This is a genomic window from Photorhabdus sp. RM96S (assembly GCF_042879335.1).
Classification (GTDB): Bacteria; Pseudomonadota; Gammaproteobacteria; order Enterobacterales; family Enterobacteriaceae; genus Photorhabdus; species Photorhabdus kayaii.
Genome location: NZ_JBHFKT010000019.1, coordinates 57,672 through 108,707 on the forward strand (window position 1 = coordinate 57,672; position 51,036 = coordinate 108,707).

The window sequence follows — 51,036 nt, forward strand, 5'->3', positions numbered from 1 at the left end:
GTAATGCACTCATTTTAACTACGCCCCTTAAAACCTAAGAGGTGCAGAGTCTGAAAATAATTATTCAAACACAAACTCCTCTAGTTCTTTTATTGTTGGTGCACCAGCAGCACCAGAACGGTTGACGACAATAGCAGCAACACGATTACCAAGTTCAACAGCATCTCTCAACGACATTCCCTGAGATAATCCCGCAAGCATGCCACTACTATGGGCATCACCAGCGCCGATGGTATCCATCACTTTCACTTTATAAGCAGCAACATATTCTGGCTCACGATAAGGCAGACATATCCACGTACCCTGTGAACCTAACCGGCAGATAATAGTGATGTTTCTTTCGCTGGAATAACGGCTAGCTTGGGCGACAGGATCACCTTCTCCGCACAATATAGCAACTTCATCACGGTTCAATGTCAGCATGGTCCGGTCAGCAGGTAATGCATTAAGAAAAGCGGAATCTATTTCTGGTAAACGTGGGCCAAAATCCAGTAATAACGTTTGCCCGTATGGTGACGCCAGTAACCAATTACACAAAATCGCCGTCGATTTACTCGCCATAACATAACCACTGGAGTAGATATACCCCCTTTCCGGCAAAACAATAGAAGAGAGCATTGCCGTACTCCAGTCAACTTCACAACCACTTACGGAGACAAAACTTCTTTCACCGTCCGGTTCAACCATTGCCAAACACCAACCATTATCAAGAGATGAATGGGTCAATGTGACCTCAAGCCCAAGGTCTTGCATCTCTTTGGTGATCTGCTCCCCCCAGTATCCATTACCAACCGGTATACCATTAATCACAGGGATTTGTAGGCGAACCAAAGCCCGAGCAACATTAAAACCAGAACCACCAATCTGCCGATCAATTTCTTTAGCTTCCTGATCTGCTCCACTCCGGGGAAGCCTCGGCAAACTAAGAATAATATCTCCCGCCGCCGCACCAATTACAGTAATCGGTAGTAAACCCGCCATCAGGCTCTCCCCTTACCGGCCTAAATATCAGCCATAGTCATATCAAATTGGAAAAGAAACAGATAAATCGCTTAGGAATGAAAACTTGCAGCAATTATTGCCGAATTTACATACATAAGAAATACTTATACTTTAACATTAATCGGGTTCAATAAAAGTTAACCTGTATCAATTATGTGATACCAACGTGATTGATCTCCAATTTATCGGTCATAGAGCGATGACAATCTCTGTATGAAACAATGACACGTAACCATTGTTGTCAAGCTATATGAAAACTCATGGAAAAAATTTATGTATTCATGAAATTAGCCTCATGAAGAAAACCAAAATGAATGAAAAAGCCAACATTTTTATCCGATTACTTCCCAAACATACTTTTATAATAAACAACAGCAAATAAAATAGCCCTACAGGGATACACAGTGAGTCGATTTTATTGTATTTTCAACGGCATGTTATCAGTGTAAGATAAATAAAAATTTAAGTTAAGAAATTAATTAAAATATAAAATTTATTTAGTTATTAGTAACAATTACTTAAAACATATTATCTATTTATGTCCATAAATATACCCAATGGATTTCAAGATGCATCGCGACGGCAAGGGAGTGAATCCCCGGGAGCATAGGTAACTATGTGACCGGGGTGAGCGAGTGCAGCCAACAAAGAGGCAACTTGAAAGATGACGGGTATAGTGCCGCTAGAGGTGGATATACAACAACAAATGGCTCATTACATTGAACCCAACTTATGGATGTTTCACAACTTGCATGCGTGATTTAGCATTATTGAGACAATCGCTGTTGATTTAAGATGAAAATAAACTTTTCATCTTAAATCAACAGCGAGGAATATGGGAACTCTTGATACTGCATATTTCTGGCTCACTTAACTTATTAATCTCTCAGCATGGGTATAAATCGTCGCTTTTCCGGGTTTACAAAAACCAACCAAGGTTAAATGACATCGGTCAGCGATTTCTACCGCCAATGAAGTTGCTGCTGAAACAGCCAATAAAATCTCAACCCCACAGGTGGCTGATTTTTGTACCATTTCATAACTGGCGCGGCTGGATACCAGAACAGCGCCTTGCTGCCAGCCTGTTTTTGCCTTCATGCCTAGCATCTTGTCCAGTGCAACGTGCCGACCTACATCCTCACATCCGCCCAATAATTTACCTTCTGGATTGATCCAACTTGCTGCATGAGTGCAACCTGTTAATGCACCGATATCTTGGACGCTAGTCAGTTGGGAGAGAGCATGATCAAGCTGGCTTAATGAAAAGGTTTGAGTGAAAGGCAACGGGGTGATCGGGCGAAAAATATCAGAAAGTTGTTCTGTTCCACAGATACCGCAACCTGTTCGTCCCGCCAGATTACGTCTGCGCTCTTTCAAACCCGCAAAACGGCGGCTAGAAAGTTCTATTTGCAACTCAATTCCACCGCTACAATGAGCGACAATATCAATACCACGAATCTCATGTTGAGATTCAATGATGCCTTCGGAAAGTGAAAACCCAATAGCAAAATATTCGAGATCTTTGGGACTTGCCATCATCACAACATGCGAAATACCGTTATAAACTAAAGCAACAGGAACTTCTTCTGCAATCCAATCAGCTTTTAATATGTCGGGATAGTGTTTTTGTTGCACGTTCGTTCTTTTTGCACCCTCAATCACACCAAATGGTAACAACTTCCCTGATTTTACGTTATACATTAGATGAGTTCCTAATAGTGTTACGGCACAATAATTGTGCGGAAAAAAGAGTCTATACTATTTGTCAGGCAATAAATCTGATCCCGCTACGGAAAGTGGTTTTAATAAGAAAGAACACATTTGAAATTTTTCCCATGATGGAATGGGTATTGTTTAAAACAATGTGAGTGAGGAGATTCCCATGCAAGTCAGCAGAAGGCAGTTCTTTAAGATCTGCGCTGGCGGTATGGCAGGTACGACGGTGGCAGCATTGGGCTTTTCACCAACCGCAGCCCTTGCACAAACACGTAATTATAAATTGTTGCGTGCACGTGAAACCCGAAATACCTGTACATACTGTTCTGTCGGCTGTGGGCTGTTGATGTACAGCCTTGGCGATGGCGCAAAAAATGCGAAAGCAACTATTTTCCATATTGAAGGTGATCCTGATCACCCGGTAAACCGTGGTGCACTCTGTCCTAAAGGGGCTGGCTTGGTGGATTTTATTCATAGCGAAAGCCGCCTGAAATACCCAGAATACCGTGCAGCAGGTTCTGACAAATGGCAACGTATTACTTGGGATGAGGCATTTGATCGCATTGCCAAACTAATGAAAGCAGACCGTGATGCTAATTTCATTAAAACCAATCAAGAGGGTGTAACAGTCAATCGTTGGCTGACGACCGGTATGCTGTGTGCATCTGCTGCCAGTAACGAAACAGGTTATCTATCGCAAAAATTTAGTCGCGCTCTCGGCATACTCGCCGTAGACAACCAAGCACGTGTCTGACACGGACCAACGGTAGCAAGTCTTGCTCCAACATTTGGTCGCGGTGCGATGACCAACCATTGGGTTGATATCAAGAACGCGAATCTGATCGTCGTTATGGGTGGTAACGCTGCCGAAGCGCATCCAGTGGGATTCCGTTGGGCAATAGAAGCGAAAATCCATAATAACGCTAAGTTAATCGTGATTGATCCGCGTTTTACCCGTACAGCATCTGTGGCGGATTTCTATACTCCAATCCGTTCTGGTACTGATATTGCCTTCTTGTCAGGTGTCATTTTATACCTATTGACCAACGATAAGATTAATCATGAATATGTTGAGGCGTATACCAACGCCAGTCTGATCGTGCGTGAAGATTACTCGTTCGATGATGGCCTGTTCAGCGGTTACGATGCAGAAAAACGTCAATACGACAAAACCAGTTGGAACTATGCACTGGATGAAAACGGCTTTGCTCAACGTGATGTCTCACTTAAACATCCACGTTGTGTATGGAATTTATTAAAAGAGCATGTTAGTCGTTACACGCCCGATGTCGTCAGTAATATTTGCGGTACGCCAAAAGAGGATTTCCTGAAAGTCTGTGAATATATTGCAGAAACTTGTGTTAAGGATAAGACCGCTTCTTTCCTGTACGCACTGGGTTGGACTCAACACTCAGTGGGTGCGCAAAACATCCGAACTATGGCAATAATCCAGCTACTGTTGGGCAATATGGGGATGGCAGGTGGCGGGGTTAATGCATTGCGTGGTCACTCGAATATTCAGGGATTAACTGATTTGGGGTTATTGTCGCAAAGCTTGCCGGGATATCTGACGCTCCCCTCAGAGAAACAGGCTGATTTGCAAACTTATCTCCAAGCAAATACACCAAAACCAATGCGGCCGGGTCAAGTTAACTATTGGGGTAACTACCCAAAATTCTTTATCAGTCTGATGAAGAGTTTCTACGGAGATAATGCCCGTAAAGATAACGACTGGGGTTTTGACTGGCTGCCGAAGTGGGACAAAGGTTATGATGTTCTGCAATTTTTTGACATGATGTCGAAAGGTGAAGTGAATGGCTATATTTGTCAGGGCTTTAACCCGGTAGCTTCTTTCCCGAATAAAAATAAAGTCGTTGATGCACTGTCGAAACTGAAATTCCTGATCACGATCGATCCGCTTAATACTGAAACTTCAACTTTCTGGCAGAACCACGGTGAATTTAACGAAGTCGATTCATCCAAAATTCAGACAGAAGTTTTCCGCCTACCGTGTTGCTGTTTTGCAGAGGAAAACGGTTCAATTGTTAACTCTGGTCGCTGGTTGCAATGGCACTGGAAAGGGGCTGATGCGCCGGGAGAAGCCATCGGTGATGGCGAGATCCTTTCCGGCATCTTCAAACGTATGCGGGATATGTACCGCGCTGAAGGTGGTTCATCACCAGAGCCGGTACTGAACATGACTTGGGATTATTTCAACCCGCACAACCCCACATCAGAAGAGGTGGCTCAAGAGAGTAATGGCCGGGCGCTGGTTGATCTGATTGATATTGATGGCAACGTCATCGTGAAACAAGGTCAGCAATTAACCTCTTTTGCGCAGCTACGTGATGATGGCACTACCGCCAGTGGTTGTTGGATCTTTGCCGGAAGCTGGACGCCGGAAGGTAACCAGATGGCCCGTCGTGATAACGCTGATCCATCAGGATTGGGTAATACGCTAGGTTGGGCATGGGCATGGCCGTTAAACCGTCGTATTCTGTACAATCGCGCATCTGCTGATCCGCAGGGTAAACCGTGGGACCCAAAACGTCAGTTACTGACGTGGGATGGTATTAAGTGGGGTGGTGTCGATACTGCTGACTACAGCGTGGCTGCGCCGGAAACGGATGTTGGTCCCTTTATCATGCAACCGGAAGGTATGGCACGTCTGTTTGCTATTGATAAGATGGCTGAAGGGCCATTCCCTGAACACTATGAGCCTTTTGAAACACCATTGGGGACCAATCCGTTGCATCCGAATGTGGTATCCAACCCAGCAGCCCGAGTGTTCAAAAGCGACTTTGAAGCAATGGGTAAGGCAGATAAATTCCCTTATGTAGGAACGACTTACCGCTTGACGGAGCATTTCCACTATTGGACAAAACATGCATTGTTGAACTCGATTATCCAACCTGAACAGTTTGTGGAAATCGGTGAAAAACTGGCGGAAAAGAAAGGCATCAAACACGGTGATACCGTCAAAGTTAGCTCTAATCGTGGTTACATCAAAGCGAAAGCGGTTGTCACCAAACGTATTCGTACCCTGAATGTACACGGTCGTGAAGTAGATACTATCGGTATTCCGATTCATTGGGGCTTTGAAGGGGCTGCGAAGAAAGGCTTTATTGCCAATACGTTGACACCATTTGTTGGTGATGCGAACACACAAACGCCTGAGTTCAAAGCGTTCCTGGTTAATATAGAAAAGGTGTAAGGGAGAAATCATGTCATTGCAAACTCAAGACATCATTCGTCGCTCTGCCACAAATTCTTTTACTCCTGCACCACGGGTGCGGGATGACCAAGAGGGCGTTGCAAAACTGATTGATGTAACAACATGTATCGGTTGTAAAGCTTGTCAGGTGGCCTGTTCTGAGTGGAACGATATTCGTGACGAGATCGGTTATAACGTTGGTGTTTATGATAACCCGGCGGATTTAACCGCTAAATCATGGACCGTGATGCGCTTCTCAGAAGTTGAAGAGAACGGCAAACTGGAATGGCTGATTCGTAAAGATGGTTGTATGCACTGTGCTGATCCGGGTTGCTTGAAAGCTTGTCCAGCCGAAGGGGCGATTATCCAGTATGCAAATGGGATTGTTGATTTCCAGTCTGAACACTGTATCGGCTGTGGCTACTGTATCGCGGGTTGTCCGTTCAATGTGCCACGGATCAACAAAGAAGATAACCGGGTATATAAGTGCACTCTGTGTGTTGACCGCGTGAATGTCGGCCAAGAGCCTGCCTGTGTGAAAACCTGTCCGACTGGCGCAATCCATTTTGGCAGTAAAAAAGCCATGAAGGATTTGGCGGCTGAACGGGTGAGTGAGTTGAAAGGCCGTGGTTATGAGAATGCGGGTCTGTACGATCCTGATGGTGTTGGGGGTACCCATGTGATGTATGTACTTCACCATGCTAACAAGCCACAGCTATATCATGGCCTACCGGACAATCCCGCGATCAGCCCGACCATCACCTTCTGGAAAGGTATCTGGAAACCGCTGGCCGCGGTGGGATTTGCTGCCACATTCGCTGCCAGCCTCTTCCATTATGTGGGAATTGGACCAAACCGGGTAACGGAAGAAGACGAGGAAAATGCGCGTCGTGATACCGAGCCTTCACAGAAGTCAGCCAATGGGGAGGAGCCGCGATGAAAGGCAGGAAAGATATTATTATCCGTCACTCACCGGTTGAGCGAGTAAACCACTGGGCGGTGGTGCTCTGTTTTCTATTTACCGCCATTAGTGGATTAGGATTCTTTTTCCCCTCTTTTAACTGGCTGATGAATATCTTCGGTACGCCGCAATTGTCACGGATTTTGCATCCATTTGTCGGTTCAGCGATGTTTATTTTATTTATCTTTATGTTTTTCAGATATTTTAAACATAACTTTATCGACAAAGATGACATTATATGGCTAAAAAACATCCATAAGATTGTAAAAAATGAGGAAGCAGGTGATATTGGTCAATATAACTTAGGTCAAAAAGGGGTTTATTGGTCTATCAGTATTTTCCTGATATTACTCGCTGTCAGTGGTGTTATTATTTGGCGCCCCTATTTTGCTGATCTCTTCTCTATTCCGATAATTCGAATTGCGCTTCTCATTCATTCAATGTCAGCTATTGGTTTAATCTTGACGATTATGATTCACGCTTATGCGGCATTCTGGGTGAAAGGAACTCTTCGAGCAATGGTTGAAGGTTGGGTAACCCGTGGATGGGCGAAGAAACATCACCCACGTTGGTATCGTGAAGTAATGAAACAAGAACAACAAGAAGAGAAACGTTAATGCGTTTCGAATATAATCATCAAAGCAGGATAATCATATCCTGCTTATTGTTGATTAAGTATTATACCCGTCATCTTTCAAGTTGCCTCTTTGTTGGCTGCACTCGCTCACCCCAGGAACATAGTTATCTATGTTCCTGGGGATTCACTCCCTTGCCGTCGCGATGCATCTTGAAATCCATAGGGTATAGGTTTAATATTTTTATTTAATTTATTCTTTTATCATAAATCTTTAAATTAAATTCACTTTCTATTTTAATCTATATATTTCTTTAATATAAAAAAGCATCAAAAAATTTTGATGCTTTATTTTATATATTCACGACTCAAAAACACAATATCATATAATCATCTTTGGGAATAATCTGTAGTTCCTACAATTTATTTTATCCGTAGTTTGATAAATGAATATGGTGAATATGATTGATCTATAACTTTAGTCTCTTGAACGACAAATCCAGCTTGGTTAGCCAGATATTCGAATTCAGTAAAACTACGTTCTTTCCCTGAAAATAACACATCCATTAATATATCGAAAGATCTAGAAAATTCTGGCTCTTTCACCATATTTATCAATAACAGAGATGAATTTTTATCCATTGCTTTGCGGAAATTCTCCAAAATGAGTATTGAGTCACTATCGGACCAATTATGGAGAATATTTTTTAAAATATACAAATCATAACCCGATGGAACTGACTTTAGAAAATCTCCATTGATAAAATCTATATTGTCAGAAACGGGAAGTTCATTATATCTATCCAACACAGCGTAATATTTTCCTTTTACCTTTTCACTGATTCTTGCTAAAAGTTCCCCTTCTCCCCCTCCAACATCTAATATTCTATTGTGCTGATTAAAATCATAAATACCAAGTAACTTCCCAACGATTAAATTTGAGACTCTTGTCATTAAAGCATCAAAATTTGATTTGAGAAATTTGTTACCATCCAGATATTCAAAGAATGGCTTGCCATGTGCCATTTCAAATGCCGATTTGCCATCATCTTCAAATAGGGATTTTCCATACATTAACCAAGCGTTACTGTAATATGAGCAAATTTCAAGCTTTATCATGAATGACTCAAAACTTTCAGGATCGGCAAAAACATGACACTCATCAGAAAGCCTGAATTTATTATCGTTACTAACCAATACTCCCATTTCAACTAAGAAATCACATAATCGACTAAACCGAGCATAATTAACACCAGATTTACGGGAAAGCTCGCTTATATCGACATAAACTCCATCTTTAAAGTGAGTAGATAATCCGGTATCAACAAAAGCATGAATTGCAGCTGATCTTCTATTTGATGCAATCAGTTCAGTTAGCATTAAGCCATCCTTTATATCTGTATACCCGTCATCTTTCAAATTGCCTCTTTGTTGGCTGCACTCACTCACCCCGGTCACATAGTTATCTATGCTCCCGGGGATTCGTTCCTTTGCCGTCGCGATGCATCTTGAAATCCATAGGGTATATATTATGAAAAAATTAAGTATTTTATCCAAAATCCAAGAAATAGCATGATGATAAATTGGATATCGCAACAACCTATTTAAAACAAAATGTAATTATTAACTTTGTTACCTTTTCATGTAAAGATACAATTCACTTTGCTTTCGTATTGTTAAAAGCAAGCTACCAGATTATATTAAATTGGATAAAAAGAAATGACAAAGATCACAATTAGCTCTTCTCAGAATTCTTGATAATTAAATATAAAAAAATCACGCAGTATATATATTACTATTTACATTCATTTATAGAAGAAATAAATAATTATAAAACCTGAAAAATTATAAGGTATTTTTTAAACGTATTATTTCAGCAACAGGAGAAAAACGTCAATGAGTTCCTCTTCAAAGATCATCAATGAAAGGTAGTCATATCCTACCCATTGTTAATTAACTGCCTATCCCAATAGGGCTATTGGGATAGGCACTAAGTTTAATTCAATAAGATAAGATAAAAATATGGCATCAGATATTTTGATGCCATACTTGTTATACCTGCTTTCAGAGACACAATATCCATATAACTATTTCTTGTGGAGTTCCATAATTATACCCGTCATCTTTCAAGTTGCCTCTTTGTTGGCTGCACTCGCTCACCCCGGTCACATAGTTACCTATGCTCCCGGGGATTCACTCCCTTGCCGTCGCGATACATCTTGAAATCCATTGGGTATATCTGTAATTTATTTTACACCTAGCTCTATAATTGAATATTTTTCATTTATATCTTTGATATCTTTAACGACAAACCCTGCTTGGTGAGCCAAATCCTCTAATTCATTCAAATAACGCTCTTTTCCTAATAATAGTACATCCATTAATATATCCGTAGAGTCAATTATTTCTAATTTTAATTTTCTCACCATACCTATTAACAAAACAGTTGCATTATCATCCACAGCTTTTCGGCAATTCTCTAAAATCAGTATTGCGTTATTATCAGACCAATTATGGATAATATTCTTTAAAATATATAAATCATAACCAGATGGAACTGATTTAAAAAAATCTCCGTTTATAAATTCAATATCTTCTAAAACAGGAATTTCATTATATCTGTCCAATACAGCGTAATGTTTTCCTTTTATTTTTTCATTTATTCTTACTAAAAGCTTTCCTTCTCCTCCTCCAACATCTAATATTCTGCTATGTTGACTAAAATCATAAACATCAAGTATTTTCTCTATTATTTTGTCCGAGTTTTTTGACATAAAAGAATCAAAATTTGATCTGAACAATTCATGATTATCCAAATATTCAAAGAATGGTTTTCCATGCGCTATTTCAAATGCCGTTTTGTTATTATTCTCATATAAGGATTTTGAATACATTGACCAAGCGTTCCAGTATTCTGGGCTAACTTCGCACCTTATCATCAATGATTCCATACTTTCAGGATCGGCAAGTGCACTGCATTCCTCAGAAAGTGCAACTCCCTCATTGCGGCTAACCAATACCCCTATTTTGATTAAATATTCACATAACCGGCTAAAGCGAGAATGATCAAGACCATATTGACAGGAAAGTTCGCTGATATTTACGCAGGCCCCATCTTTAAAGTGAACAGATAAACCCATATCAACAAAAGCATAAATTGCGGTTGATTTTCTACATGATGTAATAAGATCGATTAGCATAGCGTTATCCTTTATATCCTTTATATCCGTTATATCCGTTATATCCGTTATATCCGTTATATCCGTTATCTTTCAAGTTGCCTCTATCTATAATTTATTTTACACCTAGTTGGATAATTGAATATGATTCGTCGATATCTTTAACATCTTGAATGACAAGCCCTACTTGATTAGCCAAATATTCGAATTCCGTTAAGTCACGCTCTTTCCCTAAAGATGATACATCCATTAATATATCAAAATATTTAATTGTTTTAGACTGTGGCTTTTTCATTAAAGTTATTAATAAAATAGTTGCATTATTACCCATTGCCTTTCGGCAATTTTCTAAAATGAGTATTGCATCATTATCAGGCCAATCATGAATAACATTCTTTAGAATATATAAATCGTAACCTGCCGGAATTGATCTAAAAAAATCTCCATCTATAAAATCTATGTTTTCGTAATCAGGAAGTACATTATATCTGTCCAATACAGCGTAATGTTTTTCTTTTATCTTTTCACTCATTCTTATCAGAAGATTCCCTTCGCCTCCGCCAACATCTAATATTTTATCGTGTTGACTAAAATCATAAATATAAAATAATTTTTCAATCATTTTATCTGAATCTTTTGACATTAAGGAATCAAATTTTGATTTGAGCAATTTATTACTATCCAAATGCTCAAAGAATGGTTTTCCATTCGCTATTTCAAATGCCGATTTACCATTATTTTCAAGTAAGGATTTTGGGTACATTAACCAAGCGTTCCAGAGATCTGAGTTAAATTCCCACTTTGCAATTAATGATTCCATACTCTCAGGATCGGCAAGCACACTACATTCCTCAGAAAGTGCAACTCTATCATTGCTGCTAACCAATACCCCGATTTCAATTAAGAAATCACATAATCGATTAAGTCGAGAATAATCAATACCATATTGGCTGGCAAGTTCGTTGATATCCATATAAGTGCCATTTTTAAAGTGAACAGACAAACCTGTATCCACAAAAGTATAGATGGCAATTGATTTTCTATATGATGTAATAAGTTCGGCTAGCATTAGTTGTCCTTTATATCTTTATCTTATATACCCATCATCTTTCAAGTTGCCTCTTTGTTGGCTGTACTCCCTTACCGTCGCGATGCATCTTGAAATCCATAGAGTATAAAAAAGTGAATTTTTTATCTAAAATTCAGAAAATACCATGATAATTTATTAGGTATTCTGATAACTAGAATGAGTTCATTAACTTTGCTATCTTTTCTTGGTAATATAAATGAAGATATCATTCTCCTTATTATCCAATTGGTTAACTGACTTTGGTTATGTATTTTTGGGGTTAAAATTGTTAATTATCGGGCTATATTAAACATGATAAAAAGAAATGATGAAGATTACAATTAACTCTTTTAAGGGGTTTTAAAAATCAAATAAAATAATTTAACTTAATATATTTATTTATGCTATCTAAATTATTTTCATTTCCACGAATGAACTTTCTTTCCACTTTAATATCCATATATTTTATTGATATAAAAAAGTATGTCATCAAATATTTGCACGACATACTTATTATATATTTTTTCAGAGAAACAATATCCATACAATTATATTTAAATTATTTTACCCCTAGCTGGATAATTGAAGATAATTCATCGATATCTTTAACATCTTTAATAACCAATCCTGCCTGGTTAACCAAATGCTCTAATTCCGTCAAATAACGCTCTTTTCCTGAAAATAGTACATCCATTAATATATCCAAATATATCACCATTTTAGATTGTGGTTTCTTCGTATAACTTATCAATAAAACAGTTGAACCATTATCCATTGCCTTACGGCAATTTTCTAAAATGAGTATTGCATTCTTATCAGGCCAATCGTGAATAATATTCTTTAAAAGATATAAATCATAACCTGATGGAATTGACTTTAGAAAATCTCCATTTATAAAATCTATATTTTCCAAAACAGGAATTTCATCATATCTATCTAATACAGCGTAATGTTTTCCTTTTATCTTTTCGCCCATTTTAACCAAAAGATTTCCTTCTCCTCCTCCAACATCTAATATTCTGTCGTACTGGCTAAAATCATAAATATCAAGTAGCTTTTCAATGATTTTATCTGAGATTTTTGACATTGAAGAATCAAAATTTGATTTGAGTAATTTATTACTAGCTAAATATTCAAAGAATGATTTTCCATGCTCTATTTCAAATGCCGGTTTTCCATCATTTTCAAGTAAAGATCTTGGATACATTGACCAAGCGCTCCAGCAATCTGGACTCAACTCCCATTTTACAATTAATGACTCCATACTTTCAGGATCGGCAAGTGCACTACATTCCTCAGAAAGGCTAACTTTATGGCCGTGGTTAACCAATACCCCAATTTCAATTAAAAAATCACATAATCGATCAAGTCGTGAATAATCAATACCACATTGACGGGAAAGTTCGTCTATATCTACATAAGCTCCATTTCTAAAGTGAATAGATAAACCGGTATCAACAAAAGCGTAGATTGCGGCTGATTTTCTATACGATGTAATAAGTTCGGCTAGCATTGAGTTATCCTTTATGTCTTTATCTTATATACCCGTCATCTTTCAAGCTGCCTCTTTGTTGGCTGCACTCGGTCACATAGTTACCTATGCTCCCGGGGATTCACTCCCTTGCCGTCGCGATCCATCTTGAAATCCATAGGGTATAAATAGAGTAAGTGTTTTATCTAAAATACATTAAATACCATAATGAATAATTGGATATTTCGATAACTAATATGTGATTATTATCTTTGTTACCTTTTCATCGTGAGATAATAAAAATTCCACTCTCCTTATTTGCCCATTGTTTAACTTACTTTAATAATGCATTTTTAAACAGAATTGTTAACTATCAGACTATATTAAATTCGACAAAAATAAATGACAAAGATCACAATTAACTCTTCTCAGAAACTTCCAATATAAAATAGAATTGTTTAATATAGTTATTAATCGTTTTTATTGTCAGAGAGTAAGTTTGCTTTCTATTTTAATACTTATACCCGTCATCTTTCAAGCTGCCTCTTTGTTGGCTGCACTCACTCACCCCGGTCACATCGTTATCTATGCTCCCGGGGATTCGCTCCTTTGCCGCCGCGATGCATCTTGAAATCCATAGGGTATATACATTTAATTATTAACATAAAATAAAATGTGGCATCAAATATCTTGATGCCACATTATATATATATATTTCACAATGATCGATTATAAATATAATCATCTTTGGAAATAATCCTAAACCCCTAATAATTTATTTTACCCCTAATTCTATAAATGAAAATATTTCATCTAAATCTTCATAAGATCGAATGACAAGTCCCGCTTGGCTAGCTATATCTTCGAATTCAGACAAATAACGTTGTTTCGCTGAAAATAGCATATCCATTAATATATCCACAGATTTAACTACCAAGGATTGTGGTTTTTTCATTAAGGTTATTATCAAGAGGGTTGTGTTATTATCCATCGCTTCTCGGCAATTCTTCAAAATGGATATAGCATCATTATCAGGCCAGTTATGGAGAACATTTTTTAAAATATATAAATCATAACCTGTCGGAATTGGCTTAAAAAAATCTCCGCTTATGAAATTTATACCTTCTGAAATAGGCACTTCATTATATCTGTCCAATACAGCGTAATCTTTTCCTTTGACCTGTTCACTGATTCTGATCAAAAGCTCTCCGTCTCCACCCCCCAGATCTAATATTCTGTTATGTTTATTAAAATCATAAATAACAAGCAATTCTTTAATTATTTTATTTGTGTATTTTGACATTAAAGCATCAAAATCTGATTTTAATCCCTTATTACTATCCAAATGCTCAAAGAATGATTTTCCATGCACCATTTCAAATGCCGATTTACCATTGTTTTCCAGTAAGGATTTTGGATACATTAACCAAGAATCCCAATGTTCTGAATTGATTTCATATTTTACTGTTAAGAATTCTACGCTATTAGGATCAGCAAGTGCACTGCATTCCTCAGAAAGTGCAACCCCTTGGTTGCTGCTAACCAATACTCCTATTTCAATTAAGAAATCACATAGCCGATTAAGTCTTGAATAATCAATACCATATTGACTGGCAAGTTTGTTAATATCTACATAGTCTCCATTTTTAAAGTGAATAGATAAACCAGCATCAACAAAAGTATAGATTGCAGCGGTTTTTCTATATGATGTAATGAGATCGATTAGCATTGAATTACCCTTTCTGTATTTTTAAATGAGGTTATTATATAGAACATAGATAGTACCACTATAACTAACCATATATATCCGTCATCTTTCAAGTTGCCTCTTTGTTGGCTGCACTCGCTCACCCCGGTCACATAATTATCTATGCTCCCAGGGATTCACTCCCTTGCCGTCGCGATCCATCTTGAAATCCATAGGGTATATAGTTGAAACACTTTTATCCCCAAATGTAATTATTAACTTTGCTATCTTTTCCTTATGAGATAATGAAAATTTGATTCATTTTTGACAATTGCTTACTCACTTTAATTATATGTTTTTAGCCGTAAGTAATTAACTCTCAGACTATATAAAATATGATAGAAAGAAATGTTAAAAATCACAATTAACTCTTTTTAGGGGTTTTTAAGATTAAATTAAAAGATATGCCTTAATAATATTTTTCTTTCAGAAAACTCACACAAAGAATGAATGATTATAAAAAGATTGATAACCATTTCATGAATATATTGATTATTACCGACCACATAATTTCAAGTATTATCTCTGTAGCCCAGAAACCACTTTTGATCTATGCTGAACGCTAAAAACAAGCTTAAGATTATTATCAATCTAAAAGCCCCACAGCAGGAAGATAGAACTTAATGAGTATCCACATCGTTCCTCAAGAACAGCTGAGCAAAGATCGCATCAATGAAAAAACAGCAGATTATATCCCACCATTGCTTTTTGCTAATCTGAGAAATCTTTATCAGCGTCGAGCAGAACGCCTGCAACAATTGGCAAAAGAGAGTCCATTCGTTGATTATCTTAACTTTTCAGCACAAGTTGCCCAAGCTCAGCAAAAAGCGTTGCATGATAATCCATTGAAAATGGAGATAGCAGATATCTTAGAAAAATCTGTCATTGAAGGTAAACCGCCTCTGGATTGCAAAACCTTCCAACGTACTGAACACTGGCAAAAATTACTTCACTCTCTGATAGCAGAATTACTGCCAGATGCGTCGGAACATGTTAATGCCGCTCTGGATAATCTAGAAAAAGCGCCAGAACAGGAGCTGGAACAGATGGCCGATGCTCTGCTGAAAAATGAATTCAGTAAAATCAGCCCTGAAAAAGCACTTTTTATCTGGGCGGCACTTTCCCTCTATTGGGCACAAATGGCAAATCAAATCCCAGGAAAAGCGAGGGCAGAATATGGTGAACATCGTCAGTTTTGCCCGGTTTGCAATAGTATGCCGGTCTCTAGTGTCGTTCATATCGGCACAACCAACGGGTTGCGTTATCTGCATTGTAGTTTGTGTGAAAGTGAATGGCATGTGGTACGGGTAAAATGCAGTAACTGCGAACAAACACGCGATCTTAATTATTGGTCACTGGATAGTGAACATGCCGCTGTGAAAGCGGAAAGTTGCGGCGATTGTGGTAGTTATTTGAAAATTCTCTATCAGGAGAAAGATCCGAAAGTTGAAGCTGTTGCTGATGATCTAGCTTCACTGATCCTCGATGCCAAAATGGAAGAGGAAGGTTTTGCCCGCAGTAGCATCAACCCGTTTTTGTTCCCAAATGAGTAACAATGAATTGACGGAATTGCCATGACACATAAACCATACCCATTGTACAGCCAGCTCCCCGCCATTGATCGTCTATTGCATGAGCCACAGATAGCCCCATTCGTGGAACAATATGGACAGACGTTGGTCACTGCCACATTAAGAGGAATGCAGGAGCAGGCCAGAATCAATATCAAGCAGTATCAGGTACTGCCTGATTGGTGTGATAACTGGGCCTTGGCACTTGGTCAGCAACTGGAACAGAAACAAGTTTTGGCTTTAAAGCCGGTGTTTAATCTTAGTGGTACGGTGATTCATACCAATCTTGGCCGAGCATTAATGGCAGAATCAGCGATTGAAGCGGTAACACAAGTGATGCGTTCACCTGTAACGTTGGAATATTCCCTCAATGACGCCGGACGTGGACACCGTGACCATGCTTTGGCGGATTTACTGTGCGAATTAACCGGGGCGGAAGATGCCTGTATTGTTAATAACAATGCAGCGGCGGTGTTGTTATTGCTGGCAACCGTAGCATCCGGTAAGCAAGTTGTGGTTTCTCGTGGCGAACTAGTGGAAATTGGTGGCGCATTCCGTATTCCTGATGTGATGGTTCAGGCAGGATGCCGATTAGTTGAAGTCGGCACAACAAACCGCACTCACCTGCAAGATTATCGGCAGGCGATTAATGAAGAGACCGCTCTCCTCATGAAAGTGCATGCCAGTAACTACAATATTGAAGGTTTTACCACGGAAGTGTCTGGCCGTGAATTGGCCGCTCTGGGAATAGCCTCGCAAATTCCTACTGCAATTGATCTGGGTAGCGGTTCCATGATCAATATGGCGCAATATGGCTTGCCAGCCGAACCTATGCCTCAAGATTATCTGAATCAGGGCATCGATTTGGTCACTTTCTCTGGTGATAAATTACTGGGGGGACCACAAGCTGGCATTATTCTCGGCAAAAAGCGCTGGATAGAAGCAATCCAGCGTCATCCGCTGAAACGTGCTTTGCGGGCAGATAAGATGACGCTGGCCGCTTTGGAAGCCACATTGCGGTTATATCAGCGCCCCGAACAGCTTTGCCAACAGTTGCCAACGTTACGTCTGTTAACCCGTTCACAACAACAAATGCATGATATGGCACAACAGCTATTACCTCAGCTTCAAGCACATTACGGTGACCAATTTATTGTTCGTGATGAACCCTGTTATTCACAGATTGGCAGTGGTTCACTGCCGGTTGATCGTCTGCCGAGTTGGGCTTTGACTTTCGCTGCCGTTGATGGTCAGGGGAGCTCGTTAGAGCGGTTGGCCCGGTGCTGGCGTGGATTAGCGAAACCCGTTCTTGGTCGTATCTCTGGCGGACGTTTATGGCTGGATTTACGCTGTCTTGAAGATGAAAAAGCACTATTGCAGGCACTATTGCTGTAATTTTCTGAAATACAATAATTTTCTGAAACTATTATGATTTTTGCCACCGCGGGCCATGTTGATCATGGTAAAACCACACTTATTCAAGCGATTACCGGCGTTAATACAGCCCATTTACCGGAAGAGAAAAAGCGTGGGATGACCATCGATTTAGGTTATGCCTATTGGCCGCAACCGGATGACTCTTCGGTTGGTTTTATCGATGTGCCCGGACATGAGAAATTCCTCGCTAATATGTTGGCAGGGATCGGAGGTATTGATCATGTTTTATTAGTGGTTGCCTGTGACGATGGGGTAATGGCTCAAACGAGAGAACATTTAGCTATTCTGAGTTTGATTGGCCGCCCGGCCATGACCGTTGCGCTCACTAAAGCAGATCGAGTGGAATCGCAACGAATAGTTGAAGTCCGCCAACAAATTGAACATCAACTGGCAATGCAGGGTTGGAGCGAGTTCCCTCTGTTTGTAACGGCTGCGGCGGATGAAGAAAGTATTGTCCCTTTGAGGCAGCATCTGTTGCAGTTGCATCAGCAAAATAAGCAGCATGAAAAATTACATCAGCGTTTTCGTCTAGCGATAGATCGCGCTTTCAGTGTAAAAGGAGCGGGTCTGGTCGTAACGGGAACAGCATTGGCCGGCCGGGTCAGGGTGGGAGATACCCTCTGGCTAACCGGCCGGGATCAGCAAGTCAGAGTACGTGGCTTGCATGCTCAGAATCAACAGGCCGATACGGCTCAAGCCGGGCAACGTATTGCACTGAATATTACTGGTGATGTGAGTAAAGAACAGGTTTCCCGTGGTGATTGGCTACTTTCCCACAAACCCTTTGAGCATGTAGAAAAGGTATTGGTGGAAGTAGAAACTGATGAACCTTTGCGAAACTGGCAACCAATTCATATTCATCATGCTGCCAGCCATATAACGGGGCGAATTTCATTACTAAATCAACTTTCTGATAAGCCTCTGCTGGCTGAATTGACGCTTGATAGCCCATTGTGGTTGGTTGAGAATGACCGGCTGATATTGCGAGATATCAGTGCCAAAAAAACAGTTGCTGGTGCGCGAGTGATAAATCTAAATTCCCCCCGTCGTGGTAAGCGCCAGCCAGAATTTTTGCATTGGCTCACTCGGCTTGCCAAAACATCAGATCATGCAGCTAATTTAGCGCTCCATTTGCCACGAGGTGCACTTTCTCTCAACCACTTTTCTTGGGCACGTCAGTTAACGGAAGCAACTCTCCACCAGCTACTCATTGATAAGGATGTGATTATTGCCAATGGTATGGTGTTATCACAGAACAATGCCAGATTAGCAAAGCAGAAATTACTACAAGTTTTGGCTGAATATCACCAGCAACATGTCGATCAACTGGGTTTAGGCAGAGCACGTCTGAAACGGATGGCGCTGCCAACGCTGGATGAAGCGCTAGTTTACACTTTGATAGATGCATTGCTCAGTGATGGACAGCTAAAGCAATTACGAGGTTGGTTATATCTTCCTAAACACGGTTTGTCTTTTAGTGATGAACAGGCAAAATTATGGCAACGAATAGCCCCCTATTTCACAGATGATCCGTGGTGGGTACGCGACCTGGCTGCTGATTTAAAAGAAGAAGAGGCAACAGTCCGCAATTTGTTGAAAAAATCCGCTCAATTGGGGCATATTATCGCGATTGTTCCTGATCGTTATTATTGTAGCCAACGAATTCAACAATTCGCGGAGCTAATTCGCCAATTTAATCAAGATTATGGTGCAATTACCGCTGCGGATTTTCGTGATCAACTCGGTATCGGTCGTAAATTGGCTATTCAGATATTGGAATTTTTTGATCGCAGTGGTTTTACTCGTCGTTGGGCTGAGTCGCATATTCTCAGAGATAATGAGCTATTCTGATGATTTTTTTATTTAAAATATAGATGATTTCGGCAAAATCACCGTCTTGTTTCATCGATTCAACTGATCTGTGTTATTTTGCCAACCGTGGACCATCTATTAATTGGATTCAATACGATATGAAAAAGAAGATAATATCGGGTGTTTATCTGGGATTATTGTTTATTGCAACTTTAATACTGGTTTTTGAAAAAAGTGAAGATATTTACCCGGCACTGATCGCTGTCGGCGTGTTTGGTGTGATATTTGGCCTCGTGTTTTTTGTGTCAGCCCGGTTACTGTTTTCTACGGCCTTTACCGGAACACTGTTTATTATCTTTAAGTTCCTCAATCAGATAAAAGTGCATTACTACAAAGAACAGTTGATGTTCTCCGATCTAAACTTGATGTTTGATCCTGCCAATCAGGAAACATTACGCCACTATTGGCTGGCCGGTTTAGGCGTTGTCGCTATGTTTATCTGGTTGATTTTTAACATGACGCTGAGTTGGAAAAAATCATCTCCCCTCCGTGGATTCAAATGGCGTACTGTCGGCTTGGTTCTGGCGGCGTTCTGTACATGGGAAGTGAGCGCTACTGCCAATGCATTCAGAGCGCAGTGGGAATCTTCACTACCAAAAGGACGTGGTACAGTCACCAATATGGTGATGTCGGCTAAAGATGCCAAATATCATGCGCCTCAGTTTGGGCAATCATCCGATTATTTTCTACAACAGGCTAGGAATATTGTTCTGCCTGTACCGCAGTCAGCGATTAAACCTGACGTGGTGATGTTATTACAGGAATCCACCGTGACTCCGCATATCTATCAACTGCCTGATGATACCCGCTTACCTAATCTTTATATGTTTCAGCGGGATTTGGGTGTCAGCGCACAAAGTCCAATGCGGGTGCAAACTTTCGGTGGTGGTACCTGGTTATCTGAATTTTCTGCTCTGACGGGCTTAAATACAGATGATTTTGGCTCACGTAAAAATGCGGTTTTTTATTTTATTGTTGATCACCTGAAATACAGCTTGTTCCGTGAAATGAAACAGAATGGCTATTACACGGTTGTTTTGACGCCATTTAATAAATCTTCTTATCATTCCGGTCATGCCTATCAGACTCTCGGCGTTGATCGCATTATTCAGCCACAGGAATTGGGATATCCCGCCAGTCTCGATAAAAATCTGTGGACTATCTCTACCCAAGAGATGTTGGGCTATGTGAAAGAAATTTTGGCACAGGAAACGAATAAGCCGCTCTTTATTTTCTCACTGACTATGTATGAACACGGCCCATATGATGAAGATCATGCTGATGATTACGGGCTTGCCGGACATGTAAAAAATTCACAGGCAGTGGGTAAGTTCAGTCACTACATGGAGAAAATCAAAGCTTCTGATCCGGCAATCAAAGATTTCAGTGAGTTTGTTGCTAAACGGGAAAAGCCAACCATGTTCCTCTACTTTGGTGATCATCAACCCAATATCAGCCTAAATCAGTACAATGGCGTATTTTCAAATCCGGGTCATATCACCCAATTTACTATGCGGGATAACTTGCACCAGGGAGCATCTATTCAGACTGATGAACTGACGGATATTTCATTCCTCGGTAGCATGATTATGGAGAGAGCTAAACTGGATGCTTCACCTTTTTATCGCGCGAATATGACAATGCGTCATCTCTGCCGGGGAGCGTTGGATGATTGTCAGGATAAAGCGCTGGTGGAAAGTTATAAACACTATATTTATCAGCAACTAGACGTTGCAGGTAAAAAGTAAGTTATACCCGTTATCTTTCAAGCTGCCTCTTTGTTGGCTGCACTCACTCACCCCGGTCACATAGTTACCTATGCTCCCGGGGATTCGCTCCCTTGCCGTCGCGATGCATCTCGAAATCCATAGGGTATATATACCCATAATGTGAGTAGGTGCCATATTTATATGGCACTTGCTGTAGATAAAAAGGCGTTAGCCGATAATGGCCCTCAGCCTCAATAAACAGTGAAAAGTTTTTTGCATGGCCGTCTGTGGCAGCCAACAGCCAAAACAATACTTGGATCTTCATAAATTCATAACGGTCAGTCTCGGCTTTAACCGAACCCAAGAGGCAGGACATGATCTCGGGAATCCCAGGGCCACCATGACTCTCACACTTTTTCGCCGAAGGTTAGCACTTTCTCTAGTTCCACCTCGGATAAGGGCTTATATTCAATCCTCTTGATTGGCTTTGGTGAATAAATACTCCAACCCGATAACCGTTCATGTAGACATCCAGTGCTGCCATTACCACTCCTCTTTCCACACCGGGTCCGACGTTGTGCAATCATCTTCCACTGACGAATTTATCTTAGTAACGTTTCTTGGCCGGATATCGAGTTCTAAATTCAACGCCGACATAATCTTAAAGAAGGTCTCCAGCTTGGTAGAATCTGGGTGTAGCTCAAAGCTTGATACCGTGTCCTGCCGAATACCCACTTTGCTTGCCACTTTGCCCTGAGAAAGTTTTTGAGTAAGCCTGATATCTTTTAAATATACGCTAAGTTGTTTCGAGTTAGTCACTTTCATATTGAGATCAACCAATTTGAAAAGTTAACCTCATTGTTACACGCTATGACAGGTAAATCAATTTTTACACGCTACAGCCGGTAAATATAGTTTTACCTGTTATAACCGGTAAATAAAAACATATTATTAGTGACAAAGTGAAATATCCTTAACATACTTATTTGGTGCCATCCATGATGATTTACTACAGATTAAATATCCCTCAGATTTCAATTCATCATCAACATAAAAAGATACAAATAAAGTAAGAATAAATCCAATTATCGATACACATGAAATATAATCCCCAATTTTACTATTAAGACGTTTCACCTTACCCAATGATATTCTATATAAAATAAAAGAAATATAAATCAACACAGGACTAAACCAAATAGCTCCCGCGCTTTTCCATGAGAATGTAATAACACTATCATGCTTAAAAAAATCGATATAATTATTCAATGAAAAAAATATAGATAACACTGCCATAAAAAGAAGTAATAAAATTCCAGAATATAATTTGGCTTTATTTTCATTTATATTATCCACGACTAAACCTACCCCACATATTAAAAAACTGATCCGGATGATATGGTGTCGGATTTGTTTTTTTATTTTTTATATTTTATATTATCGTTTCACTAATTTTAAAGTGGTCATCTAACCAATATAAAGCAAGAGAAGTTAAAAACCCAATCGCAAAAACGCCAAGAGCTACAAGCATAAGACTTCCCCCTAAAGCTAAAATTGGAGAAACGATTAGAGTATTAGTAGCCGTAGCAATACCTATTGAGATAGCTAATTTTGCACCATCAATTGTTAAATTAACGAATAAATCAACCAATCCATATTCATCTTTAAATATTAACTCAACTAGTCTATATGCGGCTGAGAATACTATACCGAATCTAGCGCCTTGGGCAATTCCAGCTTCAATACCTAGCGTACCTACCCCAAAAGACACTATACCCAATGGATTTCAAGATGCATCGCGACGGCAAGGGAACGAATCCCCGGGAGCATAGATAACTATGTGACCGGGGTGAGTGAGTGCAGCCAACAAAGAGGCAACTTGAAAGATGACGGGTATATACGTGGATTATTAGCCAGATATCTTGTAGCGTTTAAATAGTTTCTTACACTAGGGTAACCTGATAACTTTATATATCTTCTTCCATCCTTACCAAAATACTCTGTTGCTTCCACACAGAAACTTCTTAAATCATTTACTATTCTTGCCACCCCAAAAGAATCATGGATATTACCAGAAAATGATGAAGCTGGATCAACATATGAATAAAAGGTTTTAATATTATTTTTCCATGAATTATAGAAATTATGATCTAGTGTTTTCATATAATCTATAGCTTCATCTTTTGTCAATAAAGCAATAACTTCTTGGTTTAGTTTAAATTGATGTTCCAATTCCAATAGCATACGGTTATATTTTTGCTCTTCTATTTGCTTCTTAAAATCAAGATGATCTTCTAATCTGTAATCATTATCAACAAATGTTTTTAACCGTGGGTCATACTTCATCTTGTAACTCCATCTATATTATATACCCGTCATCTTTCAAGTTGCCTCTTTGTTGGCTGCACTCACTCACCCCGGTCACATCGTTATCTATGCTCCCGGGGATTCGCTCCCTTGCCGTCGCGATCCATCTTGAAATCCATTGGGTATATAGCTTATTGAAATTTTATTTCATATTTTATCGGACTTAGCTATTTTTTCTTTAATTTTTCTGAATTGTTGGGAACTGGATCAAGTTTCCCTGTTGAGGATTGACACTCTGTTTTAATCTGTTCGATAAGATGATAGGTGGCTGCAATTGCGTTTGGCAAAAATCTTCCTGAGGCAACCGCATTATCCAACTGTTATCAGATGAATACTTGCGATCAACATGCACAGATATTCATTCTATTTGCAAATAGTCTAGAACGTTTACCAACGCAACTACAGTCTTTCTTGCAGTACGCATATAAATTAGCTAATTTAGCTAAATTAGCTAGATGTTCGATGGTAAAGGTTATGATAAACGAACAAGATATTTACGAAAGGATCAAGCAGGTTTTAGCGAATGCGCCACGCAATCAGTACACGGCTGAGCTGCATCTACAAATGATTAAGTATGCCGATGAGCTGAAGAACATTACAGCTAAAGACTTTTGTGAAGGTGTTGGGCTTACCCAAAGTTTTGGCACTGAGTTTAGTAAAATGCGCAATTTGACGCAGCGTTTGAAAACCGCAGGACTTAATACGGATCTGCTTTAAGACAATTTTGTCGATGTAAATTACCAAAGCCTGAACGATGAATATGCCTGTATAAGTGGAGTATAAGTATGACTATTCAGACCAATAAGTACGCTAAAGCACGCTTTTTCAAGTGTGCATTGCAGGTAAATTCTTCAGGCTACATAAAATATCGGGGGCAGCAACAGGCGCTTTCTGAAGATGACTATAACCAGCAATTGTTAAATGCTGCGCTAGAGATGGAAATTAAAGTCATTGGCCTAGCTGATCATGGGTCGGTGAATGGTTTTGAAAAGATCAGAGATCTCTTTGCACAATATGGAATCGTGGTGTTTCCCGGCTTCGAAGTTGCCTCTAGTGAGAAAATTCACTTCGTTTGCTTGTTTGATGAATCAGAGTCAGCTGATCAGATAAAAATGCATTTGGGGGCATTGGGTGTGGATATAAACCAGCCGGAAGCCCCAGTGCAGAAATCTGCTACGGATATTATTAATTACGTAAACGCTCAGGGTGGTTTCATTTTCGCGGCCCACTGTACCAATGATGATGGCGTGTTAAAGCGGCGGATGAATCATATTTGGCAACATAATGGGCTGTTGGCTGCTCAGATCCCAGGTTCAATTGAGGACTTAAAGGGTGTAGAGAGCGACTTTTATCGTAAAGTTTTCCTGAATAAGGATGATAACTATCGCCGCGAACGGGAAATGGCTGCCATCAATGCCGCTGATGTGGCGAAGCCTGAAGCTATTAAAGCTGATGGCGCTTCTTGTTTAATTAAAATGACCAAGCCCTGTTTCACTTCTTTCAAGCAAGCTTTTTTAGATGCTGGCTCCAGAGTGCGGCTAAATTCAGACAAACCGGAAAACTATGCGTCAGCTATCGAACGTATTCGTTTTGTCGGTGGCTATCTTGATGGTATGGATATTGAATTATCAGATCACTTAAACGCGGTGATTGGTGGTAGAGGTACGGGCAAATCAACCCTGCTGGAGTGTATTCGCTATGCTTTTGGTTTAGAACCTTTTGGTAAAGCATCGAAAGCTCAGCATGACGCTATTGTAAAAAATAACTTAGGTATCGAAAAAGGTATGGTTGAAGTAAGTGTTCGCTCTGCAACCATGCATGGCCGCATATTTACGGTGAGCCGCAAATATGGAAACCAGCCAGTGGTGAATGAAAACGGCAGAATTTCACCTTATCACCCCGAAGATTTACTGCCTGGCGTTGAGCTGTACGGTCAGAATGAAATTTATGAAATGACTCGGGATGAGCAAAGCCGAAACCTACTTATTAAACGATTCTTGGAAAGTGAGCACGAACAGTTTGAGAAGGCCATAGTCAAAGTGCTAATGAGCCTTAAGGATAATCGTGAAACCATTATTCGTGCGCTTAGCCAAAAAGCAGATGTTGAGGCAGAAGTTGAGCGCTTACCCAAGTTATTGGATCAGGCTAAACAATTCCAAGCGCTGGGTATTGATGAAAAGTTGAAAGTGATTCCAAAGCTGGAAAAGGAAAAACAACTGAGTGGAAGAGTTAATGAAGAAATTACTCAAGTGAAAGAAGCTATCAACATCTTAAAAGACAGTTTGCCAGATACGGTATTTTTAAGCGATGCCAGCTTAGAAGGATTGCCACACTTAGATCTTTTAAAACAAAAGCGTCAAGTTTTGGAAATGTTAAAGAATTCTTTAACTCAATGTTTAATCCAGGTTGAGGAGCTCTCCAGTAAAGCCTTGAGTGATTTACTTCCTCTACAGCAACAACTGTCGGAAAGGTTGCGAGCGGAAGAAGAACAACTTGAAAATGCGTTTAAAGACATACCTACAAGTCAGGGTAAAACGGGTCGGCAGATTGGTGCTGAATATCAAACCTTACTAAAGCAAATTGAACAGATTCGCCCAAAAGAAACTGCCTTGCAAAACCGACAAACCCAACTCAACGAGCTCTATAGTCAGCGGAAGAAACTATTGCTTGAGTTAGATCAGCAGACCAGTACACGTGCTAGCACCATGCAGAAATCGGTTAAACGGCTCACTCGCAAGTTGGATCAAAAGGTACGCCTTAGCCTGAATTCTAAAGGTAACCGCCAAGAATTAGTGAATTTCCTGAGTGATTGCAATTTGGAAGGTGTTGGGCAGGCAAGACTAGCGTGGGTTTTAGAGGGTGAGTTCACACCAGCTAATCTTGCTGCCACTATTCGCCAAGGTGAGGCTGAATTAACCTCTAATTTCGGTATATCTAATTCCGTTGTACGAGCGTTAAGCCGTTTGCCTGAGCGTAAACTGCTTGAGCTAGAAGAGTTGCTGCTTCCCGATACAATAGCGATTGAGCTGAATATAACTCACGGTGAACGGGAGGCCGTTTTCCGCCCAATTGGGGAACTATCGACCGGCCAACAATGTACGGCGATTTTACACCTATTGCTATTGGACAACCAAGATCCGCTTATCCTTGATCAGCCGGAGGATAACCTTGATAACGCCTTTATCGCTGAGCGTATAGTTGCTGAGCTGCGCAGAGCCAAGCTGAGCCGACAGTTCTTGTTCGCAACCCACAACGCCAATATTCCGGTATTTGGTGATGCGGAATGGATTGGTGTGCTGAGTGTGGAAGATAACAAAGGGTTGATCCTACCAGAACAGCAGGGTGCGATCGATATGCCAAAAGTGCAAAAACTAGCGGCAGATATATTGGAAGGTGGTAAGAGTGCGTTTAATCAACGCCGTGAAAAGTACGGCTTTAACTAAATGCTTTACTTCCTTGGGAGAGAACGATGTTAAAAACAGAATTGTTGGAAATTATTGCCAATGGCGAAAATTCAGGTGTGGAGTTTAAGCGAGATGATATACGTCCTGAGCAGTTAGCCAAAGAAGTTGTTGCCATGGCCAACTTTCAAGGGGGACGGGTACTGCTAGGTGTGGAAGATGACGGCACTATTAGTGGCGTGCAAAGGCATGATCTTGAAGAGTGGGTTATGAATGTCTTTCAGGGCAAAATTCATCCGATGATGCTGCCGTTTTACGAAGAAGTGAAATTGGATGATGGCAAACTGGTTGCTGTCGTTAGCTTTCCCATCGGCATTTCGAAGCCCTACATCGTTCGCCATAGCGGAAAAGAGGAAATCTATATTCGTATTGGGACAACATCGAGGCTAGCAACTAGAGAGCAGCAGATACGATTGTTTGAATTGGGTGGAATACTGCATACCGAAGTAATGCCTGTGCCTCGTACAGATATGAGTTGTTTGGATGACGCTCGCCTAACCAATTATGTAAAGGATATCTTACGAGATCCCGATGTACCTAAAACGCCTGATGAATGGCAAGCAAGGCTACTTGGACTGGGTTTTTTAACCGAAGCCGCAGGCAATGTTTGCTGCACAATAGCTGGCTTGGTGTTATTTGGTAAAAGCCCGAGACGCTATCTCAAACAAGCGGGTTTACGGGTCATGGTATTTCATGGTGAAGATAAGGAATACCAAGCTGCATTGGATGACATCATTGATGGCCCAATGGTCGGGCGCTGGGATCTTGAAAATGGTGATAAACGGCTAGTCGATGGTGGCGTTATTGAAAGATTCATGGAGGCTATGAGTCCCTTTATTTCTCAAGAGTCTGATCAGGTGAATGAAGAGTTAAGGCGAGAGACACGGTGGTTTTATCCACTTGAGGCCGTTAGAGAAGCATTGGTCAATGCGCTGGCGCACCGCGATTGGACACGTTTTGTTGAAATTGAGGTATCTAGTTATTCTGACCGGCTTGAAGTCATTAGCCCAGGCTCTTTACCAAACTCCATGACGGTAGAAAAAATGAAAGCAGGACAGCGTTCACCCAGAAATATCATTGTTATGGAAGTATTACGTGATTATGGCTATGTCGATTACCGAGGAATGGGTGTGAGGACCAAAATTATGCCACTAACGAAAGCGTTAACAGGTAAAGATCCTGAGTTTGATTTGACAGACGATCATTTAAAAACAATCTTGTTCCGGTAACAGATGTTGTGGCTGTTGGAACAGCGTATACCGCACTGTATTTGGCGCTTTTAAAACAGCGCCATTTTTTTAAAAGCAATCGGAAAACGACTTTGCAATGCGCGATGGAATTCCGGTAAAACGGATCAAAGCGAAGTAAATGGGTTTTGAAGCGTTACACTTTAAAAATGACCACTTCACTTACCAATACAAAAACTCGAAAAAATCCGTCCTAGCAGATCATCGGAAGTAAATTCACCCGTGATCTCACTCAATGCCTGCTGCGCCAGACGCAGCTCTTCTGCCAGCAATTCACCCGAACGGGCAACCACCAATTGTTCATAGCCCTGTTGTAAATGTTCCGCTGCGGTATTTAATGCTTGTAAATGGCGACGACGAGCCAAGAAACCACCTTCGGTATTACTGCTAAAACCCATCGTCTCTTTCAGATGATCACGCAATAAATCGATGCCTTCACCACTACGGGCAGAAAGTCTAACCAGCGAGTAACCACTTACTTCTGCAATACTTGTCTCTTCATCAGTCATATCTGTCTTATTACGAACGACTGTGATAGGGAGCGATTTAGGCAGACGAGCCATAAATTCAGGCCAGATTTCCACAGGTTCAACCGCGTTCGTTGTCGTGCTATCTACCATAAACAGTACACGATCAGCCTGCTCAATTTCCTGCCAAGCACGCTCAATACCAATACGCTCAACTTCATCACTGGCTTCACGCAAACCTGCGGTATCAATAATATGCAACGGCATACCGTCAATATGGATATGTTCACGCAGCACATCACGAGTCGTGCCTGCAATATCCGTCACAATCGCCGCTTCACGGCCTGCTAATGCATTAAGTAGACTGGACTTCCCTGCATTAGGGCGACCGGCAATAACAACTTTCATCCCTTCACGTAAAAGGCTGCCCTGACGAGCCTGAGCACGTACACGCCCAAGCTCAGCCATCACTTCAGCCAATTTGGCCTCGATTTTCCCATCAGAAAGGAAATCAATCTCTTCATCTGGAAAATCAATAGCCGCTTCTACATAGATTCGTAAGTGAGTAAGTGCTTCCACCATCTGGTGAACTTGAGTCGAAAAAGCGCCCTGTAAGGAATTCATCGCTGAACGGGCAGCCTGCTCCGAACTGGCATCGATCAGGTCAGCAATGGCTTCCGCCTGAGCTAAATCCAGTTTGTCATTAAGAAAAGCGCGTTCAGAAAACTCACCAGGATTAGCGATTCGCACACCTGGCAGAGTCAGAATACGTTTAAGTAGCAAATCGAGAATAACCGGCCCACCATGCCCTTGAAGCTCCAGTACATCTTCTCCGGTAAATGAATTGGGTCCCGGAAAGTAAATAGCAATCCCCTGATCAAGTATCTGACCATCTACATCACGAAATGGCAGATAATCTGCATAACGAGGTTTGGGTAATTTATCTAATACCACCTCAGCTACCTGTGCAGCTTTCGGGCCGGAAACACGCAAAATGCCAACCCCTCCTCGTCCTGGTGGGGTAGCCTGAGCAACAATCGTATCCGTGGTATTCATGGTTATCTCTCTATTGACTTTTTCGCTCAAATTGCTTTTTAACTCAAATAGTTAAGGCGGTCAATGACCGCCTTTCCCGTGACAACGGCCAGCATATTCTGGCTGAAGCTATACCCGTCATCTTTCGAGTTGCCTCTTTGTTGGCTGCGCTCACTCACCCCAGTCACATCGTTATCTATGCTCCCGGGGATTCGCTCCCTTGCCGACGCGATGCATCTTGAAATCCATAGGGTATATGTTTTATTTCGCTGGCTTTTTCTCGCGACTATGCAAACCGCGTTTTTCCAGCCCACGATAAATTAATTGCTGCTGAATAATTGTCACCAAGTTACTGATGATATAGTACAGAACCAGACCTGATGGGAACCACAGGAAGAATATGGTAAATATGACTGGCATATAGGTCATAATCTTCTGTTGCATCGGATCAGTAATTGTTGTCGGAGACATTTTCTGGATAATGAACATGGTTACACCCATCAGCAACGGCAGGATGTAATAAGGATCTTGTGCAGACAAATCATTAATCCAGCCAGCAAATGGCGCATGACGTAATTCAACAGAACCCATCAACATGTAATATAAAGCAAGGAAGATTGGCATTTGAATCAACAGAGGCAAACAGCCACCCAGTGGGTTCACTTTCTCTGCTTTATACAATGCCATCATTTCCTGGCTCATACGCTGTTTATCATCACCAATACGCTCGCGCATAGCCGCCAATTTAGGCTGTAACAAACGCATTTTCGCCATTGAAGTGTATTGTGCTTTGGTCAGCGGGTACATGATACCACGCACAATAAAGGTGATAACAATGATGGAGAAGCCCCAGTTACCAATAAAACCATGCAGGAACTTCAACAGCTTAAATAATGGCTGAGAGATAAACCACAACCAACCGTAGTCTACGGACAGATCCAGATGAGGTGCTACAGCGGCCATTTCATCTTGAATTTCCGGACCAATCCACAGTGTAGAAGAGACCTTTTTTTCACTGTTAGCAGCAACAGAGATTGGTGCACTCTTATAGCCAATCGCAGCCATCTCTTTACCTAATGCGGCAGTGTAAAAAGTGCTGGTTTCATTAGCCACAGGAACCCACGCGGTAGCAAAATATTGTTGCAACATGGCAATCCAGCCACCTTTGGTGGTCACGGACAAAGATTCACCTTCAATATCGCTAAAGCTGTATTTTTTGTATTTGGTATCATCTGAAGAATAGGCTGCACCACGGTAAGTATGCAGGGCAAAGTTACTGCTGCCTGTATCACGATGCTTTGGTAGTTCAACACTCTGTTTCAACTGACCAAAAAAGGTCATCTGTAACGGTTTTTCTGTCGTGTTATGAATATGGTAATCCACACTAATCGCGTATTCACCACGTTTCAGGACAAATGTTTTGACGTAAACAATGCCATTTTTAGTGACGAAATTCATCGGGATACGCAATTCATCCTGTCCGTCAGCCAATGCATAGCTATCCTGTGCTGCGGTATACAGCGGGCGCTCACTATTCATCGGGTTATCTGGGCCATCTTTCCCCGTCAATCCGCTTTGCGCTTGATAAGTGAAAGCAGATGTTGTTTCCAACAACTTGAAGGGCTGGCTTGAACCCAGGGTATCAGGATAGGCTAACAGGTCAGCCTCTTCGATATCACCGCCACGAGTATTGATGGTCAAAGAGAGCACATCAGTTTTAACCGTGATAAGTTTACCTTTTCCACTGCCTGGTACAGCTTGATTCTCACTGCTCGGCATATCCGTTTGTTGCGTGGCCTGTACTGTCGTTGGCTGCGGATTTTTATCTGCTTCCCATGCTTGCCAGACCAAGAAAGAAACGAACAGCAAAGCGATGAGAAGAAGATTACGTTGCGAATCCATCGTTAGTGTTCTCTGTTATCGTTGTTTTTTACCGGTGGGACAGGATCATCACCACCTTCATGTAAAGGGTGGCATTTTAATACGCGTTTCACCGTTAACCAACAGCCTTTTATCACCCCAAATCGGCATAATGCCTCAATGCCATATTGAGAGCATGTAGGATTAAAGCGACAACGAGGCCCCAACAGCGGGCTTATTACCAACTGATATCCCCGGATTAATGCGATCAGGAAACGCGAGCCAAACGACAGTGACGACGCCATAATTTACCCAACGACTCCGTTAACGCACGGTTATCAAGCTCAGCAACGCCTTTCCTAACCAATACCACAAAATCCATAGGAGGCAAGTTATGTTGGTTTAAACGGAAGCTTTCACGGGCTAACCGCTTAATCCGGTTACGCTCATGAGCACGTTTAACATTTTTCTTGGCTATAGTAAGACCGATACGGGGATGCCCCAGCTCGTTCGGGCGACCAAGGATAGTAATCTCTGGCGAACTTGCCCGTTGGGGTTGCTGGAAAACATAAGTAAAATGCTTGGGAGTTAACAAGCGTAACTCCCTCGGAAAAGCGAGCTTAACCACTAGATGGTTAGCTTTATTACTTAGAAACGGTCAGACGAGTACGGCCTTTTGCACGACGGCGAGCCAGAACCTGACGACCATTTTTGGTAGCCATACGAGCGCGGAAACCATGAGAACGGTTACGCTTCAGTACGGATGGTTGGAAAGTGCGTTTCATAGCGATTTCTACCTAACTTAAGATTATTACTGATTCAGTAAATGCGTTGGCAGCCAGTGAGAAATAGACACCGATGCCTCAATCGCAACATCAATATAAAAGAAGCGGGATTGTAATAAAATGTACAGCCCTGAGTCAATTTACATAACACAAAGTTGGCCGGCTTTTCTACTGAGTTGGATGTTTACCAACACTCTGGCCCATGTGTACACCAGACCCTTCACCAAACATTATCGGTAAAAACTCTGGTATCGCACATAGGGTGCAATATTATACGGACTACTGAACAAAGCGCAACGATCACTGGCAGATCTTCGTTTTTTGTTATGATCCTTGGTCCGATTTTATTTTGAATATCGGCTTATTCTCGATCTGCATTTGGCATCCTCCATAATTCCACTACAACCCCTTTACAGCCCTTTATTTCACACACAATTTTATCCTGTGGATAAAAAGCGCTTAAACTGTGTAAAAGAATGAAGATCTATATCGTCTTTTGCGCTATGATCCCAAGCCATGATTTGGATCTTATCCTCGGATCATGGGGGAGCGATGACATTAAAAATCGCCATATACATAACAATTGATCCTTCCTCGCCATAGAGGAGTCGTTGTTTTGTACCCAATATAATGAGCTAACCACTCCGATTTCTTTAATTGTTAATTGGCCTTGTTTTAGGGGAGTCCACCGTGTCACTTTCGCTTTGGCAGCAATGTCTTGCCCGATTGCAGGATGAATTACCTGCCACAGAATTCAGTATGTGGATACGCCCCCTTCAGGCAGAGCTAAGTGGTAACACTCTGGCACTTTATGCCCCAAATCGGTTCGTTCTGGACTGGGTAAGAGAGAAGTATATCAACAATATCAATGGATTGTTGAATGACTTCTGTGGAGCAGAAGTACCATTATTACGTTTCGAAGTTGGCAATAAACCCGTTTCCAAAAACGATAGCCCACCACAAAGGGTTGTTGCTCATACGCCAGTTACACCTGCACCACAGAGCGCATCAGTACGCCCCAGTTGGGATAACACTACGGTACAACCAGAGCTCTCTTATCGCTCTAATGTTAACCAAAAACATACTTTTGATAACTTTGTTGAAGGTAAATCCAACCAACTTGCTCGTGCTGCTGCAAGACAGGTAGCTGATAATCCCGGCGGTGCCTATAACCCACTATTTCTTTATGGTGGTACGGGTTTGGGTAAAACCCACCTATTACATGCCGTAGGTAACAGTATTATGGCACGTAAGGCAAATGCCAAGGTGGTCTATATGCATTCTGAACGTTTTGTTCAGGATATGGTCAAGGCATTACAAAATAATGCAATAGAAGAGTTCAAACGCTATTACCGCTCTGTCGACGCATTACTGATCGATGATATTCAGTTTTTTGCCAATAAAGAACGCTCTCAAGAAGAGTTCTTCCACACATTCAATGCATTACTGGAAGGTAATCAACAGATTATTCTGACATCAGATCGCTACCCAAAAGAGATCAATGGGGTAGAAGATCGGTTAAAATCCCGTTTTGGCTGGGGGCTAACCGTCGCAATTGAACCACCGGAACTCGAAACCCGTGTCGCTATTTTGATGAAAAAGGCAGACGAAAACGAAATCCAGTTACCAGGAGAAGTTGCTTTCTTTATAGCCAAACGTCTGCGTTCTAATGTCCGTGAGCTTGAAGGGGCATTGAACAGGGTAATAGCAAATGCCAATTTTACTGGCCGAGCGATTACTATTGATTTTGTACGTGAAGCATTACGTGATCTGTTAGCACTGCAAGAAAAACTGGTTACCATTGATAATATTCAGAAAACAGTCGCTGAGTATTATAAAATCAAGGTGGCCGATTTACTTTCCAAACGGCGCTCCCGTTCCGTTGCCCGTCCAAGGCAAATGGCAATGGCGCTGGCAAAAGAGTTAACCAACCACAGCTTGCCTGAAATCGGGGATGCCTTTGGTGGACGTGACCACACAACTGTGCTGCATGCTTGTCGTAAAATCGAGCAACTGCGTGAAGAAAGTCACGACATCAAAGAGGATTTTTCTAACTTAATCAGAACATTGTCTTCCTAGTGCTATGAAATTTATCATTGAACGTGAGCAATTGTTAAAACCACTGCAACAGGTCAGTAGCCCGCTGAGTGGGCGTCCTACTCTGCCTATTCTTGGTAATTTATTACTACAGGTTACAGAAGGTTCCCTGTTGCTGACCGGCACAGATTTAGAAATGGAAATGATGGCAAGAGTCACGCTTTCATTGCCACACGAAGAAGGTGCAACCACGGTACCGGCACGTAAATTCTTTGATATCTGGCGAGGTTTGCCAGATGGGGCCGAGATCAGTGTAGAACTGGATGGCGACCGCCTATTGGTGCGTTCTGGTCGCAGCCGTTTCTCACTTTCCACATTGCCCGCTTCTGATTTTCCAAATCTTGATGACTGGCAAAGTGAGGTGGAGTTTTCACTGCCACAAGCCACACTGAAGCGCCTTATTGAATCAACTCAATTCTCAATGGCTCACCAGGATGTCCGCTATTACCTCAACGGTATGTTGTTTGAAACCGAAGGAGAAGAGCTGCGTACAGTTGCAACGGATGGTCACCGTCTGGCAGTCTGTTCTATGGGAATTGGTCAAAAGCTGCCTTCCCATTCGGTCATCGTGCCACGTAAAGGCGTTATTGAACTAATGAGATTGCTGGATGGTGGCGATACTCCGCTACAGTTACAAATTGGCAGTAACAATATTCGTGCCCACGTTGGCGACTTTATTTTCACCTCTAAATTGGTGGATGGACGTTTTCCTGATTATCGTCGCGTATTACCAAAGAACCCGGATAAAACTCTGGAAGCTAATTGCGATATGCTGAAACAGGCTTTTTCACGCGCAGCTATTCTCTCTAATGAGAAATTTCGCGGAGTTCGCCTTTATTTCAGTGAAAACCAGCTAAAAATCACAGCAAATAACCCTGAACAGGAAGAAGCCGAAGAGATTGTAGATGTCAGCTATCAAGGTGCTGAAATGGAAATAGGCTTTAATGTCAGTTACGTGCTAGATGTTCTCAATACACTAAGATGTGAAGAGGTCCGTTTACTACTGACTGATGCTATTTCCAGTGTTCAGATAGAAGACTGTGCAAACCACAATGCGGCTTATGTCGTGATGCCAATGCGCCTGTAACCGGATTTTTATTTCAGGTATATGACTCTCACGCGTTTACTTATCCGCGGTTTTCGTAATATCGCCGCCGCTGATTTGCCTCTAGCTACCGGATTTAACTTTCTGGTTGGATCTAATGGCAGCGGCAAAACCAGCGTACTGGAAGCGATTTATACGCTGGGTCACGGGCGCTCTTTTCGTAGTATTCAGGCGGGACGGGTAATCCGTCATGACTGCGATGAGTTCGTTCTACATGGGCGGTTAGGACAACAGGAGAATGAGCGGGAACGGTCTATCGGTCTGAGTAAAAACCGTAATGGCGACAGTAAAGTTAGAATTGATGGTAGTGATGGCTGTAAAATTGCAGAATTGGCCAAGATGTTACCTATGCAGCTTATTACTCCAGAAGGGTTTACCCTGTTAAATGGCGGGCCAAAGTATCGACGGGCTTTTATTGACTGGGGATGCTTTCACAATGAGCCACGCTTTTTTTCTGCATGGGTAAACTTAAAACGGCTACTCAAACAACGCAATGCAGCACTACGACAAGTTACCCGCTACAGCCAGATACGGCCTTGGGATCAGGAATTGGTACCACTCGCTAACCAAATAAATCAGTGGCGTGGTGAATATGTTACAAACATCACTCAGGATATCACGAATACCTGTAAGCAGTTTTTACCCGAATTTACATTAAGTTTCTCTTTTCAACAAGGATGGGACAAAGAGAGTGATTATGCTGAATTACTGGAGCGCCAATTTGAGCGTGACAGAACGTTAACCTATACAGCTTCCGGCCCACATAAGGCAGATCTGCGCATTCGTGCAGAAGGAACGCCAGTAGAAGATATGCTATCCCGCGGTCAATTAAAGTTACTGATGTGCGCACTGCGGCTAGCACAGGGTGAATATTTCACCCGACAGAGCGGACAACAATGTCTGTATCTGCTTGATGATTTTGCCTCCGAACTGGATGCCGGCCGCCGTCAGTTGCTGGCCGCTCGTCTAAAATCCACGCAAGCTCAGGTATTTGTCAGTGCGATAAATCCTGACCAAATAACAGACATGCTTGATGGAAATAGCAAGATGTTTCGCGTGGAAAATGGCAAAATAGAGGTTCAACCATAGGATTAAAAATGAGCGAGAAACGTTGATGTCGAATACATATGACTCCTCAAGTATCAAGGTATTAAAAGGGCTGGATGCGGTTCGTAAACGTCCGGGCATGTATATCGGTGATACAGACGATGGTACCGGCTTACACCACATGGTCTTCGAGGTTGTCGACAACGCTATCGACGAAGCCCTCGCAGGCCACTGTAGTGAAGTTATCGTCACTATCCATGCTGATAACTCAGTCTCCGTACAGGATGATGGCCGCGGTATTCCTACCGGTATACACGAAGAAGAAGGTGTTTCAGCAGCTGAAGTTATTATGACGGTGCTGCATGCGGGGGGTAAATTCGATGATAACTCTTATAAGGTCTCCGGCGGTTTACATGGCGTAGGGGTTTCTGTTGTTAACGCCTTGTCTGAAAAGCTGGAGTTGGTTATCCGCCGTGACGGTAAAGTTCATGAACAGACTTATCACCTTGGTGTGCCACAAAGCCCACTGAAAGTCGTTGGAGAAACTGAACAAACAGGTACCCGTGTCCGCTTCTGGCCGAGCATGGATACTTTCCGTAATAACACAGAATTCCAGCACGACATTCTGGCTAAACGCCTGCGTGAACTATCCTTCCTGAATTCCGGTGTATCCATCCGTCTTATTGATAAGCACACTAATATAGAAGACCACTTCCATTATGAAGGTGGAATTAAAGCGTTTGTTGAGTTCCTAAATAAAAACAAAACACCCATTCATCCAAATGTTTTTTATTTTTCTACAGAAAAAGATGGCATCGGCGTTGAAATTTCAATGCAATGGAATGATGGTTTCCAGGAAAATATTTACTGCTTTACCAATAATATCCCACAACGCGATGGGGGAACTCACTTAGTTGGCTTCCGTACTGCGATGACACGTACCCTTAATAGTTACATGGATAAAGAAGGGTACAATAAGAAATCCAAAGTCAGCGCCACTGGTGATGATGCCCGGGAAGGTTTAGTTGCTGTTATTTCCGTTAAAGTGCCTGATCCAAAATTCTCTTCTCAGACTAAAGACAAACTCGTCTCCTCCGAAGTGAAAACTGCGGTTGAAACGCTGATGAATGAGAAGCTGGTGGAATACTTATTGGAAAATCCAAACGACGCTAAAACCGTTGTCAGTAAAATTATTGATGCTGCTCGCGCTCGTGAAGCAGCCCGTAAAGCGCGTGAAATGACACGTCGTAAAGGCGCTCTTGATCTGGCTGGGCTGCCAGGCAAACTGGCAGATTGTCAGGAACGTGATCCAGCACTCTCTGAACTCTACTTAGTGGAAGGGGACTCTGCGGGTGGCTCGGCAAAACAGGGACGGAACCGTAAAAATCAGGCAATTTTGCCGCTAAAAGGCAAAATCCTGAATGTCGAAAAAGCACGTTTCGATAAAATGCTCTCTTCTCAGGAAGTAGCAACCCTGATCACTGCATTGGGCTGCGGTATTGGCCGTGACGAATATAACCCAGATAAGCTACGTTACCACAGCATTATCATCATGACGGATGCGGACGTCGATGGTTCTCATATTCGTACCCTATTGCTGACTTTCTTCTATCGTCAAATGCCAGAAATCATTGAACGTGGTCATGTGTTTATTGCTCAACCACCGTTGTATAAAGTCAAAAAAGGCAAACAAGAACAATATATTAAAGATGATGAAGCAATGGATGAGTACCAACTATCCATTGCACTAGATGGCGCTTCACTTTACACCAATGAACACGCGCCAGCCTTGAGAGGCGAACTGCTGGAAAAATTGGTGACCGAATTTAATGGTGTTCAAAAAATCATTAAACGCATGGAACGTCTGTATCCGCTAAGTTTATTGAATAGCCTAATTTATCATCCGAAACTGACCGAAGAAGTATTGTCTGATAAGGCGAAAGTTGAAGAATGGATTGAAATGCTGGTCATCCGTCTGAATGACAGTGAACAAAACGGCAGCAGCTACAGTTATCGCCTCCATGAAAATCGTGAGCGCCAAATGTACGAACCGGTGCTGTGTGTTCGTACACATGGTGTTGATACTGATTATCTATTGGACTTCGATTTTGTCCACGGTGGCGAATATCACCGTATCACTCTATTAGGCGACAAACTTCGCAACTTGATCGAAGAAGACGCGTACATCGAACGTGGTGAACGCCGCCAACCAGTTAGCAGCTTTGAACAAGCGCTAAACTGGTTGACTAAAGAGTCACGCCGTGGGTTGTCTATACAGCGTTATAAAGGTTTGGGAGAAATGAACCCTGAACAGTTATGGGAAACGACCATGAACCCGGAAACTCGCCGCATGATGCGTGTGACAGTAAAAGATGCCATTGCAACTGACCAACTATTCACAACTCTGATGGGTGATGCTGTTGAACCTCGGCGAGCGTTTATTGAAGAAAATGCCCTGAAAGCAGCCAATATTGATATCTAGTTGATATTATTATCAATTTAAAAAGCGCTCATATTAATTCTCTATGGGCGTTTTTTTTATCTGTTATTTATAACCAATAAAGTGTAATTTATTTAATGTTTCTGTAAAACATCACTTAAATATAATCTGGGGGTATAATATGGCTGACATGATTTACATGACAATAAAGGGAAAAAAACAGGGGTTAATATCGGCTGGATGTTCTTCTGTTGATTCTATTGGTAATAAATATCAAGCAAACCATCTTGATCAGATATTAGTTTATAGCTTAAGCCATGCGATAACACGGGCTCAAAATGTTGATCATCAACCCATTATTATCCAAAAACCTATCGACAAATCATCACCATTACTCGGTGTTGCTATTTCTGAGAATGAGTCTCTTGAATGCTCTATTGATTTTTACCGAACTAACTCAAATGGTGCTCAAGAACGTTATTACAATATAAAGATCACTGGCGCCACAATCACTGAAATAAGTGTCTTACATCCACATTCATTGAATCATAATGAGCTTCCACCACAGGAAAGTATTTCGTTAAAATATACAAACATTACCTGGAATCACCTTATCGCAGGTACTGGCGGTTATAGTATTTGGGATGACAGAATTTATTAAATAATTAAAACAAGGCGTTTTAATTTAACGCCTTGTTTCATTAATAAACTTTTTTGGTAAGAGCAATATATATAAAATATAAAACAAAATACTGCCAATCATAATTACATCACTATTTAAATCAATAAAATTGGCTATATCACACTCATATCCTGTCAAAATCAATTGAACACTAAATAACTTTCCAAAATAGTACTAAACGTTACATAACATATAACTCTATGCATAACAATTAGTTGAAGAAAATTATATATATCGGAATTATGAAACCTTATTTAATATAGCATACTATGTTTTCAATAATTAAACATTAACTTAAAACTTACTCTACCCATTGATAAGTTAATTTTACAACCATTTAATTTTAAATTAATCCCCATATTTTCTTGGTAACATGCACGCATATAAAACAGAAAATATCACACTACCCACTCTAATTACCTCACTATTTAAATTAATAAACATTGATATAATTTCATGATAACCATCATATTTAACAATAAACAATTGAATTGAACCAAACATTACTATTATAAAGAAACCAAAAACAGAGAGTATATAACTTCTTTTTTTTTCTATGAAAATTTTCATAAAAAAAAGAAAAAACAAAACAATCAATGATAAAGAATAGTACAGAAAAATATCCTGCCAAGTAGATTGAGTGGAAATTGTAACATCAATATAATCCATCATTATTTTTCCTTTTCTAGCTGATAAATACTCAAAACTGTAGAAACATCAACAATACCTTCTGTAGTTAAGCTCACAACTCCCATTTCTCTCCATCCTCTGATAAAATCACTATTTATATTTTTGAATAGTTTCCAAGATTTCTCTCTTGGCTTCAAAACTTTTTTAAAAATGCCATAACCTGAAAGCGCTAAATCAACAGTTGCATAAGTAATATCTGCATCTTTATCACTTAAACCAATTTTATTAGCAACATACCTATATCCTTCTCTGACACCACCATTAATATTTTCTCTGTACAGTAGATAATATCCATTTTCAACAACATTATTATACCCATGAGCCATTAATGGCGCACCGAATGAGGCACATGCTAACCCTAAAGAAGCTTTACAGACTGTATAACCTGCAAGAATTTGAGTGCCACCACCAACAAACCCAATCTGTTTTAATATAAGATTAGTATAACTTGATTTCTCTTTTTCCCTTTCAATTATTGCATATTGCTTTACTCTGTTTGCTGTTAAATAGAAAGCTTGTTCTTTCAGGTGATCTATTTCAAACTGAATAATCTCAATTGCACCATTTGAAGATAAACAGTGAATACGAACCTGACCTAGTATATCCTCTACAAAAAGATTTATTTTTGAATTAAAATCCATTCTTATTTTACTATGAGTTAAATAGCGAAAAGATAAAGTTTTCGCCAACTCTCTTAATTCCCTTACCTTTAAATCCAGTAGGTTATCTTGCTTCATATCTCCCCCTATAAAACCGATTTTTTATTTTCAAACCGAAAAATCATTAACATTACTTATATAACATAACAAAAATAAACCAATAAAGAAACAATCAACAGAACCATCAAATGCCATATAGATAAATCCACTCGAATAACGAGTGGATTTTCACATAAATAAATAGATTAAAATAATTAAACCAAGATACGCAGCATACGACGCAGAGGCTCTGCTGCTCCCCACAACAATTGGTCACCTACAGTAAAAGCAGATAAATACTCTGGGCCCATATTCAGCTTACGTAAACGTCCTACAGGAGTATTCAAAGTTCCCGTTACGGCAGCCGGGGTTAATTCGCGCATACTCAATTCGCGATCATTTGGAATAACACGAACCCAGTCATTATGCGCAGCCAGTAATTGCTCAATTTCAGGAATCGAAATATCTTTTTTCAATTTCAGAGTAAATGCCTGACTGTGGCAACGCAAAGCACCAATACGCACACACAACCCATCCACAGTAATGATGTTATTACCGGTATTCAAAATCTTGTTGGTTTCTGCCTGCCCTTTCCACTCTTCACGGCTTTGACCATTATCAAGTTGTTTATCAATCCACGGAATCAAACTACCAGCCAACGGCACGCCAAATTGCTCAGTTGACATAACTCCGCTACGGGTGAAATCCGTTACTTTTCTTTCAATATCCAAAATAGCCGATGCCGGATCTTGCAACTCTTTTGCTACCTGAGTATGTAGAGATCCCATCTGAACCAGCAATTCCCGCATATGACGAGCACCTGCACCAGAAGCTGCCTGATAAGTTGCAACAGAAGCCCATTCAACCAAATCATTAGCAAATAAGCCGCCTAAAGACATCAACATTAGGCTAACGGTACAATTACCACCAACAAAAGTTTTTATGCCTTTATTAAGACCTTGCTGAATATGCGTATGGTTAACTGGATCAAGAATAATAATGGAATCAGCATTCATACGCAGCGCTGACGCTGCATCAATCCAATATCCCTGCCAACCCGTTGCCCTTAACTTTGGATAAATCTCATTAGTATAATCTCCCCCCTGGCAGCTAATAATAATATCCAAAACACCAAGAGCTTCGATATCGAAAGCATTCTGTAACGTACCTTGCTGACCAGTGAAATCAGGTGCTGGCTGTCCGTATTGTGATGTCGTGAAGAATACCGGACGAATAACATCAAAATCCTGCTCTTCAATCATACGCTGCATTAATACTGAGCCGACCATACCGCGCCAGCCGATAAAGCCCACATTTTTCATCATTATTGTCCTACTTTGGTGAGTGTTGATCAGTGATTCTGATTACATCAAAACTGACAAAATATGACCAGGGACGCAAGTGAATTTATTAACTAATTCACAAGATATTTAGCAACGTAGCTAGCAGCAAGATATATAACAAATCGAGCATCCAAGTAAAAAGCCACCTGTTTGGTGGCAAATATTTACCATTAACTTTTAATTTTCAAGTCACATTCAATTGAGTTTTAGTTTTTTCTTTGGGATGCGGCTTAACACTTATTACTTCACCAGGTTTGGAAATAAAGCGAACAAACGTTTCATGGCTGACGAAAGTTGCACCACAATTGATATTTTGGCATTGATTATAACGTTCTTTTGTATGGCAGGAATGCTCAAAGCTGCTGCGTGCATGAGCCGCTTTACCACAAAGAGGACACTTGATCATATTTTCTTACCCTTAACTAAAACATGAACTCTCATAATATGAACAATATAGCAATGAGATCTCACTTAAAGAACAATTATTTCATGTCGAGATCATCAATTTTTAATTCCAGAGTCAGTGCTGTTGTAAAACCACCACCAGATCCATTCACCGTGTGAGTGACTGTCGTTAATGTCCATTCGGCAGCATCTATTTCTGGTTTAAAGCCGGTAACTTTGATTGGTATTTCAGGGTAGAGATCTGCACGCCCCTGAGCCAGTTGAATCGAAAACGTCGCTGCTCCGCGTTGTATTTTTTCCCAGGCAACCTTGGCAGCACGTTTAGCACTGGCTTCATCAGCATAAATACGGGAAAGTTCTAATACATTATCTTTGCTACCTACTAAATAAGAGGTTAATTTATCAGCATTTTTCTGACTTTTTCGCTCAACAGTTAAGGTATGTTTTTTCTCCGGTTTACGGACATCCAACCAGTTTGCTACCACGCCAGTATAAGACTCTCGGTCGGATAGCGTAAAATTGTGGTTGTCACCTGACCGACGTGTAATCACTAATGCAGGGATAACCGCACCACTGGCTGTTTTATTCTGTCCCTGCCGAATAAATATCAACTTACCATTTTTTACTGAAGCAATTGCCCCTTCTTGCCTTGCCAAGCGCGTAAGAAAACTACCATCTGACTCATTCGTCTGATCAATATGATTAATAAATATCTTCGCAATATCCTGATGTAAATCAGCGGTAAGGTTATTTCTAGCAGCGATAGTATGGACAATATCACCTATTGTTTTCTGATGATAAGACTCTTCACGTCTCATATTGAGAGATTCACGGAAATCAGCACTACGGGCACGAATTGTTAATTTGTCCGGCGCTCCACTGTGACCAATTTCATCCACAGTAAAACGCCCTTTACTAATCAGTGGCTGATCACGCCATCCCAACGCCAATGAAATTACATTACCTCTGGAAGGTAGCACCAAACTTCCATCTGCATCATCCAGTTCAATATCAAGCTGGTCGGCTTCAAAGCCACGATTATCTGTCATTGTTAGTGATATCAGGCGCGATTGAATGCGCCCGCTGATATCTTTATTGTCAATTTCCAAAAGAAATGCCGGTGCACTGCCTTTTTCGGAACCTCTGCCAAATTCAGATGTCATGGCAACACCTCTCTGACTCTATCTGACAAATTGTCTGTAAGCATAGAGAATTGTTCCTGAAGATCACCGAACATTTCACTTAGAGAACTATCCACTCGCCGTAATGTCAATGTGAAATCAATTTTGCGGGCAGAACCATTCGACATAAATTCAGTTTTCGTCTGGTCGATACTCTCAATGACAAACATACCGTAAACCGTGCCACTGCCATCTATAAAGGACCAAGCTTTACCGCTATCAGCCATCACTTGTAGTACCGTCAATGATAAACGACCACCGGTAATTTCTGGATATAACGAACCGGAAAGTGTCATTGTGTCGTTATCCGGCCCCAGAAATTGCCAGGCAGGCCGCATCCCGATACGGCTGTTAAAAGCATGCCGCCATGACTGCTGATGTTGCATACTCTGGTATGGTGTGGTTTTCAACATAAAAACAAATAAACCCAGTGCAGCCATCATAATTAGAATTCTCCTCTATCAGAGAATGAACTGCGTAAACGCGCCTGCTGTTTACGTTCCCGATCATCCAATTCGCGCCTAACCGCTGCTGCAATATCCTGCGCAGATTGCCCCGGTGCACCATAGATATTTATATGATAGACCGGTGATTCACTGCGGTACTCTACCATCTGACGTTTGTCCGCTTTCTTTTCCTGAATCTGAGGATAAGCATGAACCGGTAAGCTCTGAACATGCAATGGTGCGGTTCTGGCTGCGGTAGAAGGCGCCATTACGCTCAAAGAAAATGCCGCAGCGGCAGCAAGTTTAGCAGTCTGTCGGCGGCTAATAACATTAACAGGGCCAGTGACAATTTCTGGTCCATATTCACCAACAATACCAAATCGGCCAGCCGGAATAATTCCCCCCTTGTCATGTTTGGGCAGAACCGAACTAACATTAGGACTCACATTATTACTGGCGTCTTTTGAAATATCCTCCTTTGACCGCATCCAATCAGGGAGATACTCAGACAATGAAGTCAGTTTATTTTTCAGGGCTTCCCATTTTTCATTAATCCCCTCCAATAAACTGTTAACTATCGCTGTGCCAACCTCTTTAAATTTACTGGGCAGATTCATTACGTCAGTAATAATTTCATTCCATTTATCCGAAATCGATATTTTAATATTCTCCCAGATATCCAACGTGTTCTGCTTAACTAATTCCCAAGCATTACTGATATTAGTTTTAATACTTTCCCAGGTTTGCAGAACACTCTGTTTAATGGATTCCCATTTCTCACTTAGGCTAATTTTAATATTTTCCCAAAGCTGAGAAATTTTCGGCCCCAATGTTTCCCAGTTTTGCCAAATATAAACAGCAGCCATAGCAATGACACCAATAATGGCGAGGATTGGGTTAGCCATCATCAAACGACCGACGATCATCATGGTGCTACCCAACATTTTCAGAGCATTCCCGACTAATCCGAGCGCCCTCACACCAGTACTACCAAAGAAAGTAAGACTATATTTCGCTACAGCTAATGGAAGCAATATCGAAGCGATCGCCTGTGCCAATGCGCCAAACACAGTTAATATGCCTCCGACCACCACTGTAATAGTCGCAAGCGTTGCAGCCAAGCGTGGGTTGGCTTCCATCCATTCACTGACTTTATTGACTACATTTGTTACTTGCTGAGTGGCTTCTCTTGCAGGACCTTCTACGCCAGAAAACATCTGAACGCCCAGATTACTCCAAGCGGCATTGAGTTTTTGGATATCACCGGTGAGATTATTCGTCACTACAGATGCAACTTTTTGGGATTCACCTTGAACATTTTTTAGTCCAGCGATAAAAGTTTGCAATCCTCCCTGCCCTGCCTGATTTACCAATACATCCAAAGCAGGAGCAGCGTTTTCACCACCAATTGCGGTGAAATAACTCGTACGTTGTTTATCGTTCATTGAACGGGTTTTATCATCTAGTTCAACGAGAATATCAGGTAATTGCCGTAAATTACCTTTAGCATCACGAGTTTTAATATCTAGTTGTTTCAATGCAGCAGCAGCAGCTTTAGGCGGTTCAGCCAACCGACTTAGTACATTGCTCAAAGCCTCTCCAGCTTCACTTCCCCTAATATTGGCATCACTTAGCTTTCTTGTAGCAGCCGCAACGGTTTCAATATCAATCCCCAAAGAAGTGGCCGCTGGAGCGACAGATTTCATGGTGTCACCCAATCCCGCCAACGTTGTTTTTGAGCCAATAAACGTTGCCGTCAAAACATCACTAACATGCCCCATCTCCTCGGATTGTAATTTAAACCCTTCCAGTACATTAGTACTAATATCAACCACATTGGCGAAATCTGTACCGCTTGCCTGCGACATTAATACCGCACCAGGCATCACATTCTTTATCTGGTCAGGAGAATACCCCTTGGAAGCATACAGACTCTGTCCCTGTGCAATCTGACTGGCAGGAATCCCTGTACCTTTGCTCAACTCACGACTTTGGTTAAGCAACATGACGTATTCAGGAGAATTTTTTTCAATATTGGTTTGTGCCTGAATTTTAGCCATTTGAACATTAAGATCATAACCCGGCATCAGAAAGTTTTTACTGGTTGTCAGTATGTTGCTACCGGCTGATTTTGCACTAGCACCATATTGGCTAACGCGGTCACGAAGCTCTTTGATTTTGCTATAACGACCTTCACCGCGATCTTCTTCCTTTTTGTTACTGGTATGCGCAGTTTCCTGCGCATATTCAGGAGCAGAATAAGGTTTAATTGCTTCATAAGTCTGATTTAATCGCTTGAATTCATCGCGATTTTGCCGGAGAGAATCCGCCAACCTTTTATTATTTCGCTGGGCAGATTTCAAGGCGCTGGTCAGCTTATTAACGGACTGTATTACCAATTTAAGCTGTGACTGTGTATTACTCATTTTCTGCACCACTTCGTAAGATGGCCCGATGTCGCCAGTCCAGTAATTCCGGTAGTGACATTTCATCTGTCACTGCCGGAGACCAGTGGAAAACGGTGGCGATATCTGCCACCAATTCATCTACGGTTAGTCGGTCTGGAAACCGGACTTCGCCGACTTCGGTAACAAAAAATTGACCACCTCAACACTGAGATTAATCAGATCGCCGGGTGTCATTGACAACAGGTCGCTTTTAGTGAGCGCTGGTGTGGTAACACGTGGCAAAACCAATATCATTGAATCCACATCCATCTCCAGCAAAGCCTGTAGCCGAGCACCCCGCAGCGCGCCACTGTTCGGTTTGCGCACCACCACTTCAGTGATGTTGCTACTACCACGTGCAAGCGGTTCTTCTAATACGATTGTGCGCTGCTCGTCGTTTTGAGTAATTAGTGTTTCTGTCATGGTTCAACCTTGTTTATCCGATTAGATTAAAGACCCATAGCGCGACGGTGATCTGCCAAGCGATCCTCACCATTAACGACTTCAACCATGTTAACGGTATCCACTTCGATCAGAACTTCACCGTCCCATGTCAATTTAAAATAGGTGTTTTTAGCGCTGATTTTGGTCTGAGTATTATCTCCTTGCTTATAAGTACCGTGGTCAAATTCATGGAAACGGCCACGCATCACGATTTCAACAGCAATCACATCGCTGGTATCATCGCGCTGGCAGGAGCCCGCAAAGCGCAACATCACGCCATCGGCTTTGGTCAGACCCCATTGCCGATAATGTTGAGCTTCCATACCTCCCAGAGTAAATTCAACGTCCAATGCACCTTCATCCAAGCCTAAGTCCACGGTTGCGCTACCGTTCATACCACCGCCACGATAGGTTTCCAGTTTACGACTCAGCTTAGGCAGAGTAAGTTCTTCCACGATTCCCTGATAACTATTGCCATCATTAAATAAGTTCAGGAATTTAAGTTTGCGAGGTAATGCCATCTGTGTCCCCTTAGCCGTTTATGCTTTTCGCGAAATCCATCAGGTAACGATCTGTAATACGCTGGCGTAACATCATGTTTTCCAGTGGTGGTACAGGTGTATAGTCGTAATCGAGGGTCAATTTGCCCGCTTTCAAGGTGTCTTTATCATTGGCGTTTTCGTCATACCAACACTGGCCGTCAATAATGTAACCCCCAGATTTCAGTTCGCGGAACTTAGCATTGATACCTTCGATAATGTCTCGTACCAGTGAAGGAGTCAGTGGTTTATCGATCGCCCACATATGTGCTTCTGCCATAGTGTCAGCTAATACTTGGGCAGTACGAGTGTAACTTTCGAACTGGAACAATGGGTCATCTGCGCAGGTACGGGAACCCCAGAAACGGAAGCCGTTCTTACGGATAAGTGTCGTAATACCATTTTGGTTTAGCAGGCCTGAATCTGTTGCTGGATCTTGAAGATCCCAGAAGACGTCTGCTGAAAGACCGGTCACACCATTGACACCGATGTTGGACAGTGTTTTGTGCCAACCTGTTTCTTCATCAATTTTTGCACGCAAACCCAATGCACGAGCTGTAGCGTAGGCGATAGTTTCTTTATTAGAAACAGTATCCCAACTTAAAAAATCAGGCCAAATCAACATCAGTTCTCGTTGACTGAAGTTTTTGCGATATTCGATAACTTCTGAGATAGTCTTACTGCCATAGGCACTGATATAAGCCATTGCTCTCAGTTTCTGCGCGATACTCGCCAACTCAACAGCAACAGCTTTTGTATCCAGCCCAGGGACTCCCAGAATACGAGGCTTCACACCTAATTGGCTTTGTGCTGCCAACAGTGCCTGTATACCGGTTTTCTTACCTTCATTAGTTGTAGTACCAATGATGTTGCTGGTAGTTTGTTCTTCCGTTTCACCTTGTGCTACACGGACAACAACAGTAACGGGTTTAGACTGGTCTGAGATAGCTTTGAGTGCCTGAGGCAATGTACCGGTTTTACCCGCTTTGCCAATTGCCATCGAAACATCAGTAATCAAAACCGGAGTGTTTAATGGAAAAGTTTTTTCGTCTGCCTCAGGACCAGTACAGACCATACCAACAATAGCGGTGCTAACTGTGGTGATGGTACGTGTGCCTTCATTAATTTCCTGTACACGGACGCCATGATGATAATCTTGTGCCATATTAGCGGTTCTCCTATTAAGGTGTCCCGCTATGTTGAAGTATCCGAATTATTAAATCATTCGATGGGAAATGTGTGGGAGATGATACAAATCAGGTTGGTTAATTTATTATTTTTTCTAATAATTTAACTACTTGTACTTTATTGCGTGTGGAAAAGGAAATCTCTACAAATCAATATCTGTTTCTTCTGGCGTGAACTTTTAGCTCTGTTCATTGATTATTTTTTCACAGATTTTCCCTACAAAAATAGATGATAATTTATACATATCAACGCATTTTTTCATAAACCACCGTTCTGGTCATTTATTGGCACCTAAATATAGCCAATCTTTGCCATATATACCCCCCGCTTAGTACCAATACGAGACTATTCTGTTGGAAATTTCACGGATTAGTGAGTTTTGAAAAATCTTGGTTTGGTGGAAACCGTGAATTTGGCGAAAAATGCTCTTCCTAAGGACTCAACTGAATCATTCACGTCAGGCAATCACAATATTAAAACAGGTGGAAATTATTCCAGTTTGTCACTAACAAAAAGCGATGGTCGATATGTCTTCATAGAAGCCACTTCTCATGAAGCAGATTCTTTTTGTGCAATAGGATATCGTGAGTCTGACTCCTCAAATATAAATGTTGTTCAACTCCCTCGAAAGAACGGCTATGTTGCAATAGCTAATGAGCATTATTCTAAATCAGAGTCTGACAGTCGATTTATTCAATTGAATACGGATACAAAAACATCAGGTTATATATTAGCTAAAACTGCAAACTATTATGATGATCCTAATTCACGTCATTTGGGACGTTCAGGTTTTTTAAGACCTAATGGAATTGGTAATTTGGGTGATTTAGCAATTCATATAGCTCACCCTAACGTTGATAGCCCTCAGCATGCTCGCGGGCTTTCTTTCGGGTATGGGGGTTATTCAGAAGCATTCAGCATTTCCACTTATGCTTTTGATAAAAATGGTAACTTCAGGGGGAAACGTAAAATATTAACAGAGGATGATATTCTTGTTGGTATTCCATTACCGTGGTCTAAGCCAACTGCACCAGCAGGTTATCTTATTTGTAGTGGCCAGCAGTTTGACAAATCTATGTACCCTAAATTAGGGGAAGCGTATCCCTCTGGCACACTCCCTGATCTACGTGGTGAATTTATTCGAGGTTGGGATAATGGGAGAAGTATTGATTCAGGAAGGGAGATATTATCCCACCAGAATTCAACAAAGTTACCTAATCTTTACACCCATGCAGCCTCTGCAAATATAGGATTATTGGTATCTCCTCCTATTAATCGTTTTTCAAGTAATTATCCATCAGAAATTATGGCTAGTGATTTTGAGGAAGCAGAATTCGGGAGCGGCCAATATTTTTCGACCCCATTAAATCCTACTGGTGCAGTTTCATTATCTACATTTAGAGTACGTCCCCGTAATATCGCATTTAACTACAGGGAACCTCTAAAAACTCTCAATACAAAAAATAAGATCAATTTTGCACTCACCAATAAATGACCTTATTGTGTATGACTTTTTCTTGCTTTTTCAGGGGAAAAAATA

The 51,036-nt window shown here is 41.2% G+C and carries 46 protein-coding genes and 1 pseudogene (1 of these 47 cut by a window edge); 16 read left to right on the forward strand and 31 right to left on the reverse strand.

Annotation, left to right across the window (positions count from 1 at the left end):
- The 3 genes from ACGF49_RS13045 to fdhD form a co-directional block, all read right to left on the reverse strand.
- Positions 1-13: the 5' portion of an MFS transporter gene (locus tag ACGF49_RS13045; RefSeq protein WP_262977975.1), read on the reverse strand. Its footprint begins 1,205 nt before the window's first position; 13 of the gene's 1,218 nt are visible here — the first part of the coding sequence; it begins with the start codon at positions 11-13; its stop codon lies beyond the left edge, outside the window.
- A gap of 47 nt (positions 14-60) precedes the next feature.
- A complete protein-coding gene (locus ACGF49_RS13050) occupies positions 61-981 on the reverse strand; it encodes a carbohydrate kinase family protein (RefSeq protein WP_262977976.1) in 921 nt (306 codons plus the stop codon).
- Positions 982-1,872: 891 nt separating this feature from the next.
- Positions 1,873-2,703, reverse strand: a complete 831-nt coding sequence (gene fdhD, locus ACGF49_RS13055; protein WP_271866835.1) for a formate dehydrogenase accessory sulfurtransferase FdhD — start codon at positions 2,701-2,703, stop codon at positions 1,873-1,875.
- Between the two features lie 181 nt (positions 2,704-2,884).
- On the opposite strand from fdhD, the gene fdnG reads away from it, so the two are divergent.
- The 3 genes from fdnG to fdoI are packed head-to-tail and all read left to right on the forward strand — an operon-like array spanning position 2,885 to position 7,510.
- Complete coding sequence (gene fdnG / locus ACGF49_RS13060) at positions 2,885-5,932, forward strand: formate dehydrogenase-N subunit alpha (protein WP_387491329.1); 3,048 nt, start codon at positions 2,885-2,887, stop codon at positions 5,930-5,932.
- 10 nt (positions 5,933-5,942) lie between these two features.
- Positions 5,943-6,872, forward strand: a complete 930-nt coding sequence (gene fdxH, locus ACGF49_RS13065) for a formate dehydrogenase subunit beta (protein WP_262977977.1) — start codon at positions 5,943-5,945, stop codon at positions 6,870-6,872.
- Entirely contained in the window at positions 6,869-7,510 is a 642-nt protein-coding gene (gene fdoI, locus ACGF49_RS13070; RefSeq protein WP_113041834.1) for a formate dehydrogenase cytochrome b556 subunit, read from the forward strand. The genes fdxH and fdoI overlap by 4 nt, the downstream gene beginning before the upstream one ends.
- 380 nt (positions 7,511-7,890) lie before the next feature.
- On the opposite strand, the gene ACGF49_RS13075 is transcribed toward fdoI, so the two are convergent.
- The 6 genes from ACGF49_RS13075 to ACGF49_RS13100 all read right to left on the reverse strand — a co-directional run bounded on the left by ACGF49_RS13075 (position 7,891) and on the right by ACGF49_RS13100 (position 15,046).
- Complete coding sequence (locus ACGF49_RS13075) at positions 7,891-8,925, reverse strand: methyltransferase (protein ID WP_315901991.1); 1,035 nt, start codon at positions 8,923-8,925, stop codon at positions 7,891-7,893.
- Positions 8,926-9,713: 788 nt separating this feature from the next.
- Entirely contained in the window at positions 9,714-10,667 is a 954-nt protein-coding gene (locus tag ACGF49_RS13080) for a methyltransferase (RefSeq protein WP_113041837.1), read from the reverse strand.
- Between the two features lie 94 nt (positions 10,668-10,761).
- Positions 10,762-11,715 (reverse strand): methyltransferase, encoded by a 954-nt coding sequence (locus ACGF49_RS13085; protein WP_387491335.1) that lies wholly within the window; start codon positions 11,713-11,715, stop codon positions 10,762-10,764.
- Positions 11,716-12,274: 559 nt separating this feature from the next.
- Positions 12,275-13,228: a methyltransferase gene (locus tag ACGF49_RS13090; protein ID WP_113041839.1), complete on the reverse strand. Its 954-nt coding sequence runs from the start codon at positions 13,226-13,228 to the stop codon at positions 12,275-12,277.
- Between the two features lie 733 nt (positions 13,229-13,961).
- A complete protein-coding gene (locus tag ACGF49_RS13095; protein WP_113041840.1) occupies positions 13,962-14,915 on the reverse strand; it encodes a methyltransferase in 954 nt (317 codons plus the stop codon).
- On the reverse strand, positions 14,909-15,046 hold the full coding sequence (locus tag ACGF49_RS13100) for a hypothetical protein (RefSeq protein WP_158536526.1): 138 nt from the start codon (positions 15,044-15,046) through the stop codon (positions 14,909-14,911). The genes ACGF49_RS13095 and ACGF49_RS13100 overlap by 7 nt, the downstream gene beginning before the upstream one ends.
- A gap of 510 nt (positions 15,047-15,556) precedes the next feature.
- Between ACGF49_RS13100 and fdhE the strand changes: the two genes are divergently transcribed.
- From fdhE to ACGF49_RS13120, 4 genes are all read left to right on the forward strand, one after another.
- Positions 15,557-16,486 (forward strand): formate dehydrogenase accessory protein FdhE, encoded by a 930-nt coding sequence (fdhE, locus tag ACGF49_RS13105; RefSeq protein WP_262978563.1) that lies wholly within the window; start codon positions 15,557-15,559, stop codon positions 16,484-16,486.
- 21 nt (positions 16,487-16,507) lie between these two features.
- On the forward strand, positions 16,508-17,899 hold the full coding sequence (gene selA, locus ACGF49_RS13110) for an L-seryl-tRNA(Sec) selenium transferase (protein WP_113041842.1): 1,392 nt from the start codon (positions 16,508-16,510) through the stop codon (positions 17,897-17,899).
- A 33-nt stretch (positions 17,900-17,932) separates the two neighbouring features.
- Complete coding sequence (gene selB / locus ACGF49_RS13115; protein WP_387491342.1) at positions 17,933-19,792, forward strand: selenocysteine-specific translation elongation factor; 1,860 nt, start codon at positions 17,933-17,935, stop codon at positions 19,790-19,792.
- 119 nt (positions 19,793-19,911) lie between these two features.
- On the forward strand, positions 19,912-21,561 hold the full coding sequence (locus tag ACGF49_RS13120) for an LTA synthase family protein (RefSeq protein ID WP_228902831.1): 1,650 nt from the start codon (positions 19,912-19,914) through the stop codon (positions 21,559-21,561).
- On the opposite strand, the gene ACGF49_RS13125 is transcribed toward ACGF49_RS13120, so the two are convergent.
- The 5 genes and pseudogenes from ACGF49_RS13125 to ACGF49_RS13145 form a co-directional block, all read right to left on the reverse strand.
- Positions 21,538-21,717 carry a hypothetical protein gene (locus ACGF49_RS13125; RefSeq protein ID WP_125026265.1) on the reverse strand — a complete coding sequence of 60 codons (180 nt, stop codon included), beginning with the start codon at positions 21,715-21,717 and terminating at the stop codon, positions 21,538-21,540. The two genes, ACGF49_RS13120 and ACGF49_RS13125, sit on opposite strands and share 24 nt — an antisense overlap.
- Positions 21,701-21,949 (reverse strand): annotated as a pseudogene (locus ACGF49_RS13130) (HipA domain-containing protein); the annotation flags it as partial. The pseudogene ACGF49_RS13130 and the gene ACGF49_RS13125, both read right to left, overlap by 17 nt.
- A 116-nt stretch (positions 21,950-22,065) precedes the next feature.
- Positions 22,066-22,347, reverse strand: coding sequence for a helix-turn-helix domain-containing protein (locus tag ACGF49_RS13135; protein ID WP_065388823.1), 282 nt, complete (start codon positions 22,345-22,347; stop codon positions 22,066-22,068).
- 126 nt (positions 22,348-22,473) lie between these two features.
- Positions 22,474-22,878, reverse strand: a complete 405-nt coding sequence (locus ACGF49_RS13140) for a DUF1240 domain-containing protein (protein ID WP_240002824.1) — start codon at positions 22,876-22,878, stop codon at positions 22,474-22,476.
- Positions 22,879-22,954: 76 nt separating this feature from the next.
- Positions 22,955-23,302: a hypothetical protein gene (locus tag ACGF49_RS13145; RefSeq protein ID WP_240002826.1), complete on the reverse strand. Its 348-nt coding sequence runs from the start codon at positions 23,300-23,302 to the stop codon at positions 22,955-22,957.
- A 1,064-nt stretch (positions 23,303-24,366) separates the two neighbouring features.
- Here ACGF49_RS13145 and ACGF49_RS13150 point away from each other — a divergent pair.
- The 3 genes from ACGF49_RS13150 (at position 24,367) to ACGF49_RS13160 (ending at position 28,579) form a co-directional block, all read left to right on the forward strand.
- Positions 24,367-24,606, forward strand: a complete 240-nt coding sequence (locus tag ACGF49_RS13150) for a hypothetical protein (RefSeq protein ID WP_041381254.1) — start codon at positions 24,367-24,369, stop codon at positions 24,604-24,606.
- Positions 24,607-24,674: 68 nt separating this feature from the next.
- A complete protein-coding gene (locus ACGF49_RS13155) occupies positions 24,675-27,332 on the forward strand; it encodes a TrlF family AAA-like ATPase (protein WP_191214807.1) in 2,658 nt (885 codons plus the stop codon).
- Positions 27,333-27,358: 26 nt separating this feature from the next.
- Positions 27,359-28,579 (forward strand): RNA-binding domain-containing protein, encoded by a 1,221-nt coding sequence (locus tag ACGF49_RS13160; protein WP_113041845.1) that lies wholly within the window; start codon positions 27,359-27,361, stop codon positions 28,577-28,579.
- A gap of 176 nt (positions 28,580-28,755) precedes the next feature.
- Here the strand turns inward: ACGF49_RS13160 and mnmE are convergent, their stop codons facing one another.
- Genes mnmE through rpmH form a run of 6 tightly spaced genes read right to left on the reverse strand, consistent with a single transcriptional unit; the run spans position 28,756 to position 32,744 of the window.
- Positions 28,756-30,120 (reverse strand): tRNA uridine-5-carboxymethylaminomethyl(34) synthesis GTPase MnmE, encoded by a 1,365-nt coding sequence (gene mnmE, locus ACGF49_RS13165; protein WP_113041846.1) that lies wholly within the window; start codon positions 30,118-30,120, stop codon positions 28,756-28,758.
- Between the two features lie 38 nt (positions 30,121-30,158).
- Entirely contained in the window at positions 30,159-30,413 is a 255-nt protein-coding gene (locus tag ACGF49_RS13170) for a hypothetical protein (RefSeq protein ID WP_146748075.1), read from the reverse strand.
- The gene (yidC, locus tag ACGF49_RS13175; protein WP_113041847.1) at positions 30,361-32,001 is read right to left on the reverse strand and encodes a membrane protein insertase YidC; all 1,641 of its coding nucleotides are present in this window, start codon (positions 31,999-32,001) and stop codon (positions 30,361-30,363) included. The genes ACGF49_RS13170 and yidC overlap by 53 nt, the downstream gene beginning before the upstream one ends.
- Positions 32,002-32,003: 2 nt before the next feature.
- A complete protein-coding gene (gene yidD / locus ACGF49_RS13180) occupies positions 32,004-32,264 on the reverse strand; it encodes a membrane protein insertion efficiency factor YidD (protein WP_112879275.1) in 261 nt (86 codons plus the stop codon).
- Complete coding sequence (gene rnpA, locus ACGF49_RS13185) at positions 32,228-32,587, reverse strand: ribonuclease P protein component (RefSeq protein ID WP_113041848.1); 360 nt, start codon at positions 32,585-32,587, stop codon at positions 32,228-32,230. Before rnpA ends, yidD begins: the two co-directional genes overlap by 37 nt.
- 16 nt (positions 32,588-32,603) lie before the next feature.
- The gene (gene rpmH / locus ACGF49_RS13190) at positions 32,604-32,744 is read right to left on the reverse strand and encodes a 50S ribosomal protein L34 (protein WP_004093983.1); all 141 of its coding nucleotides are present in this window, start codon (positions 32,742-32,744) and stop codon (positions 32,604-32,606) included.
- A 690-nt stretch (positions 32,745-33,434) separates the two neighbouring features.
- Between rpmH and dnaA the strand changes: the two genes are divergently transcribed.
- From dnaA to ACGF49_RS13215, 5 genes are all read left to right on the forward strand, one after another.
- Positions 33,435-34,823 (forward strand): chromosomal replication initiator protein DnaA, encoded by a 1,389-nt coding sequence (gene dnaA, locus ACGF49_RS13195; protein ID WP_113041849.1) that lies wholly within the window; start codon positions 33,435-33,437, stop codon positions 34,821-34,823.
- Between the two features lie 4 nt (positions 34,824-34,827).
- Positions 34,828-35,928 carry a DNA polymerase III subunit beta gene (gene dnaN, locus ACGF49_RS13200; RefSeq protein WP_112879278.1) on the forward strand — a complete coding sequence of 367 codons (1,101 nt, stop codon included), beginning with the start codon at positions 34,828-34,830 and terminating at the stop codon, positions 35,926-35,928.
- 21 nt (positions 35,929-35,949) lie between these two features.
- The gene (gene recF / locus ACGF49_RS13205; protein ID WP_113041850.1) at positions 35,950-37,035 is read left to right on the forward strand and encodes a DNA replication/repair protein RecF; all 1,086 of its coding nucleotides are present in this window, start codon (positions 35,950-35,952) and stop codon (positions 37,033-37,035) included.
- Between the two features lie 25 nt (positions 37,036-37,060).
- Positions 37,061-39,475 (forward strand): DNA topoisomerase (ATP-hydrolyzing) subunit B, encoded by a 2,415-nt coding sequence (gene gyrB, locus ACGF49_RS13210; RefSeq protein WP_228902342.1) that lies wholly within the window; start codon positions 37,061-37,063, stop codon positions 39,473-39,475.
- A 139-nt stretch (positions 39,476-39,614) separates the two neighbouring features.
- A complete protein-coding gene (locus ACGF49_RS13215) occupies positions 39,615-40,094 on the forward strand; it encodes an Hcp family type VI secretion system effector (protein WP_112896313.1) in 480 nt (159 codons plus the stop codon).
- A gap of 369 nt (positions 40,095-40,463) precedes the next feature.
- Here ACGF49_RS13215 and ACGF49_RS13220 read toward each other — a convergent pair whose 3' ends face one another.
- The 11 genes from ACGF49_RS13220 to ACGF49_RS13270 form a co-directional block, all read right to left on the reverse strand.
- On the reverse strand, positions 40,464-40,787 hold the full coding sequence (locus ACGF49_RS13220) for a hypothetical protein (RefSeq protein ID WP_041379844.1): 324 nt from the start codon (positions 40,785-40,787) through the stop codon (positions 40,464-40,466).
- Positions 40,787-41,542 carry a DUF4225 domain-containing protein gene (locus tag ACGF49_RS13225; RefSeq protein ID WP_241509981.1) on the reverse strand — a complete coding sequence of 252 codons (756 nt, stop codon included), beginning with the start codon at positions 41,540-41,542 and terminating at the stop codon, positions 40,787-40,789. Before ACGF49_RS13225 ends, ACGF49_RS13220 begins: the two co-directional genes overlap by 1 nt.
- A gap of 176 nt (positions 41,543-41,718) precedes the next feature.
- The gene (asd, locus tag ACGF49_RS13230) at positions 41,719-42,825 is read right to left on the reverse strand and encodes an aspartate-semialdehyde dehydrogenase (RefSeq protein ID WP_387491357.1); all 1,107 of its coding nucleotides are present in this window, start codon (positions 42,823-42,825) and stop codon (positions 41,719-41,721) included.
- Positions 42,826-43,030: 205 nt separating this feature from the next.
- The gene (locus tag ACGF49_RS13235; RefSeq protein ID WP_011144421.1) at positions 43,031-43,252 is read right to left on the reverse strand and encodes an ogr/Delta-like zinc finger family protein; all 222 of its coding nucleotides are present in this window, start codon (positions 43,250-43,252) and stop codon (positions 43,031-43,033) included.
- Positions 43,253-43,328: 76 nt separating this feature from the next.
- Entirely contained in the window at positions 43,329-44,414 is a 1,086-nt protein-coding gene (locus ACGF49_RS13240; RefSeq protein ID WP_228902759.1) for a phage late control D family protein, read from the reverse strand.
- Positions 44,411-44,875, reverse strand: a complete 465-nt coding sequence (locus ACGF49_RS13245) for a phage tail protein (protein WP_112878681.1) — start codon at positions 44,873-44,875, stop codon at positions 44,411-44,413. Before ACGF49_RS13245 ends, ACGF49_RS13240 begins: the two co-directional genes overlap by 4 nt.
- 2 nt (positions 44,876-44,877) lie before the next feature.
- Entirely contained in the window at positions 44,878-47,304 is a 2,427-nt protein-coding gene (locus ACGF49_RS13250; protein WP_271859777.1) for a phage tail tape measure protein, read from the reverse strand.
- On the reverse strand, positions 47,297-47,416 hold the full coding sequence (locus ACGF49_RS13255; RefSeq protein ID WP_011144425.1) for a GpE family phage tail protein: 120 nt from the start codon (positions 47,414-47,416) through the stop codon (positions 47,297-47,299). The genes ACGF49_RS13250 and ACGF49_RS13255 overlap by 8 nt, the downstream gene beginning before the upstream one ends.
- A 14-nt stretch (positions 47,417-47,430) precedes the next feature.
- Positions 47,431-47,748, reverse strand: a complete 318-nt coding sequence (locus ACGF49_RS13260) for a phage tail assembly protein (RefSeq protein ID WP_011144426.1) — start codon at positions 47,746-47,748, stop codon at positions 47,431-47,433.
- A 26-nt stretch (positions 47,749-47,774) separates the two neighbouring features.
- On the reverse strand, positions 47,775-48,290 hold the full coding sequence (locus tag ACGF49_RS13265) for a phage major tail tube protein (protein WP_036782412.1): 516 nt from the start codon (positions 48,288-48,290) through the stop codon (positions 47,775-47,777).
- Positions 48,291-48,300: 10 nt separating this feature from the next.
- Positions 48,301-49,473, reverse strand: coding sequence for a phage tail sheath protein (locus ACGF49_RS13270; RefSeq protein WP_112896317.1), 1,173 nt, complete (start codon positions 49,471-49,473; stop codon positions 48,301-48,303).
- 402 nt (positions 49,474-49,875) lie between these two features.
- Here ACGF49_RS13270 and ACGF49_RS13275 point away from each other — a divergent pair, with 402 nt between their 5' ends.
- Positions 49,876-50,991 carry a phage tail protein gene (locus tag ACGF49_RS13275; RefSeq protein WP_387491362.1) on the forward strand — a complete coding sequence of 372 codons (1,116 nt, stop codon included), beginning with the start codon at positions 49,876-49,878 and terminating at the stop codon, positions 50,989-50,991.
- Positions 50,992-51,036 lie beyond the last annotated feature (45 nt).

What these genes read in the sequence shown, in the direction of transcription:
- ACGF49_RS13050 (WP_262977976.1), bottom strand. Translation starts at nt 981, where the DNA reads ATGGCGGGTTTACTACCGATTACTGTAATTGGTGCGGCGGCGGGAGAT.
- fdhD (WP_271866835.1), bottom strand. Translation starts at nt 2,703, where the DNA reads ATGTATAACGTAAAATCAGGGAAGTTGTTACCATTTGGTGTGATTGAG.
- fdxH (WP_262977977.1), top strand. Translation starts at nt 5,943, where the DNA reads ATGTCATTGCAAACTCAAGACATCATTCGTCGCTCTGCCACAAATTCT.
- fdoI (WP_113041834.1), top strand. Translation starts at nt 6,869, where the DNA reads ATGAAAGGCAGGAAAGATATTATTATCCGTCACTCACCGGTTGAGCGA.
- ACGF49_RS13080 (WP_113041837.1), bottom strand. Translation starts at nt 10,667, where the DNA reads ATGCTAATCGATCTTATTACATCATGTAGAAAATCAACCGCAATTTAT.
- ACGF49_RS13085 (WP_387491335.1), bottom strand. Translation starts at nt 11,715, where the DNA reads ATGCTAGCCGAACTTATTACATCATATAGAAAATCAATTGCCATCTAT.
- ACGF49_RS13090 (WP_113041839.1), bottom strand. Translation starts at nt 13,228, where the DNA reads ATGCTAGCCGAACTTATTACATCGTATAGAAAATCAGCCGCAATCTAC.
- ACGF49_RS13095 (WP_113041840.1), bottom strand. Translation starts at nt 14,915, where the DNA reads ATGCTAATCGATCTCATTACATCATATAGAAAAACCGCTGCAATCTAT.
- fdhE (WP_262978563.1), top strand. Translation starts at nt 15,557, where the DNA reads ATGAGTATCCACATCGTTCCTCAAGAACAGCTGAGCAAAGATCGCATC.
- selA (WP_113041842.1), top strand. Translation starts at nt 16,508, where the DNA reads ATGACACATAAACCATACCCATTGTACAGCCAGCTCCCCGCCATTGAT.
- selB (WP_387491342.1), top strand. Translation starts at nt 17,933, where the DNA reads ATGATTTTTGCCACCGCGGGCCATGTTGATCATGGTAAAACCACACTT.
- ACGF49_RS13120 (WP_228902831.1), top strand. Translation starts at nt 19,912, where the DNA reads ATGAAAAAGAAGATAATATCGGGTGTTTATCTGGGATTATTGTTTATT.
- ACGF49_RS13125 (WP_125026265.1), bottom strand. Translation starts at nt 21,717, where the DNA reads ATGGCACCTACTCACATTATGGGTATATATACCCTATGGATTTCGAGA.
- ACGF49_RS13135 (WP_065388823.1), bottom strand. Translation starts at nt 22,347, where the DNA reads ATGAAAGTGACTAACTCGAAACAACTTAGCGTATATTTAAAAGATATC.
- ACGF49_RS13155 (WP_191214807.1), top strand. Translation starts at nt 24,675, where the DNA reads ATGACTATTCAGACCAATAAGTACGCTAAAGCACGCTTTTTCAAGTGT.
- ACGF49_RS13160 (WP_113041845.1), top strand. Translation starts at nt 27,359, where the DNA reads ATGTTAAAAACAGAATTGTTGGAAATTATTGCCAATGGCGAAAATTCA.
- mnmE (WP_113041846.1), bottom strand. Translation starts at nt 30,120, where the DNA reads ATGAATACCACGGATACGATTGTTGCTCAGGCTACCCCACCAGGACGA.
- yidC (WP_113041847.1), bottom strand. Translation starts at nt 32,001, where the DNA reads ATGGATTCGCAACGTAATCTTCTTCTCATCGCTTTGCTGTTCGTTTCT.
- yidD (WP_112879275.1), bottom strand. Translation starts at nt 32,264, where the DNA reads ATGGCGTCGTCACTGTCGTTTGGCTCGCGTTTCCTGATCGCATTAATC.
- rpmH (WP_004093983.1), bottom strand. Translation starts at nt 32,744, where the DNA reads ATGAAACGCACTTTCCAACCATCCGTACTGAAGCGTAACCGTTCTCAT.
- dnaN (WP_112879278.1), top strand. Translation starts at nt 34,828, where the DNA reads ATGAAATTTATCATTGAACGTGAGCAATTGTTAAAACCACTGCAACAG.
- recF (WP_113041850.1), top strand. Translation starts at nt 35,950, where the DNA reads ATGACTCTCACGCGTTTACTTATCCGCGGTTTTCGTAATATCGCCGCC.
- gyrB (WP_228902342.1), top strand. Translation starts at nt 37,061, where the DNA reads ATGTCGAATACATATGACTCCTCAAGTATCAAGGTATTAAAAGGGCTG.
- ACGF49_RS13215 (WP_112896313.1), top strand. Translation starts at nt 39,615, where the DNA reads ATGGCTGACATGATTTACATGACAATAAAGGGAAAAAAACAGGGGTTA.
- ACGF49_RS13220 (WP_041379844.1), bottom strand. Translation starts at nt 40,787, where the DNA reads ATGATGGATTATATTGATGTTACAATTTCCACTCAATCTACTTGGCAG.
- ACGF49_RS13225 (WP_241509981.1), bottom strand. Translation starts at nt 41,542, where the DNA reads ATGAAGCAAGATAACCTACTGGATTTAAAGGTAAGGGAATTAAGAGAG.
- asd (WP_387491357.1), bottom strand. Translation starts at nt 42,825, where the DNA reads ATGAAAAATGTGGGCTTTATCGGCTGGCGCGGTATGGTCGGCTCAGTA.
- ACGF49_RS13235 (WP_011144421.1), bottom strand. Translation starts at nt 43,252, where the DNA reads ATGATCAAGTGTCCTCTTTGTGGTAAAGCGGCTCATGCACGCAGCAGC.
- ACGF49_RS13240 (WP_228902759.1), bottom strand. Translation starts at nt 44,414, where the DNA reads ATGACATCTGAATTTGGCAGAGGTTCCGAAAAAGGCAGTGCACCGGCA.
- ACGF49_RS13245 (WP_112878681.1), bottom strand. Translation starts at nt 44,875, where the DNA reads ATGATGGCTGCACTGGGTTTATTTGTTTTTATGTTGAAAACCACACCA.
- ACGF49_RS13250 (WP_271859777.1), bottom strand. Translation starts at nt 47,304, where the DNA reads ATGAGTAATACACAGTCACAGCTTAAATTGGTAATACAGTCCGTTAAT.
- ACGF49_RS13260 (WP_011144426.1), bottom strand. Translation starts at nt 47,748, where the DNA reads ATGACAGAAACACTAATTACTCAAAACGACGAGCAGCGCACAATCGTA.
- ACGF49_RS13265 (WP_036782412.1), bottom strand. Translation starts at nt 48,290, where the DNA reads ATGGCATTACCTCGCAAACTTAAATTCCTGAACTTATTTAATGATGGC.
- ACGF49_RS13270 (WP_112896317.1), bottom strand. Translation starts at nt 49,473, where the DNA reads ATGGCACAAGATTATCATCATGGCGTCCGTGTACAGGAAATTAATGAA.